Origin of the sequence: Dysgonomonas sp. PF1-14, assembly GCF_029892965.1 — a bacterium.
In the GTDB taxonomy this organism is placed as follows: Bacteria; Bacteroidota; Bacteroidia; order Bacteroidales; family Dysgonomonadaceae; genus Dysgonomonas.
Genome location: NZ_JARXWN010000007.1, coordinates 173,015 through 229,954 on the forward strand (window position 1 = coordinate 173,015; position 56,940 = coordinate 229,954).

A 56,940-nucleotide genomic window follows, 5' to 3' on the forward strand; every position below is an offset into this window, starting at 1 on the left:
TGGGAACAGATCTTACCATTGGCTACGATACAGCACTAAATACCATTATGGAGGCTGTGGATAAAATACGCGATACAGCCAGTTCTCACGAACGCTTGTTCTTCATCGAAGTAATGGGGCGCGAATGTGGTTTCCTGGCATTGAACGGAGCCATCGCTTCCGGCGCAGAAGCTGCCATCATTCCCGAAATGATGTTACAGCAAGACCAGTTGGGTGATCTTATTTCCAACGGCTTCCGCAAGAGTAAGAACAGTAGCCTTGTGCTTGTTACCGAAGGTGACATCACCGGAGGTGCAATGGCAATGGCAGAGCGTGTTAAGACTGAATATCCTCAGTATGATGTGCGTGTGACTATATTAGGACATGTGCAGCGTGGAGGTTCTCCTACAGCAAACGACAGGATTCTGGCAAGCAGAATGGGTGCTGCGGCAGTCGATGCCTTGCTAGACGATCAGCGTAATGTGATGATCGGAATACAGAACGATGAAATCGTATATGTGCCGTTTTCTAAGGCTATAAAGAAAAATAAGCCTTTACAACAGAATTTGCTGGATACATTGAAGATACTTTCTATATAAGACGAATAGAAGCAGATTGTATAATGAAAGGATTGGCTGATGCCAATCCTTTTTTATGTGCGGTTCTTTTTAGATGACGATAATTATTGGTGCCAATAAAAAAGCCCTGATAGATTTCTATCAGGGCTTTTCGTATATGCTGTTTATATTTTATTATTCAGCACTTTTTTCTTCTTCTGCCGGAGCTTCTGCTTCAGCAACAGGAGCTTCGTCAACCACTGCTTCAGCCACCTCTGCAACTGTCTCTACGGCTTCCTCTGCCGGAGCAGCTTCTGCTTCTGCTTCAGCCTGTGCTGCATTTTCTTCAGCTTTCTTCTGAGCTACAGCTTCAGCTTTCGCTTTGTTGGCAGCTTTTTCAGCATCTAGGCGAGCTTTTGCATCAGCCTTAGCCTTTGTTTCATTCTTATTGATGGCAGCCTGATTGCCTTTTTCTTTTTCAGCTTTCCATGCTTCAAATTTCTTGTCAGCAGTAGCTTCGTCAAAAGCACCTTTAGCAACACCACCCAAAAGGTGTTTCTTCAATAGCACACCTTCTTCAGAAAGTATGTTACGAGTAGTGTCGGTAGGTTGAGCACCAACTTGTAACCAGTACAAAGCCCTGTCGAAATTTAAAGTTATTGTAGCAGGATTTGTGTTCGGGTTATAAGAACCCACCTTTTCAATAAATTTTCCATCCCGTGGAGCTCTGCTATCTGCAATGACGATGTGGTAGAAAGGGTAACCCTTGCGTCCTCGTCTTTGTAAACGGATCTTTGTAGCCATTTTCTTTCTTTAGTTAATTTTAATTATTACATAATTGTTATTAGCGGGTGCAAAGATAGGGATAAGTTTTTGAAATACAATATCTATTTCCCTTTTCTTTTCGATATAATCTGTAAAATAGAAGAAGGTTAAACCAAAATCAGTTTAACCTTCTGCGTTATATAGATGTTTATATTAGTATCGCTATTTCTTACAGAGCGTTTACGTGAGCAGCTAACTTCGATTTCAAGTTGCCTGCTTTATTTTTATGTATCACGTTTTTCTTAGCCAGTCTGTCAAGCATAGAACATACCGATGGATATTGCTTTCTAGCTTCTTCCTTATCTGTTAGTAAACGGAATTTACGAACAGCGTTACGGGTTGTTTTAGCTACATATCTGTTTCTCAAGCGTCTTACTTCTGCTTGTCTGATTCTTTTTTCTGCTGACTTATGATTTGCCATATTGACTAATCCTTATTTTTGTTATTTATTTTTGTTTTTTTTGTAGCCCATAGGGGAGTCGAACCCCTCTTTCAAGAATGAAAATCTTGCGTCCTAACCGATAGACGAATGGGCCATCCTGTGGAGCTCTGCTGTATTTACAGCTTTATTCTCCTTGCGATTGCGGATGCAAAGGTAACTCATTTTTGATTACGTGCAAATATTTCATTACATTTTTTTTGAAATTCTTTACTCCACCTTGTTATATGGCTGATTTTCAATATTATTTTTTAATGACAAAATCAGTCTTTTTTATTCAGATTCGATGGCATTTCCTCTTCCTCTAAATAATGATTTGATAAAACAGTTACCGGAGCCTTCTTCATAATCAGTAATTGGCATACCAATGTGAGCCATGTTATCAAAAATGGCAATGCTTTTAAAGCATAAGGTCTTACTATTTCTTTCTTTATATATGCCGGGGCAAGGTCGGAAGACCCCAGTACTGATAGTAGAATAGCTAAAACAAGGAGTGTTATTACATATTTGTTATATGGCTTTTCTTGCAGAATGAACCATATTACAAAACCGCTCATTGCTATAATATATATACATGATTCGGAACCGGAGCTAAAAAGTACGATAAAGATAAGAGCTGAAGCCAGAATGCCTAGTTGATACCGTAGATCGTTGTATAGGTTTATTTTTATATATTGTAGCCCAAACAGGAACAAGGCCGGCACTAGGAATACAAAATTGGAAAGGTCGTACATGCCAAGTATCTTTTTTATCATTCCTATAGCTGAGATATTCTGCATTAAGGAATCCGAATTATTAATGTTTTTGTGGACTAGTGATTCGTACCAATCGGCGTAGCTCTGTATAATAAACTCGGATGAGGAGAAGAACATTGGTAAAACAAAGAAAACGGCACACCAAAAGATAAACGAAGCACTAAACTTGATTTTATTTTTTGAAAAGAAAAAGAAAGCAAGCCCGACTATCTCATATAGTTTGATGAAAAAGCCTAGAGCGATTAAACAGAGTCGCACGCGCCGACAAGGCAGGGTAATCGTCCCCCAATCGTGCGTCAGCCTGCGCCGTTAGCTTTATGGACGGGGTACCCGTAGGGAGAGAAAGGCGTGAAACAAAAACGTGTTTGAGCTGAACTATCGGTTCGTATTATACAAATCTTAGAGCGAGTTTTTTTGTTTAGCCTTTGAGCCCTTTAACGGGTCGGCCTATGAAGCGGGGCGCTAAAGACTTTTTGATTCCTTTTGCGGCTTTGGGCAAAAGGAATGTAAGTAATCTGTGATTACGCGCAGTAATATGAAATAGAACATATTAATCCAACTACTGCTTCATATGAGTTATAAATATAGGGGCTGACCCGCGTGTATGCCCGTTTACAAAAAGAATATCTAATAGCTGAACTCGTACTCATAGCTGCTCTCATTACCACAGCCATCTTTTGCTGTAAATACCAGCTTATGCTTCTGTCCTTTTTTCAGACGCGATGGATCAAACTTATAGCTATATACAGGCGATTTCATGTCGTTCTCGAACAGGGCAAAGCCTCCGTCTATAGTCCCCCGATATGAAGCTATACCACTTTTATCGTCCACCAAACGAATCTTTATTTCTTTCTGCGCTACCCATTTAGCCGGAAGCACTGGGGTGATTACAGGTGCTTTAGTATCGGAACTCACAGCGTATGTATGTCCGAGTTCACGTAGCTTTACAGTAACGGCTCCGTTATCATATGTACCACCCACCCACGACTCTTTACCATTCTTATTTATGCGCACAATACCATACTGAGACTTGTTCGGCAAGCTGTCTCTGGTCAGTTTGATAGTCATTGTAGCAGAGCCATGCAACGGCACATACGTATCATTCACCTTATATATAGATGAAAGATAAGAAGGGGTCTGCGTGCGGTTCATTACAAAACACAGATCATCATACAGATTTCCTTTAGGTATAGTTATCGAAAACAGATCGGCGGCATAGTGGTTATCTTCGTCCCATGCCATCTTTTCCGAACAGCCATCCAATTGTGGTATCTCCTGTTTTTTTCCAGTCAGGCTGAATGAGTAAGTTGTTTTATTACCATAAATATCTTCCAACTCGTAGCGAAAAGCGTATGTTTTTTCCTGATCTATATCTATATAACCGTTATTCACAGCCTTATAGATAGGTAGACCGTTACCCGGTTCTATAAAAGATTTTTGATAAAAGGCTTTCTTTTCCGACCAGAAGTCAAAATCTATCAGACTGTTTATCATACGGGTTTTATCGAAGTCTACCGAAACTATATCGGATGCAAATATCTCTTTATTATCGCAGAACAAGCGCACTTTCTTTACCCCATATATATTGGTAGTGCCCGGCATACGGTCGTTGGCATATACCCCCAGTCCGATTCGTCCCCATACCTTTATTGTATCTTTTATTGCCGAATAGCCTCCTTTTTTAAGAACAGTCACCGGCTCTCTCATAGGGCTGCTGCTTCCGTTCACTACTCCCGCCCCTCTGACAGGATAGATTCCTATACCTTTCATCTGAGGTGCTACACCATCGGCTACTTGTGTTTTATAATACTCTAACGGATCGAGGGCAACCTGATCGGCCGTATTACGTATTTCGAAGTGTACGTGTGGGCCACCGGAAGAACCGGTATTGCCGCTGTAAGCGATCAATTCTCCTCTCTTTACCGGAAACTGAGCAGCATCTAAAGACAGATCAACTCTGTAGCTTTCTTTTTCATATTGCTTTTCCTTTATATATTCTACAAATCGGGGCGCATAACTATTCAGATGTCCGTAAACGCTTGTCTGCCCAGACGGATGGTTTACATAAATAGCCAGACCATAACCCGAGGGAGAAACAGATATACGTGAAATATAACCATCGGCAATAGAATATACAGGCTTGTTTATTACCGCCTGTGTCTTGAGATCTATCCCCGAATGAAAGTGATTGGGACGAAGTTCTCCGAAATTGGCACTAAGGACAATCGGAATATCGAGAGGCGACCTGTATTTGTCCTGAGCAGATAGAACAGTTGTATATATAAGGAATAGAAATATGAATATTCTTTTCATTGGATTGTGTATGATTAATTAAAGTGCTGCAAAAGTAGAAGTTTTTAATGATTTTGACAAAACCATTAACAGTTCATAACTTGCAGATGATATCTGTTATGGTATCATTTTCAATTTATCTATATAACAAATACTGATTGGCATAAATAATTATGATTACAGATTAATCAGATAGCGATTACACCAGATCAAATTCAAAAATCTCTCCATATTCCGCCATATTATCGAATGCACCGGATAGCTCGGCTTTACCAAAATATACGCGGAAGCAATTAATTACCCCACCATGTGCAAAAATAATAACGGATGAATAATCCTCTTCTTTCAGTTCATCGAGAAAAGAAGCTACTCTGTCGTACATCTGTCTGAACGATTCGCCATTAGGTGTAGGTGTATTCACCCAATCTTTTTCCCATTCTGCGATGTCCATTTTATCCCATTGCTTCATTTCCCAGTCGCCCATATACATTTCTTTCAGGCGGTCGTACAGCCTGATATCGGTATAACCACAATACTCGGCGAGGCATTTACTTCTGCTCAAAGGACTGGAAAATACGGCATCGTAGGGTATATCTTTCAGCTTTTGTTTTACTGCCTCCGCCTCTTCTTCAAAGGTATGTTTCAATGGCACATCGGTTTGTCCGTAACAAAGCCCCTCTACTCCTACCGCCGTATGGCGCACTATATATATTTTCATGTATGGTATCTGATTAAATATTGATTTCGGATAAAAACAAAGGTAAAAATAATATTGTACCTTTGAAAGCAGTGTATAAAATGAAGAGTTATTTATCTATAAGATATGTTCAGTTAACAGTTAACAACCAAAATAAGTATAACGATGAAACATGTAAAAAATGTGAGGTTTTAGTCAAAATTATCTCACGCAAAGACGCGAAGGCGCAAAGTAAAATACTTGTAACTCTTGTAAGGTTTTTGTTAAAAACGAAAAATATTGAATTGATTATAAATATGTTAAATGTAATAGTATCAGATGAAATAAAGAAAGCCTGCCCCGAATTTTCAGGTGCAGCGATATTAGCAAAAGTAAAAAACAGTCTGTACAACGAAGGCTTGTGGAAACAGATAGACGCTTTGGTGAAAGAATATAAAGCCGGACATGCAATAGAAGATATCAAAAACAATCGTGCGATCGCTGCCACACGCACTGCCTACAAACGGCTGGGGAAAGACCCCAACCGCTACCGCCCTTCATCGGAAGCGCTTTGCCGCCGCATTGTCAGGGGATTACCGCTATATCAAATAGATACGCTGGTTGACATGATTAATCTGGTTTCTATACGCACAGGTTATTCTATTGGCGGATTCGATGTCGACAAGATAGAAGGCGATACGCTTACACTGGGTGTAGGCATGGCAGATGAACCATACGATGCCATCGGACGGGGAATACTGAATATAGAAGGATTACCTGTCTACAGAGACGACTCAGGCGGCATAGGTACCCCAACCAGCGACCACGAACGCACCAAAATAGGAATAGAAACGACTAACTTTCTGGCTATAATAAACGGATATAGCGGAAAAGACGGATTGCTGGAAGCTGTAGAATATATGCAAAATTTATTAAGGGAATATGCAGATTCGGATGGCGGACAAATAATTTATTTTCAATAATATGGGAGCATTTTTCACGAATATCCAAATTAAGGTATCATCAGGTGGTACTGAATCTAGAGAACAGGTTATTGAATGTGTAAAGCAGATCAATATTGAGAAAGGTTACAAATCAGTAGATTCTGCAGAAAAAGCTGATAAATCCGTTATTATATCATCTGCCAATAATACATCATGGATAGCTGTATATGACGAAGATGTTGAATGTCAGAGTTTAGAAACATTAAATTCATTAGCTACGTCTCTATCAAGAAAACTAGATACTACAACGCTGAGTATTTTGGTAAACGATAGCGACTACGTCTACATCGGCTTAAACAAAAATGGAGCGACAGTCGATACTATTTCGAACCTGAATGAGAATATGGATATAGATTTCTCCAATAACCAACCGGATGAATGGAAAAATCTTATACTTGAGGATTCTTTTTCTTTTGATGAGTTAAAAAAAGCTTGGGAAGAGAGGGAGATATTCGTTGAATCGTTTCTGAACAGTTTTGCTAAACTATTCGATATATCACAACAGAATATAAGTGAAGGATACAATTATCTTTTAGAAAGCGAGCTGATAGCTGGAACTATACTACATTTTATAAAAGAAAAAAAGGAAGCATCAGAAAGGAAACCGATACCTGTATCTTTAAATATGCTCGCAAGAGAAGGTGATTTGAATTTCCGGTCAAATACAACAAATAAGGTTAGATGGATTATTACAAACTTTGGTGAAGCATCTCATGGCATTGATATAATGCTAACCGGAGAGAGCATAGAGAATAACTATATCCGTCCTAAATCGGCAAGAATCAAATCTTTTATAGATCACACAGATTTATATATATACAACGGTTCATTTATCGAAACCAAAACTCAGACAGGTGAAAAGATGTTCTATATAAGACTCGAAGAATTTGAAATTCCTAAAGGAGAAAAGCCTTCTTCCGAGATGAATAGGAAGGAGCAAGATCGCATCTATCAGCTGCTTTACAATATATCTATTGCTATTGAAATAGAGTTTGAAGAACTTGAAAAATGTGAAAGCAATTTGAGTTTCTTTGTCAGCCCTTTTCTTAACAGGCAAATAGGCACATATTATGAATCCTTATTGGTAAATAATGCAGCGGAAATGACATGAAAATACTGACGGGAAAAGACATAAAAGAAGCTGACCGATATACTATCGCGAATGAACCGATAAGCTCTATCGACCTGATGGAAAGAGCATCAGAAAGCATTGCCCAATGGATATGCCGTAATATAGATAAAGAATATTCCTTGCTGTTCTTTGTCGGAAAGGGGAATAATGGTGGTGACGGGCTGGCTGTTGCGCGCATATTATCACAGAAGGGCTACAAATGTTCGGTCTGCCTTGCCTACGCAAAGGAGCAACTATCGGAGGAATGCCTTACTAACCTGAAACGCCTGCCCGACAATGTAATATCCGGTAATACAAACAGTATAAGCAGTGACACCATTATCGTCGATGCCCTGCTGGGCACAGGTGTGAAAGGTGAAATCCAAGAACCTCTGGCAAGTATTGTACATACAATAAACAGCTTACCGAACAGCGTTATCTCCATCGACCTGCCATCAGGGATGATCAGCGAGTTCGGCAATGCTGAACAACTGATTGTCAAAGCTGATACAACCCTTACACTGCAATTTCCCAAACTGGCGATGCTTCTACCCGAAGCCGGAGAATACTGTGGCAATATAGAAATCCTACCCATCGGCTTGAGCCAAGAATATGTAGACAACACCCCTACCTTATATCACTATGTGACAGAAGATCTGATAAAAAGCATCGTTCTGAAACGTGATAAGTTCGCACACAAAGGAACATACGGTCACGCTCTGCTCATTTGCGGATCGAGGGGTATGGCGGGTGCGGCAATTTTGTCTACAGGCGCGGCGTTACGTTCGGGCTGTGGATTGGTCACCCTGCATATACCTGCCGATGAGCGTATGGCAGTACAAGCAACTTATCCGTCGGCAATGCTGAGCCTTGACAAGGATTTGTGTTTCTCGGAATTACCTTCCGATATTTCCAGATATACATCTGTCGGTATTGGCTGTGGACTGGGGCAGGCAGCACAGACTGTTGAAGCTTTCGGACAACTGCTACAAGCAACATCAAAGCCGATGGTTATAGATGCCGATGCTTTGAATATCCTGTCAGAGCATCCCGAACTAAAGAAATATATTCCGGAAGGCTCTATTCTCACCCCTCATCCGGGTGAATTGCAACGCCTTGTCGGAAAATGGGAAGACGAAGAGCAAAAAATAAGATTGGTCAGAAAACTGGCATCGAAACTGCAAACTGTTGTGATTGTAAAAGGTGCGCATACTATGGTCTGCCTGCCGGATGGCAATTGCTATTTCAACTCTACCGGGAATAGCGGTATGGCAAAGGGTGGAAGCGGCGATGTACTCACCGGATATATCACCGGACTACTCGCACGCGGATACAACGCCCCTCATGCTGCTATACTGGGTGTGTACAGGCATGGACAAGCGGGAGACAAAGCTGCTCTGAAGCATGGTATAGAGGGAATGAACAGCAGGGATATGATAGATGAATTGTGAATTATGCTAATAGTATTTGAGGTTGCATTAAATAAACGTTTGTTTATTAGTTACTAGTTACTTCGCCCTTTGGGCAGTTACAAGTTACAAGTAAAAACCCTTTATTTATCGTCCCCCAATCGTGCGTCAGCCTGCGCCGTTAGCTTTATGGGCGGGGTATCCATCGGGCGAAAAAAGCGTGAAACAAAAACGTGTTTGAGCTGAATTATCGGTTCGTATTATACAAATCTTAGAGCGAGTTTTTTGTTTAGCCTTTGAACCCTTTAACGGGTCGGCCTATGAAGCGGGGCGCTAAAGACTTTTTGATTCCTTTTGCGGCTTTGGGCAAAAGGAATGTAAGTAATCTGTGATTACGCGCAGAAAGAAATTGAACATATAATTTCAACTCCTGATTCGCATTATTTATATTTTTAGTTACCTCCACTTTTAAGTGGAGGAGATAAAATGTATGAGTACAAGTGGCTTTAGCCAAAATTATTTTGACTAAAGTCTTTTTGAAAAGTGTCTTATCCCACACCTTAAAAGGCGTGACAATTATCATTTTATTCTTTGTGTATTATCCGTTCTTTTTTTTGAAATAAATATGCTGTAAATATTGTTTTAATGAAAATTTATTTTCATATTTGTGATATCATTTTAATATCATGATTAAATCAAATATGAAAACACTTGAAAAGAAATTTGAAGGAACAAAGGTGTCAGGATTTCTGGCAATTTTTATCGGAGTTGTTATCATTGCATGCCTTGTCTTTATCATCTCTCTGGAGCAGGTATGGTCTATCGGTTTAGGTATAGTAGGTATCATTCTCGTTATACCCGCTGTATTCTACGGACTTTTGATGGTGGAGCCTAACGAAACCCGTGTTATGATCTTTTTCGGAAAATATAAAGGAACCCTTACCGACAACGGATTCTTTTGGGTAAATCCTTTCTACTCTACACGCCGTATTCCTATCCGCGCGCGCAATCTGGATATCGAACCTGTAAAGGTGAACGACAAGGTGGGTAATCCTATTATGATAGGTGCTGTACTTGTCTGGCGAGTGAAAGATACATACAAAGCTACTTTCGATATCGATTCGGCAGGACACAGTGTTATGATGGCTGCTTCCAGCTTTGTGAAAGTACAGAGCGATGCTGCACTGCGTCAGGTGGCGGGGATGTATGCCTATGACAATAATAACCATGAGACTGATTCCATTACCTTGCGTTCGGATGGCGATGAGGTGAGCCAGAAACTTGAGGACGAGTTGAACAACCGCCTTGCTATAGCCGGTATAGAAGTGATAGAAGCCCGCATCAATTATCTGGCCTATGCAGCCGAGATAGCCAGTGTGATGCTTCGCCGCCAACAGGCCGATGCGATTATTGCCGCGCGCGAGAAGATTGTCGAAGGTGCTGTGAGCATGGTGCAGTTGGCTCTCGATAAATTGCAAAAAGATGAAATTGTAGATCTGGATGAAGAGCGTAAAGCCGCTATGGTAAGCAATCTGCTGGTAGTGCTTTGCGCCGATGAAGCCGCACAGCCTATTGTGAATGCCGGAACGTTACATCATTAAAATTATTACCTTTACAGCGTGGCAAAGAAAGAATCTACCGTAAAAAGTTTCGTTCTGCGTGTCGATCAGGAAATGATGGATGCGATCGAGAAATGGGCTGCCGATGAATTTCGCAGTACCAACGGGCAGATACAGTATATTCTCGATCAGGCATTACGTAAAGCAGGACGTATCAAAAAGAACAAATCCGAAGAAATGAAATAGATAGAATGTTAATTAAGAAGCCGAACATAATAAAAGTTCGGCTTTTTTGTTATATATAAGATAATACATGTACAATGTGGGTTAAAAACATGTAAATTTATTATTTATTATGTTTATAAATAACTATCTTTGCACCGTTTTTTACTAAAGCAGGAACTTTACAATTCGAACATCGATAGAACAAAATTATTTTATGAAAAAGAGCATTAACAAACTAACTTTACCAATACGTATCATGTCTTTATTATCAGCTATTGTGATAATACTGATGGTTATGTCTTCGTGTAAGACTCAACGCTCCGTAAAGGAAATCAGGGCAGCTCGTGACGGGGTTGATTATATACCCGAAAAAGTGAAAATAAAAGTCTCTAAAACTACAGCTGATGCTATGACCAAGGAGCTTTTCATGCAATCGAAACGTCCGAATATAGAATTGCCTTATATCGAAGGAGGTGATATAAAAGGTGTTAGGACTGTATCGGAAGAGGTGACATTCACCAATTCGGAGGTTATACCCCGTTCAGGAACAGAAACCGGTAAAGAAACCAACCTTAGCGAAGTTCAGCACCTTAACGAGGTGGTGGTTACAGCTAAGTCTCGTTTTACGCCAGAGCAAAACGGACGTGTAAACGTAGACTTCGTCGTTAAAGTCCCTAAAGAAATACTATCTTCCAACTGGCGTGTAACAATGAATCCTATACTGTTGCACAACGACTCGGTAGTGCCGTTGAAGAGCGTGGTGCTCAAAGGACAGGATTTCTACAACAAGCAAAAACAGGACTATGCCGACTACGACGAGTATGTGAAATCGATAGTAGGTAAATCCGATTATGACAGCATATTCCTTGATCATAAGGGAGTAAGGGAAGATATCAACTTCCAGCAGAAATTCTACTATGGTCAGTACCATAAGGAATGGAGTCGTCAGTCAGACTATGAAGAATGGAAATCGAAAAAAGATGATGCAGAAGCTTTGGTTGCAGCCAAACAGGTAGGTTACGACCAGAAGACATATCACGAAAATGCCCGTAAAGCAAGAGTGAGAATAATGAAAGAACATGCTAAGGGCAAAGATACTACCGGACTGTTCAATAAATATATGAGAAGTGTAGCCAAGCCGGGAGACCTGAAGAAAGGTAAAATAAAAGTAGAGCAAAAAGACGATTATCGTATCGACTTTTATAAAGAATATTCACGCAGAGCCAGAGAACGTGTAATGGATGACTGGGCTAAAGGTAAAGATACCATCGGTGCCTATAACCGTTATATGAAAGGTTTCGACAAGAATATGAGGACAATGGTACTGGAAGGCGAAGATCTGCGTAAAGTGCCTGAAAGATTCCGCGACCTGTACAGATCGGGGCGTAAGATGGACGAAATAACAAATCAGTCGCTATCAGACAAAGACTCTATTGAAATAGCTCAACACCGTTATCTGTTTGAGGATATTGCCCTCAATGAAATGAAACAGGAAAGACGTGAAGATAAAAAAGAGGAAATGATCGTTTTCCCATACGAGTTGAATACGCGTCTTGATAGTGTTGTACAGTCCGACAGAGACTTTACATTCTACTACAAACAGGATTATCCTGTGTCGCCGGGTATGAAAAGGCTACGCCTGACAATGAGCAGCCGCGTTGACGCTGTAGACAGAAGCAGTTTTGCCCAGCCACAATCAGATACATTGTCATATTTCATCTCATCATTGTCGCAGTTGGTCGATACTTCTCTCATAGTGAAAACCACAACTCTACACCGCGATGTATATAACAGTATGGTTATATATCCTAAGTTTGCTGCCGGAAAAGCTGTGTTCAATGCCGGATATAGCGATAATAAGGCTCAAACTAATAAGGCTCTGGATACATACCGTACATTTACCGGAGAAGGTAAGTTGTTGATGGATAGTGTTGTACTGAGGGTTTCTACATCACTCGACGGTGAGTACGAAAAGAATATCGAACTGTCTAAAAAACGTGCAGAAGCACTTAAGGCATACTTTGTAAAAACATTGGGTGTAACAGAAGATATATTCAAAATACGTTACAGTGGCGAAGACTGGAATACAATGGCCAGACTGATCGTGAGACGTACAGATATGCCTAACAAGCCTCAGATACTGGATATGCTTACACAGGCTGTAAACCCTGACCAGTGCGAGGCTAGCATTAAGAAAGATTTTCCACAGGATTATAAGATCATCCGCGACTCTATCTATCCTATGCTCAACAAGGCCGACGTTATATTCAATATGACTCGTCCGGGCATGGCTGACGAAATCACAGTGAATAAAGAAGAGCGCCCTGAATATGCACAGGCACTTCAATATCTGCAAGACAGAGAGTACTGGAAAGCTTTGGATATATTGTCTAACTACCCTGACTACAATACGGCACTTTGCCTTGTATGTATGGGATACAATGCAAAAGCTCTTGACTTGCTCGAGAGTCTGAAACAAACAGGTAATACCGAATATCTGCTGGCGATACTGGCTATCCGTTCGGGTGACGATAACAAGGCGATAACACACTTGCTGAAAGCTTGTGAGCTGGATCCGTCGAAAGCATACCGTGCTCCGCTCGATCCGGAAGTAGCAGCATTTGTGAAAAAACACAAACTGCAAGATCAGTTAAATGCAGGTTCTGAAGCAGCTTCGCAAGTGACTGATGAAGAACTGAATCAGTAATCAGACACTGAAATATATAGATAGCCCCGCTCTCAACTAAAAGAGCGGGGCTATTTTTTATCTTTTAAAATGGTAGTTTTTTGAATGGTTTTTTTAATTTTGTCGACGACTTGCATCTTTTGATGACAGATACAACCTTAATTGAAATAATGTAGCAGCATTTTTATGCCTTATATGATTTAATCAATAAAATGTAGAAGATGAATTACAGATCCCTTACTTCTCAGGAGATAGATGTGTTAAAATTGCAGAATTGTACTGCTGACGATTGGAATAATATAACGGTGCATCCCGATTTCAAGCCTGATTATATCAAGCATGTGAATTTCTCGGGTACGATAAAACTGGGCGTTTTCGAAAAAGAATTTACATTACCCGGCGGTCTGAAAAAGCATACGGGAATAAATCATGCCTGCTTACACAACTGTGAATTGGGCGACAATGTGCTTATAGAAAGCATCCAGAACTATATAGCCAATTACCGTATAGGAAACAATGTGCGGATACAAAATATACACCACCTGTATGTCGATTGTGAATCATCGTTCGGTAACGGTGTCGAAGTTGCCGTATTGAACGAAACGGGTGGGAGAGAAGTGATGATCTACGATAAACTAAGCGCCCATTATGCTTATATACTGTCCTTCTATCGCCATCGTCCCGAACTGACTAAGAAATTGCAGAATATGGTGCAGGCATATGCACAGGAACAATCATCTTCTATAGGTACTATCGGCAACGATGTGACTATTGTAAATGCCGGAGCTATAAAGAATGTAAAGATAGGAGACTGTACCGTTATCGAAGGGGCACGCCACTTAGAGAACGGCAGCATCAACAGTAACGAACACGATCCTGTCCATATCGGATATAGCGTGATGGCTAACGATTTTATCATCTGCTCGGGCTCGCGTGTAGAGGACGGGACAATGCTTACACGCTGCTTTGTGGGACAATCCTGTCAGTTGGGACATACCTACTCGGCAGGCGATTCGCTGTTCTTTAGCAACTGTCAGGGTGAGAACGGAGAGGCCTGTGCGCTGTTTGCCGGTCCTTATACTGTGACGCACCACAAGTCCACTTTACTTATTGCGGGTATGTTCTCGTTTATGAATGCCGGTTCGGGCTCCAATCAGAGCAACCATATGTACAAGCTGGGGCCTATACATCAGGGAATCGTTGAGCGCGGAGGTAAGACCACCAGTGATTCGTATATACTGTGGCCGTCGCGTATCGGTGCATTTTCACTGATCATGGGGCGTCACTATCACAATACCGATACTTCTAATATGCCATTCTCGTACCTGATAGAGGATAAGAATGAAACCGTATTAGTGCCGGGCGTTAACCTTCGCAGTGTGGGTACTATCCGCGATGCGCAGAAATTTCCGAAGCGTGACAAGCGTAAAGACCCGAACAAGCTGGATCAGATAAACTTCAACTTGCTCAGTCCTTACACAGTGCAGAAAATGTTTAAGGCGATAGATATACTAAAAGATATGCTCGATACCTGCGGCGAAGCCAGTGACTTTTATTCATACAAAGGTTGTCGTATAAAGAATTCTTCGCTGAAGAAAGGGCTGAAACTGTACGATATAGCTATCAATAAGTTTTTGGGTAACTCCATTATCTCGCGTCTGACAGACTGTTCGTGTACGAGCGATGATGAAATAAGGCAATATCTGAAGCCCGATACATCGGTCGGACTATCGGTATGGAGTGATATAGGTGGCTTACTGGCTCCACGCTCGGAAATAGATCGTCTGATAGATGATATAGAATCGGGTAGAATAACCAAAGTAGATGAAATAAATGCTGTGTTCGAGAATCTTCATAAAGATTATTACTCGTTGGAATGGACGTGGGCATGGGACAAAATCCAGCAATATTACGGATTGTCTCTCGATACTATAACGGCAGCCGATGTGATCAATATTGTGAAACGCTGGCAGGAAGCTGTTGTCGGTCTCGACAAGATGATCTACGAAGATGCCCGTAAGGAGTTCTCTTTATCGTCTCAGACTGGTTTCGGTGTAGATGGAGACCGCTACCAGAAGCAGATCGACTTTGAGCAGGTACGCGGGGTGTTTGAAGAGAATGCCTTTGTAGAGGTTGTACTCAAACATATCGATACCAAAACCAAACTGGGTAACTCTATGGTAGAGCGATTGCAGAAGGCGATTGAATAAGCATTTCAAGATGTAGGGGCGTATTGTATACGCCCGAAGAAGAGATACAACAAACAGGCGTATGCGATACGCCCCTACATAATGCACAAAATGTCACACAATAAAAAAGTCCTGAATATTATTCAGGACTTTCCTATTTCTATTATCTCGATAAAAGCTTTATCGCTATAATTTATTTCTCAGTCTGAGTACGCTTAGCGTAACGGCTCATAAATTTATCAACACGTCCTGCAGTATCCACAAGTTTTTGTTTACCTGTATAGAATGGATGTGAAGAACTTGTGATTTCAAGCTTTACCAAAGGGTAAGTAACACCATCTATCTCGATAGTTTCCTTTGCATTGATAGTTGAACGTGAGATGAAAACCTCATCATTAGACATATCTTTGAAAGCAACCGGACGGTAATTTTCTGGATGTATATCTTTTTTCATTTTTATAGTGGTTTTTTAGTTATTTCTTATTTCAGCCGACAAAGATAGCTTTTTAATCCAATTAAAACAAAATATTCACTCGAATTTTATCTTCCAAAATCATGTTATTAAAAATTCTAAGCGGAATCTGATAAATTTTGCTTTCTTTTGTTTTCTGAAAATTCAATTATTAAAATAAGGAACTATGCGTAATTATTTTTTCTTAGCGGCTTTCATTGCGCTGGCAATGCTTTCTTGTAACGGTAAAAACAAAAATGCAGGGCAAACAGCCATCGATATGGCAGATACAACAAACGTAAATATGGAATCTATATCAGACAATAACAGTATGTATCTTCTGGTGGGCACATATACCGGAGGCGAGAGCGAGGGTATCTATGTATATCAGTTCGATACGGTATCGGGCTATTCCCAATATAAAAGTGTGGTAAAAATAAGCAATCCTTCATTTCTGGCTGTGAGCAAGGATGAGAAGTATGTATATGCCGTATCTGAGGACGGAAACAATGCCGGTGCTGCCAGTGCATTTGCTTTCGACAAGAAGGATGGTTCGCTGAAGTTAATAAACAGTCAGCTGACGGGTGGCGATGCTCCTTGTTATATTATTGTCGATGATGCCGGTAAACATGTTGTTACGGCTAACTATTCCGGCGGAAGTATAACTCTGTTCGATACTAAAGAAGACGGATCGCTCAATCCTGCTGCACAGGTTATAACCTTTCAGGGTAAAGGCGTCGATACAGAACGCCAGAAACAACCGCATTTACATTGTGTAAAATATTCTCCTGACGGAAAATACCTGTTTGCAGATGATTTGGGAACAGATAAAGTGCACAAATTTGATGTGAATAACGGTGCGCCGGGCAGCTACTTGAAAGTAGGTACACCTGCTGCATTTAAGGTTGCCGATGCTTCGGGGCCACGTCATCTTACCTTTCATCCGAACGGGAAATATGCTTACCTGATCAATGAACTTTCGGGGGCAGTCATCGGATTTGCATACGACAGTGCAACCGGAAACCTGACCGAGATGCAGTCTATACAGGCCGATACCTTGAATGCCAAAGGAAGCGCAGATATACACGTTTCGCCCGACGGGAAATTCCTGTATGCATCGAATCGCCTGAAAGGTGACGGGCTTGCAATATTTTCGGTAAACGAAGGTGATGGTAAACTAACCAAAGTCGGTTATCAGGAAACAGGAGTTCATCCGCGCAACTTTGTGATTACGCCTAATGGCAAATACCTGCTTGCTGCCAGTCGCGACAGCGATGTAATTCAGATTTTCCTGCGTAATCAGGAAACAGGGCTACTCGAAGATACATTCAGAGATATCAGATTGGATATGCCTGTGTGCCTGAAGTTTGCTTCATTAAAGTGATTGCTTACTTCGTTACAATAAGGGTATATGAGATTGTTATGAGTATTAGTTGCCTCCACTTTTAAGTGGAGGAGATAAGGAAATATTTATAAAACGACTTAAAAGTCGTGGCAACTGTAATGTTTTGTTCAAATATATAAGAGACTAAGAATGTTGATCCTCTTTGTGTGCACCATACGGAGGCCTTTCGTAAGGTTCCGGCATATTATATATTGTATTCACATTATAGTGCGAAGACCTGATTTCTATCCCCGCTTCATTAAACACATCCTGTATATTTTTGCGGAGGTCTGAATATATATCGTTCATCTTATTGGCATCCTTAGTGTAGACATTCAGTTGGTATTCTACATAAAAGTCGTTTAACGCAGTCTGCATAATGAAAGGCTTTTGTTTTCTGTTCAGATTCTCGGTTTTATATGCCACTTTCAGCAATAGCTCGTGTACCTGCCTCCATGGGACTTCATACCCTATAGTTACAGTCGAGAACAAAATTAGTCCATATTGATTGGCTGAGAATGTATAATTGACTGTTTTCGTATTCATTACACTCGAATTGGGAATCGTAATAATTTCATTCTTCGCCGTTCTTACACGCGTCACAAGAGCCGTTTTTTCAATAATTGTACCTGTGGTATCGTCCATCTTTACCCTGTCTCCCATCCGGAACGGCCTCATATATGTAATAACCAATCCTGCAATAAGGTTGCCTATTACACTAGTCGACCCCAGCGATATAATGAGCCCGACAAAAACAGAAACCCCCTGAAATACCTGAGAATCGGACTCGGGCAAATAAGGAAATATCAGTATAAATGTGAATACAAGTAATATTCCTGTAACAATATTATAAGTAGGTTTAGCCCAGTCGGGATAAAAACCCTTAAAAGTAATCTTGCCCTCTGTTATTTTATCGGTAATAGAGCGCAGGAATTTCTTGATATATCTAAATATGACTATAATAATAAGTATCGTAAACAGATTGGGCATATAGTTTTTTATACTGAGCCCTATCTTTTTCAGTGGAGCTACAATATAATCTATCAATTGGTCGGAAAGGCTCGTAGTATAAGGGAACAGCTTGAATATAAGTAGCAACCCGGCTCCCAAAGCTGTTGCTATAATAAGGAAACGAATAAGCCTGAGCAGTGCAAAAATAATCTGTACCTCTTTTTCCGCGTCTATAATACCCAGAAATCCTTTTATCTTTTTGTGCTGTAATTTCCTTACTACAATTCTGAGTCGTCTGTACAAATACTGGATCAGACGGATAAAGAAATACTCGGCGACTATGATCAATATAATTGTAAGTGCCTGTATGCCTTTTCTTTTCCAACTGTTATCGTATTGTTCTTTATCTATTGCACTGATGATGAGGTGCAGATACGATTGCGCGAGATCCGTTTTAGAACGTCCGTATATCTGAGCCTGCAACGTATCTATACTCACTATGATTCGGGGATGCTGATATCTACCATCCTCATACACAATGTTTATCTGGTCGTTAAACTCTTCCAGACGCAGCGAGTCGGGAGAATATAATACATACTCCTCCAATTGTTGAATTTTTTCATTGATGGCTGCAGCTCTTTGCTGTACAGTAAATGATCCGATACTACCGTGTATCAGAAACAAAGTATCTCTGAACGGTGCTACAGGCGCCCCTTGGCTCTGGTTCAGGGCTATCTGCGTGGAGTCCACTTTTGTCACTACAGGTTGCTTCTGTTTCGAACTTCGCCTTTGGGCAGAAATACCCAGAGAAACCAAACATAATAAAGCAATAAGTATAGTTTTATATAGTATCGGACAATATCTTTTTGTTCCCATTCCTGTTATACCAAAATTTTATAGTAAGGCAAATATAAACAAGTTTAATATATGTTAGTCTTTTTGATGAAAATAAAAATAATTTATCAGTAGAACTCTTGTAAATAAAGGGTATTTCATCACTTTCGGACTAGTTTGTCTGTATTTTCTTTGCCTACGGACAAGAAGTCTGTGTAAGCAAAAGAATTGCCTCCACTTTTAAGTGGAGGTATCAAAAGATTATACTAGATGGCTTTAGCCAAACTGTTTGACTAAAGTCCTTTTTCAAGTTACTTCCAACTGATATAGAGTTCAACAACTTTACTCCTTTTTTATCACTTTCCCCAAACTTTATCTATACCTAAAAAGTATAAACCAATAATTTTTTGAAGTTATGAAATACTCAGACCGTTTAGTTGAAAAGATGATCCGCCTGATAGAAGAAGACACCTACACCATCACCGAAATATGCGAGGCCCTGAAAATTAGCCGCCATACTTATTATGAGTGGCGAAACACCAAACCCGACTTTCGCCGTAAGGTAGACGAAGCCATCGACCGCCGCGACGATGCACTGGTAGTTATTGCCCGCCGGTCTCTGAAACAAAAACTCGAAGGCTGCGTACTCACCGAAGAGCGCTGCGTGTACGAACCGGCCAAAAGCAATTCGAGCCATCAGATACTCAAGACCCGTACCGTCCGTAAGAAACAATGCCCGCCCGACCTGCGCGCCATCAAATACGTGCTCGACCGCAACGACAAACGCCGCGAAGCCGACAACAGCCCTTCACGCCGTCCGATGATCATCAATGTACCCGACCAGCATACAGCCGATATGCTGCGTGCGATGGACGAGCCTGACTACTGGGACAAGCGTCAGAAAATGATAGACGAGAAATATGCTCCCGGCGGCATCTGGTCTGATAAAGAAAAGGTTGACGAGACCGCGTATAAGAAGGATGAATAAAAATAACTATAAAAATGTGAGCTTTGTAAGGTTTTAGTTAAAATGTAGTGTGTTCGCCCGAAGATCGGATAAGCGGGCAGACACACAGATCTGCCCCTACGGGAGAAGAAAGAAAATTTTAACTAGCAAGCTAGTAGACTAAAGACTAGTAAACTCGTAATTCATTATTCATTTTATCCCGTATTCGGAAATTTGTTCAAGCATGATGGGAGAAATTCGTTTAATGGGTGCTATCTTTGCACCTTCAAAAAATAAACGAAAGCATAAATGTTGATAATTGACAGTCTAAAAGTAGAATTAGGGGACAGGATACTATTTGATAATATAAGTTATATAATCAACGAAAAAGATAAAATAGCCCTCGTCGGTAAGAACGGAGCAGGAAAAAGTACCATGCTAAAAATACTGGCAGGAGTGAATACACACTATAAAGGTACTGTTACCAGCCCTGATGGCTCCACTGTGGGCTATCTGCCGCAGGTGATGAAAATAGAGGACGGACGTACGGTGCGCGAAGAGGCGTCACTGGCCTTCTCACATATCTTCGAACTCGAAGCAAAGATAGAAGATATGAACAAGCAGCTGGAAACACGTACCGACTACGAATCGGACGAATATGCAAAGCTGATAGATGACTTTACCCATGCACACGAGCGTCTGGCTATGGTAGAAGGCATCAACTTTGAAGGCGAAGTAGAGAAGACGTTGATGGGATTGGGTTTTAAACGTACCGATCTCGATCGTATGACAAGCGAATTCAGCGGAGGATGGCGTATGCGTGTCGAGCTGGCAAAGCTTCTGCTTCGCAATCCCGATATCATGCTATTGGATGAGCCTACCAACCATCTCGATATAGAGTCTATCGGTTGGCTCGAAGACTTTATCAATACACAAGCCAAAGCCGTAGTGCTTATATCGCACGACCGTGCATTTATAGATGCAGTTACTACACGTACCATCGAATTGACAATGGGGCGTATATATGATTATAAAGTCAATTACACTAAATACGTTGAACTCCGTCAGGAGCGCCGTCAGCAACAAATACATGCTTGGGAAGCCCAGCAAAAGCAGATTGCCGAAATAGAGGAATTCATAGAGCGGTTTAGGGCACAGGCAGCCAAAGCCGTACTGGTGCAGAGCCGTATCCGGCAGCTTGAGAAAATGGAGCGTGTGGAAATAGATGAGGAAGACAAGTCTCAGGTGCGTATCCGTTTTCAGCCGGCAACTCGCTCTGGCAACTATCCGCTGACGGTAGATATGGTGACTAAAAGGTATGACGATTATCTTGTCTTCGAGCATGCCAACCTGATGATAGAGCGGGGCGAAAAGATAGCCCTTGCCGGAAAGAACGGGGAAGGTAAGTCTACATTTGTGAAATGTGTGATGGGCGAAACCCCGTACGATGGCACTATGATGCTCGGGCATAATGTAGAGGTAGGTTATTTTGCGCAAAATCAGGCTGACCTTCTCGATGAAGAGCTGACCGTATTCGAAACTATCGATCGTGTTGCCGAAGGAGATATCCGTACTCAGATACGGAATATACTGGGCGCATTTATGTTTAACAGGGACGATTCGGAAAAGAAGGTGAAAGTCCTTTCGGGAGGGGAAAGAACCCGCTTGGCGATGATAAAACTATTGCTCGAGCCTGTCAACCTGCTTATTCTCGATGAGCCTACCAATCACCTCGATCTGAAAACTAAGGAAGTTTTGAAGAATGCGTTGCTCGACTATGACGGTACTGTTATTCTGGTATCACACGACCGCGATTTCCTTGACGGACTGGTGACCAAGGTATATGAGTTCTCGGATAAGAAGGTACGCGAACACATTGGTGGTATAAAAGAGTTCTTAGCTAAGAAAAGGGCATTAACTTCTTGAATTTTTGTTATCTCCAAGATTTTTATATATTTGTGACAATCTAAACATATTATAAAACTATAAAAATTAACTTAACATGAAAAAAGTACTATTTTCTTTATTGGCTTCAGTTCTGGTATTGGCTTCTTGCGGTGGCCCGAGTCCGGTTGCATTTAACGATGCTATAACCAACGCAAATTCAGTGATTATGAATGTACAATCTGAATGTCAGGATGCAATAGCCAAATCGATGGAAAATAAAGATTATTCTTCTATCGTAGCACAAACAGATAGTGCTCTGGCTAAGATCGATGCCGAGCTTGCTGTTGTGAAAGCACTGGAAGTGCCTAAAGGTGGGGATGCCTTTAAAGAAGCTGCTGTTAAGACTTATGAGAGCCTTAGAAGCATGGTAGAAACAGGGAAGAAGTTTTCTGCTTTGAATTCTGAATCATCAGAAGATGATTACAACAAGATCTATAAAGAATATGAAGGTAAAATGGAGGAGTCTTCCAAACTGTTTGACGAGTTAGCTACAGCTCAGATGAATTATGCAAAAGAAGCCGGTTACGAAGTGAGATAAATTTCACTTTGATGATAAAAGGCCCGGATCTCAATATAAGAAGGTGCGGGTCTTCTTATTTTTTATATATAGTTGATGTTGAAAACTTTTCCATAATGTAACAAAAAAATAACTTTTTCTATTTATATTTTTTAATTATTATAGCCTATATTTGTGTAGAAATGTAAAAATCAGACGAAGGGTATCGTACAAAATGTGTTTGTTGTATTTACAAATTGTAACCAAATAATAGAGTGTGTATTGCAAATGTTCGGAACTGTTACAGATATATATTAATAAGTTGCGAATAGTCTTGAATTTATATATAATTTAACTTACATATCAATTTAATTTCATTTCTTAATCTTAAAAAATATGAGAAAAAAGTTGTCTTTTCTATTGGTAGGTGTTCTATTTTGTTCCATTACTGCTTTTGCTCAATCTGTAGTGAAAGGAATAGTAGTGGACAAAGATACTAAAGAGCCGCTGATCGGAGTTACAGTCTTTTCGGAAAGTGAAAAGAAAGGTACTGCAACAGAACTCGATGGGAGTTTTACCTTGAGTCTGGCTTCCTTAAAAGGAAAATTGAAATTCACTTATGTCGGTTACAAACCGGTTACCCTTGATGCTGCATCAAATATGGGTAATATCGAGTTGGAACCGGATGCTTTCGGACTGAGTGATGTTATTATCACTTCTACCATTGGTGTCGATCGTAAAACACCGGTAGCGATGTCTACAATAGATGCGGAGGTAATAACACTGAAGCTTGGTACCAAAGAGTTTCCGGAGTTACTTAAATCAACACCGAGTGTATATGCAACAAAAGTAGGAGGTGGATATGGTGACTCCCGCGTGAATGTGCGTGGATTCGATTCTCCTAACGTAGCCGTTATGATAAACGGTGTGCCAATGAATGATATGGAATGGGGTGGTCTGTACTGGTCAAACTGGGCCGGACTTAGCGATGTTACACGTATCTATCAGGTGCAGCGTGGTCTTGGTGCCGTTAAGATTTCTTCGCCATCGGTAGGTGGGTCTATTAATATTGTGACAAAGACAACTGATGCCCAAAAGGGAGGATCTGTATATTATGGTATGGGTAATAACGGATACAATAAAGTGGCATTCAATGTATCGACCGGTCTGATGGATAATGGATGGGCTGTAACCCTGCTAGGTTCTAAGACATGGAGCGACGGATACATTCAGTCTACCGATTTCGAGGCTTATTCCTACTTTCTAAACGTTTCGAAACAATTAGGAGACAATCAAGTTCTATCGTTCACAGCTTTCGGGGCGCCGCAATGGCACAATCAACGTAAAGATCAACTATTGATCGAAGAATGGGCAAAACTGCCCGAAGGTGAACGTTACCAATACAATGCCGGATATGGATATGATGCTTCCGGCCAGTATAAAACTTTTAACCGTAACGAATATCATAAACCGCAGATATCATTAAACCATGTGTGGGATATTAACTTGAAATCGAACCTGTCGACAGCTCTTTATTTGTCTCTCGGTTCCGGTGGAGGATATTCGGGGCTTGCCGGAAAAGATGAAAATGGAGCTACATTTAACCGAAATCTTGCTTATGGCTCAACTAATGGTAGGGTAAATCAAGATTATCGTGCGAATGACGGTAAAGTTGCAGGATTCGGAACATATGACTTTGCAAAATTAATGAGGCAAAATGCTGATAATCCTAACGGATCGTTACTAGCTATTCAGAATGCAATAAACAACCATGTGTGGGTAGGATTACTTTCTACATATAGCAATAAGATAACCAAAGAAATAGAATTGCAGGGTGGTATAGATTTCCGCTACTATAAGGGAATACACAAAACTAAGATTGAAGACCTTCTTGGTGGCAGTTTTCTGATTGATCCGCAAAGAGCTATCGATGGTAAATACAAAGACAACCCTGAATGGGTGAACGAAAAACTAACTATTGGGGATATTGTATATCGCAATTATGATGGTTTTGTGATGCAGGAAGGCGTATTCGGACAGGCTGAGTACTCGAAGGACAAATTAAGTGCATTTGTTTCCGGATCATTCAATGTGTCGAATTACTGGCGTGTGGAAAAATTCGCAGCTGATAATGAGAAATCGAAAACTACAAATAAGGCTGGGTTCGGTGTAAAAGGAGGAGCTAACTATAACTTTAACCAGAATCATAACGCATTTGTAAACATAGGTTATTTTTCACGTACCCCATTCTATTCAGCCGGAATTTATACTAACAATCAAAAGAGTAATGCAATAAACCCTGACGGACAGAATGAGAAGATATTTTCGATGGAAGCCGGCTATGGATTTATAAACCGCTTTATGAATGCCAAATTGAATATCTATCGTACACAATGGATGGACAAAACAATGGTATATACGCTGGATAAAGACAGGCCTCAGGATGGTACAGTTAACCTTAACGGAGTAAATGCTTTACATCAGGGTGTTGAATTGGAGGTGAATGTGCGTCCAATTGAAAAACTTAATCTGAGAGCTATGGCTGCATTCAATAACTGGAAATGGGATAGTAATGCTTCTGGTTTTGCCATAGACGATAAAGGCCAGGTTGTAGAAAAAAATGGTGTTACGCAAGAGGTGCTTGTGAATCTGAAAGGTATCCATGTGGGTAACTCTCCTCAGACTTTTGTCGCTCTTGGCGCCGATTATGAAATATTCAAAGGTATGCGTATAGGTTTAGATTATAACTATTATGGTAGAAATTTTGCAGACTTCAAAGTTTCTATAAATAAGATCGGACAGAATGACTTCTATCAGCCATGGCAGATACCGGATGCTCATACATGGGATATGAACTTCAGTTATAGATTTGATATTTTGGGACTCAAAACGTCTTTGTATACAAATATTGATAACTTGTTCGATGCAGTATGGATTGCCGATGCTCAGGATGGAGGAGTTAAGTCTGATGACAATGATGAGAAAGCCAAAAAAGCTCAAGTGTATTATGGCTTTGGACGTACATGGAGTGTAGGACTGAAAGTTCATTTCTAAACCTAAAAAACGAATAATAAGATGAAAAAGATAGTATATATATTACTTATGGTCTTCATTACATTCTCCTGTAAAGATTTCAATGAAGATAACTTTGATTGGTACGAAGATGCCGAAAAGCCTACAAACGTAGCAAGCTACCAATACACAATGACTGAAGCTGACTATGGCACTATTGTAAGTGCCCTCAATGCTACCGGTACAGAAGAGAACAAAGCACTGGCAACAAAGTTGAATGCTGCCAAAAAGTTCACACCGGAACTCGATCCTTCTGTGTTGATCCCTTATTTGCTGGAGAAGAAGTATTTTACAGCCGATGTAAAATCTTCGGCTATGGTTTCCTATATGTACGATGCAGCTCGCGATGCAGTTCTTAGCGGATTGTCAGGTGCAGGACATGTATTGACAATGGACGACTATCAGATTGCATGGGGTGACAAACTCTATACCAACTCTTTCAATCCGGAACAAACACCTGAGACTAACTTACCGAAGGTATTAAAGGAAGTCTTTCCGGATGCTGTAGAAGGTACATATAAAACTCTCGAATACAATTACTCACCCGATATGTCGGAACCCTCTATTGTAGAAGGTACAAACTATCTGGAAGAAACATTCGAATCGTATGCAGCTAATGCTACAGTTATAACAGACTGGATAAACAAAGACCTTACGGGAACAAAATCATGGCAGGTAAGAAGCTATAGCGGAAATATGTATATCCAGATGTCTTCTAATAACTCAGGTCAGCTGAATGATGTGTGGTTGATAACCAAGAAGATTGATTTATCAGAAGCTACTACACCGCACTTGTTGTTTGATGTTACTGCCGGCTATTACAATGCCGACTGCCTGAGCATCCAGATATCAGATAACTTCAACGGAACAGAGGCCGGTATCTCTACAGCTACATGGAAAGATATAAGTGCCGAATTTACATTGCCTAAGGGTCCAACTTCAGGTTTTGGAACGTTGGCTCCTGCCGGAATGGGGGATATTTCCGATTATGCAGGGAAAAATAGTGTATATATTGCTTTCCATTATAAGGGAGATGGAATGTCTACACCTCAGAAGTCAACCACATTCCAGATCGATAATGTAAAAGTATCAGATATGGTTATCGGTATAGATGTTCCTAATAAGGCTCCACAATATGCGACATATACATATGATGGCAGCAACTGGAAAACTGTAGGTAGTGGTATTTTAACATTGCAACCAAAGGATTATACGGAGAAACTTAGTCTTTCTTCTCCTATTCTGAGTACATCTCAGGCTCAAACACTTTTACCTCAATACATGGTACAGAATGTTGTTGGAACTGAAAAGGTAATCGTTTACCGTACAGCAGCAGGAGTCTTCTACGCCGACAGGTTGAAGTATGAAAACAGCCAGTGGTCTATACAAACTACTCTGGCAGAAGAGTCGTCTCAATTTGTGCGTGCTCAGATAGATAAAACCAAGAAATGGATATTCGATCCTACGATTATTATCCCTATATCTAAATCTGATTACCGTATGATAGTAGATTATGTAAAAGATAATCTGATGGACGGAAATGTGGATGTTTGGGATACACGTGGTAATGCTGAATATTACTTTGGATTTAGCGAATACTATGGTAATATAACTTACCGGGAGCTTAATTATCGTGATAAGGATAATACTTACCCGATGAGCGGAACAACGGAAGAAAAGGTTAAGTTTATGAATGACCGTACTATCGAAGGTCTTACGATATTGCTTACACTCAAATATCCTGATGCTACCCCTATGGTAAGTGGTGTAGACCAATTTGCGAGATACGATAATATCGTCATATACTCAGAACCGGGTGCAGATACCAACGTTACATGGACTTATACATTCCAATGTACAGGAAATAAAGAATGGAAATTCGTAAGCAGGGAGAATGATAAAGGGCGTATAGAAACAGCGCAATAAAAAGAATACACTTAAATTCTAAATATATCAGAGCCGGTGAGTTATCCTTACCGGCTCTCTTGTTTATCAGCCTTATCCTTATGTTGTTACTTGTTTATAATGTTGAAAATAAGACAAATAAAGGATTGCCTGTACAGGCAATCCTTTAAATATGTCAGTATAATCTTTCGTTCAGATTAAGCTTTTCCTGCGCTACCAAGAACTTCTTCGATCTTGTGCTTGTACAGTTTCTTCATATTGTCGCGAGCAGGACCAAGATACTTACGTGGGTCGAATTCACCAGGTTTAGTTGCGAATACTTCACGTACAGCAGCAGTCATAGCCAGACGGCTGTCTGAGTCGATGTTGATCTTACATACAGCAGATTTTGCAGCCTTGCGAAGTTGCTCTTCAGGAATACCGATAGCATCTTTCAATGCACCGCCATATTTGTTGATAGTAGCTACTTCTTCTTGTGGAACTGAAGATGCTCCGTGAAGTACGATAGGGAATCCAGGAAGTTCTTTTTCTACTTCTTCGAGGATATCGAAACGTAGCGGTGGAGGAACAAGGTTTCCTTTTTCGTCTCTTGTACATTGCTCAGGAGTAAACTTGTTAGCTCCGTGAGAAGTACCGATAGAGATAGCCAGAGAGTCGCAACCGGTACGTGTAGCAAAGTCTACTACTTCTTCGGGTTGTGTGTATGTATGGTGCTCAGCAGATACTTCGTCTTCTACACCAGCCAATACGCCAAGCTCGCCTTCTACTGTTACATCAAATTGGTGAGCATAGTCAACAACTTTCTTTGTAAGGGCGATATTTTCTTCGTATGGTAGGTGAGAACCGTCGATCATTACAGAAGAGAAACCAGAATCGATACAGTCTTTACAAGTTTCGAAAGTATCACCATGATCCAGGTGAAGCACGATTTGAGGTTTTTCCCATCCGAGGCTTTTTGCATATTCAACAGCACCTTGCAGCATGTAGCGCAACAAGATAGGGTTCGCATATTGACGAGCACCCTTAGATGCCTGTACAATTACCGGAGATTTTGTTTCAGCAGCAGCTTGCACGATAGCTTGTAGTTGTTCCATGTTGTTTACATTGAAAGCAGGTATAGCGTATCCGCCCTTTACTGCTTTTGCAAACATTTCTTTAGTGTTTACTAATCCTAAGTCTTTGTAACTTACCATTGTTTTTGAATTTATATTTATATAACGTGAATATTTTTCGATGTTTTACACCATTTTGTCATCTTGAGTGTGCAAATGTGACTTATTTGCGCTCTTACTCGCTGATTTCCATACAAAAATAACAAAAAATCATGATAAAAGGTTTCAAAATAGTTTAAAATAACCTTTCGTTATCATTTCCATAGTGGGGTAGGGTACTCTCCTTTTTCCACCAGTTTTTGTAATTTTTCTACTACGCCTTCTCTGTCTTCCGAATAGGTAACGCCGAACCATTTAGACGGTGTATCCAATACTTTGACATCGGCTGTTCCGTTGATGATAAGATGATCCACCATCAGCGGTATAAAATACTCGGCTTTATGGTTACCTGTGTTAGCTTCGAGGAACTTAACGAAGTATTTGTCCGAGTGTTCGAAGTAATCAGGTGTGAACCCCCACATATTCATAGATACCGGAGTGTTTTCAGGTAATTCGAACCAGTAGTTTTCTCCATCTTTATACTGAATCTTTCCATCTTTACGTTCGATGTGGGTACGTTCTACAATACTTGAAAGGAAATGCTCGGCATTGGTTTCACAAACTCCTCTGGCCACAGCACCGCTTTCAGACAATGTATTGTGCAGACGGTAACCTACCATACAATAATGGTTTTGTTGGCCTTCCATCTGTATTAATTGTTTAGCCAGAATTTCATAGCTTTCGCGTCCGTAGAAATCATCAGCATTGATTACAGCGAAAGGTTCGTGTATTACGTCTTTTGCCATCATTACAGCATGATTGGTACCCCATGGTTTTTGTCTTTCAGGGTCTAATGTAAATCCTTTTGGCAGGTTGTCCAGTTCCTGATATACAACTTCTACAGGAACATGCTTTTCGTATTTTGATATAATTTTTTCGCGAAAATCTTTGTCGAATGATTTTCGGATTACAAATACAATCTTTCCGAATCCGGCTCTCAGGGCATCATAGATGGAATAGTCCATGATAGTTTCGCCGTTCGGACCCAGTCCGTCCATTTGTTTCAGACCACCATAACGGCTTCCCATTCCGGCTGCAAGGATATACAAAGTTGGTTTCATAGATATAAATTATTTTAGAGTTATTTTTTTCGACACAAAGATAGCTTTTTAACCTTTAAAACGGATATAAAAGCACTTATAAGTGCACCTTGAGTACAAAATATTATAATATTTTAGGTAATAGGAATACAATAAGTTTTTTTACTAAAAACCCGCTAGGCATGTTCTTCTTAATTTGTTATTATAACCATAGTACTTTTTTCCATAAGCGTATCTCTTGCGGGCATCGGTTCATCTAATTTCGGGCGAACACATGGGTTTGTTCCTACAGTGCTTTGTGTGGCTTTCCGACTGAGGCGGAATGTGTCAAAAGTAAAATAGCACGATCTGAATATTAGTGAAGGATCTCTTTTCTCAAAAGAGATCCTTCTTTTCGGTAGGGATGATATAAAGAAACCTGAATTTTCTTTTGACAACCCTGCTTTATTATATATGTTCTGTCTATTATTTTCTCAGAATCAGTATCTCCCTTACTGTATCAGCCGTAATATTGTGACATTCGCCGAGTTTCCATCCTCGTTCTGCCAGACGGTTCACAACCTTGTCTATGGCTTCGTCTCCCAGTCCGTAATCTCCCAGATGTGTTTTCACACCTACAGATTCAAAGAAGTTCTCTACGGCTTTGATTGTTCGTTCTATGGCGTTATCACCCTCTATGCCGAACACGTTTTTGCCCAGTCGGGTAATTTTTTTGCCTTTTTGCTCTTTCAGTACAGTCATTATACCCGGTAGTACGACAGCAAGTGTTTGTCCGTGATCGAGTCCGTAAAATGCTGTTATTTCGTGTCCTATCATATGTGTAGCCCAGTCTTGAGGTACTCCGCAGCCTATCCATCCGTTGAGCGCCCATGTAGAAGCCCACATCAGATTGGCGCGTACGTCGTAGTCTTCTGGTGTTACAAGTGCTTTAGGGCCTTCTTCCACCAATGTTTTTACAATGGCTTCGGCCATATTGTCCTGAATCAGCGAGTCACCTTCATTATAGGTAAGGTATTGCTCCATTACATGCACAAAAGCATCTACAACACCGTTTCCTATCTGGCGTGGAGGCATGCTGTACGTAGTGGTAGGGTCGAGTACCGAAAACTTAGGGTAGGTGAGAGGTGATGCAAATGAGAGCTTATCCTGTGTCTCTACACGGGTGATAACTCCTCCGTTGTTCATTTCCGAACCGGTAGCAGGCAATGTGATGATATCGCCCAAAGGCAACGCTTTAGTTACCGGACTGTCCTCTGATAATATCTTCCACGGATCGCCACCCTCGAAACATACTGCTGCTGCAATAAATTTGGTTGCATCCAATACCGAACCTCCACCAACTGATAGCAAAAAGTCAATTCCTTTTTCTTTTATCAGTGCTACAGCTTTCATACAAGTTTCGTAGTGCGGATTGGGTTCAATGCCCGAGAATTCGTATGTCTCAAAGCCTTTCAGAGCCTCAACTACTTGTTCGTAAACTCCGTTTTTCTTAATGCTTCCGCCTCCGTATGTTATCAATACTTTGCTTCCCGGAGGAATTTCGTTTGCGATTTTTTTGATTGTTCCTTTCCCGAATATGATCTTTACGGGATTGACGAATGAAAAGTTCTCCATAATTTAATCTGATGTTTTTATTGTGGAAGCAAAGGTATTCGTTTTAAAAGATATAGTGATCTTTTATTTATTAAAGAAGTTAAAAAAGCAGGGATGAATATCCAGAGTAAATTATGATCTATGCCAATCTGTAGTTGATATTGTATCGAACATATCATCTCAACCTCTGATTCGCATGACTTAAAATTCTGCTACCAGTTTTACATTAAATTGCCTTCCCGTCAAGTAATTAGGTACGGCATACTGTTGGTTGTATATGTCAGACACCCAGTAGTATGTATTGGTGTTGTTTATGTCGAACAGATTGAAAATATCGAAGCCCAACCAGATGTTTTTGAATGCCTTGCAGAACGAATTCCTATTGCGTATATCGAAGTCTTCGCCCAGTACCAGCCATGAGAATCCGATGTCGATACGTTTGTACGACGGGGTGCGGAAATATCCGCTCTCATATCCCTTATGGGGTGCAGAGATAGGCAATCCTCCCGACCATAGCCCGCGAAGGCTCATACGCAGGCGTTCGTATCCCGGAAAGTAATCCTGATAGAACATTGCAAAATTAAATCGTTGATCGGTAGGTAGTGGAACCTTCACGCCATTGATATCCTGTTGGGTTTTCATCAGTCCGAAGCTGATCCAACTATCTGCGCCCGGAATAAATTCGCCATAGAGCTTGAAGTCAGCACCCATAGAATAACCACTGGACGTATTTTCGCCAGTGTACCGTATTTTTACATTGTTGACAGTATATGGAATCAGGTCTGACAGTTTTTTGTAATACAATTCACCCGATAATTTAAATGGTGGTGTATTGGTTTCTGTATCAGCTCCGAAGTAGTAATCGGCACCGAGAACGATATGATATGATTTCTGCGATTTTATATCCTTATTCAGTTCCACCTCATTGTTTCCACCTATATTCACAATACGCTGAAATTCCTTATAGAAAGGGGCTTGATAATACACACCTCCGGCAACACGTACCGACAGATTGGGGATCGCTTTTGGCACGAAAGCCAATGCTCCGCGCGGACTGACGATCAGTTCTTCGTTGAATGTCCAGTAGCTGGCGCGTACACCTGCATTCAGTATAAACATCCCTTTGTCGGTGTCGAATGTATAGGTGTCTTGTACGTAACCGGATATACGTGACGGATTGATTTTATTATCCGCTTTCAGGTTAGAATACAGGTTGACATCCGTTCCGGTACTGGGTAATGAATATCCCGCCGAGTCGCGCATTTCCCACTCCTTTATTTTGTCTTCTATCCGTTCTTTCTGAAAACTCAAACTCCATTTTAGTAAATGTTTGTCGAGCCTGAGATTTCCAAAATGAGAAAATGTATAGACATTCGATTCCAGTTTGTTGCGTGCATGCTCGTGATAGTTACCTATTCCCAGCGTAGGCTGCAAATCAGGGTTGTTTTCTCCTGTGATGTCTGTTTCTTTCAGCTCGTAGCTCCCGCTTATATCGTATCGTTCCTGCTCATCAGAGCCAAATGTAGACGCAGTGAATCCGATGTTCAACTTGTCGTTTATCTTTCCTTTCATCGTCAGTGCAGCCTGATAGGTAAGGAAACGGTCTTTTTCCCATCCGTCGAAGTGTACCATAAATGTACGCGGAGTCATCAGTGTGCCGAACTTAGTTTCGCGAGTAGTAGGAGTGAATTTATATGTATTATGTGAATAGTTGCCAAGAAAACTGGCCTCCCATTTCGACGATAAGGCATAGGTCATATATGTCTGAAAATCGAGAAATGACGGGTCATATTCAGCTTTGGTATCAGTTTTACTTATCAGCGAACGGATGGTTTTATACCTTACACCTGATATCTGAGTAAAACGCCCGGATGAGCTTCCCACATAAACATCGCCACCAAGCAAGCTGGCTGAAACAGCACCTTCAAACCTTTTCGGTTTTTTGTAGGTGATGTCGAGTACCGACGACATTTTGTCTCCATATTCGGCACTATACCCTCCGGCGCTGAATCCGACGGATTGTACCATATTGGGATTGATGAAGCTAAGTCCTTCCTGCTGTGCCGATCGTACAAGTAGGGGACGGTATATCTCTATACCGTTTACATATACGATATTCTCATCAAAGTTACCGCCGCGAACAGTGTATTGAGAACTCAGTTCATTTGTAGAACTTACTCCCCCCATTGTTGCAAGTAACGATTCTATACTGCTCCATGGGTTTGCCGCACGTCGTGTTGCCAGATAGTCTACACGCTCTATCACAGTCGTTATGGGTCTTTCTCCTTCTATGGTAACGGCTTTCAGTTCTTTATCGTCATCCTGCAAGGTTACGTTTATTACCATTCCTTCGGTAAACTTCGGTATTATGTACAGATGCTTTTTATAGCCGATAAGGGTAAATAATATTTTAACGGAATCGCCAGCTGTACTTGCTGTCAGGAAATACTCTCCTTTGTTGTTTGTTGTAGTTGTATTGCGGGTTTTCTCCTGCGAAACCAAAACATGCTCTAAAGGCTTGTTTTTCGTATCAGTAACGATACCCGCTATTCTTCCTGTTTGTTGTGAATACAAGGAAGACGATAATAAAAAGAGTATGAACAGAAATAATAGATTCCTTTTAGTCATAGAAGTTTGTATAATGTGCAAATTTATGGATATATTTTCGGTGCACAAACTATTTATTCCGATATAATGCCTGCTACTCTTCTTTTCGGTATAAAATATGTAATAAGTATTGGCGAAGTTTATCTATAGTATATCAATGTGCTAAATTGGTAATGTGCCAATAAGCCGATGGAGCGGTCTTTGAATATATTGATTTTTTGTAAAGATTGTAAGGTTTTAGTTAAAATTATCTCACGCAAAGACGCGAAGGCGCAAAGAAAAATACTCGTAACTTGTAACTGCCCGTAGGGCGATGTAACTTGTAACTCCTGTCAGGTTTTAGTTAAAAACTAGTGTACTAGATTATAGAGTTATAGCATACTCGAAAATAGAAATAAAAACTAGCAAGCTAGTAGACTAAAGACTACTAAACTCGTAATTTTTGTAAGGTTTTAGTTAAAATGAATGGCAATGTTGTTGGAGGTGTGTCAAAAGCAGGCTCTAAGTAACAGACAAAAAAGTACTAAAAAGGGTGTGATCAGACACACCCTCCTTACTTTTTTATCACAGAACCTATCAGTTAGATAGCGTTGGTTTCTCTCAATACAGCATTTGTTTTGTGAACAGCAGCAGCCGAAGCTTCGAATTTTTCTTTTTCGTCGGCAGTCAGTTTTATATCGATGATCTTTTCCCAACCGTTCTTGCCTAATACTACAGGTACTCCGATACAAATATCGTTTTGCCCGTATTCTCCTTCAAGGGTAACACAGCAAGGTACAACTTTCTTCTGGTCGTGTAGGATAGCCTCTACTACGTAAGCACCCGCAGCACCCGGAGCATACCATGCCGATGTGCCGAGTAGTCCTGTAAGCGTAGCACCACCTACCATTGTGTCGGCAACTACTTTGTCGAGAACTTCTTTCGACAGGAATTCCGATACAGGAATACCTTTATATGTAGCCAGACGTGTAACAGGAATCATTGTGGTATCTCCGTGTCCGCCGATCACCATGCCTTCTACTTCGTTAGGGTTGCAGCCCAAAGCCTGGCTCAGGTAATATTTGAAACGTGAGCTGTCCAACGCTCCTCCCATACCTACAACGCGATGCTTAGGAAGTCCTGTAACTTTCGATGCCAGATATGTCATCGTATCCATCGGATTAGAGATAATAACAAGAACAGCATTCGGTGAATATTTCAGTATGCTCTCGGCTACACTTTTCACAATACCGGCATTTACTCCGATCAGTTCCTCGCGGGTCATACCCGGTTTGCGCGGAATACCTGATGTGATAACAACGACATCAGAATTTGCAGTAGCTGCATAATCATTGGTTACACCTTTGATACGGGTGTCGAATCCAAGCAGTTGAACTGTCTGGTTCATATCCATTGCTTTTCCTTCCGAAACACCCTCTTTTACATCGAGCATCACTACTTCATCGGCCACTTCGTTAAAAGCCAGCACATTTGCACATGTAGCACCCACGTTACCGGCACCTACAACTGTTACTTTAGACATAATAATTTTTATTTTATAATTGTGATTAATAAATTATACGTATGTTTCACGCCTTTGCATAATGTAAACCATGATGGTACGGATACTATCCAGCATCTCAAAAAAAGGCTAGCAAATGTACATGCTTATTCTGAAAAAATAAAGATTTTAACGGTCAAAAATACAGTGATATATTAAAAAAAGCGAAAGCCTGCCGAGCTATTGTTTGATATGCTTAAAAACTTTTATATTTGTATCCGCGTTGTAATTTAACATTATTATGAGCACAGAACAGAAAAGCAATAATACTAAAATACTGGTAGCTGTAATCATTCTGCTGATTATTGGGATGGGAATTGCAGGCTATTTTATATTCAACCAGAAAACCCAGATAGAAGAACTACAGGAGGAGAGCAATCTGAACAAGCAACAACTTGAAGACGAATATGAGAATCTCTCCATGCAGTATGAAGGGTTTAAACTGAATATCAAAAACGACTCGTTACTACAAAAACTAACAAACGAACAGGCTAAAGTACAACGCTTGCTGGAAGAACTGAAAACCGTAAAAGCGGAAAATAAGGCGGAAATCAGCAGGCTCAATAAAGAACTTTCTACCTTGCGACAGGTACTTAAATCATACATCGTACAGATAGATTCCCTCAACAGGGCAAATGAGCAGCTCAGACAGGAGAAGAAAGAGATCACCGATAAGTACCAACAAACTACCCGAACTCTGAACGAGGTGACCCAGCAAAAGGAGAACCTGACAGAAAAGGTAACGCTGGCCGCTAAACTGGATGCTACAAATATCAGTGTGCAGGCAACAAACAGCAAAGGAAAGGTGCAGAAGAAGATAAGCAAGGTAGAGCAACTAATTATAAACTTTGCCATTACTAAAAATATTACAGCCGAACCGGGTGAACGTACCATTTACGTACGCATAATGAAACCGGACAATGACGTACTCACCAAAAGCCGCACAAATACATTTGCTTTCGAAAACAGGGATATCAATTATTCCATAAAAAGAATAGTAGAATACGGTGGTGAAGAAGTCGGTGTAACTATGTATTGGAATGTAGAAGAATACCTGATGCCGGGTACCTATCGTATAGATATATTTGCCGACGGAAACCGTATAGGTATGAAATCCTTTACAATGGAAGACTAATGGAGATAGTAGAAGCATCGAAAGACCACATATTCGTTATCCGTCTGCTGGCTGACAAAATCTGGCCTCTGGCATTTCAGGAGATATTAACAAAAGAACAGACGGCATACATGATGGAAATGATGTATAGTGCTGATTCTCTCGAAAACCAGATGGACAACGGGCATCACTACTTATTGGCAAAAGATGGTGACGAGTATCTCGGATATGTTTCCTACGAATTGAACTACAAAGATACAGATGCCACCAAAATCCATAAAATATACGTCCTTCCTTCCCTGCAAGGTACAAAAGGCGTGGGGCGTTCATTCATAGAGGCAGTAACGGAGAAAGCCAAAGAAAACGGCAACAAAGAATTGTCGCTGAATGTAAACCGCTTCAATAAAGCGATCAATTTCTATAATCGTATGGGCTTTGAAATAGCTCGAAGCGAAGACATAGATATAGGCAACGGATTTCTGATGCAAGACTATGTGATGAATAAAAAACTCTGACCGAATAAAACAATAATTCCTTCCTGTCTGTTGTATCTACATCAAAAGATATGGTTTTGATAAATCATACATCTTTTCGTTTTTTTTAGTAAAAAATAGCATCGGGTATAATATTTGTTAATAATTATATTATATTTGCTATGTTAACTAAGAGAAAAAGAACAATAAAACTATAAAAAGCAGGCCTGTTTTAACTAGTGATAGAGTTGGTTTGTTTTGTATAATTTTATTGTACTTATTTTATAATCTATTAAAAATCAGTACGCATGAAGAAATTATTGTCCCTCTCACTGCTCTTGTTTCCACTAAGCCTTATGGCCAGTGAAGCAGACTTAAAAGTTCCCGATCTGGGAAGTGGTTATAATATCCTCCTATGGGGTCTTTTAATTCTGTTGCTTGGAATAGCATTCGGTTTAGTTCAATATTTCCACATCAAGAAACTACCTGTGCACAGCTCGATGCTGAACGTTTCAAAGACAATCTACGAAACGTGTAAAACCTATCTTTTGCAACAAGGCAGGTTTCTTTTTTATCTGCTGATCATTATTTCAGTAGTTATGCTTATCTATTTCGGATTCTTATCGAGCCCCGAAATCGTAGCAAAAGGAGAAGTGAGCCGGGTAACGTTCCTCATCTTCGTTCTATTCTGGACGGTACTTGGGATACTGGGCTCTTACGGTGTAGCATGGTATGGTATTCGCATCAACACACTGGCCAATTCGCGTACATCTTTTGCTTCTTTGCGCAAACGCCCTTGGGATGTGGTGAGTATTCCGCTGAAAGCCGGCATGAGTGTAGGTGTAATGCTTATTACGGTAGAGTTGATAATGATGCTTGTTATCCTCCTGTTCGTTCCGGGCGATATGGCGGGTGCATGCCTTATCGGGTTTGCCATAGGTGAATCGCTGGGAGCATCGGCATTGCGTATAGCAGGTGGTATTTTTACTAAGATAGCCGATATAGGCGCCGACCTGATGAAAATTGTCTTCAATATAAAAGAAGACGATCCGCGCAATCCGGGAGTGATAGCTGACTGTACGGGCGACAATGCCGGTGACAGTGTAGGCCCTACTGCCGACGGATTCGAAACATACGGGGTTACAGGTGTGGCTCTGATATCATTCATCGTACTTGCGGTACTCAACGTAGAATATCAGGCTGTATTTATTGTATGGATTTTTGTTATGCGTCTGATGATGCTGTTCACCTCTATTCTCTCTTACTACATCAATCAGGGTATTGCTACCGCAAAATACAGAAATTCGTTGAAATTCAACTTTGAGATACCTCTGACTGCCCTTATATGGATAACTTCCGTTATCTCTATTGTAGCCACGTATATCGCGAGCTATTTCATGCTGAAAGAAATGCCTAGCGGGCTATGGTGGAAACTGGCATCTATTATCAGTTGCGGAACTCTTGCCGCAGCTGTAATACCGGAACTGACGAAGGCATTTACAAGCTCATCTTCGCGCCATGTGAAAGAAGTGGTGACTGCATCTCGCGAAGGAGGCCCTTCTCTCAATATCTTGTCGGGAATGGTAGCCGGTAATTTTAGTGCCTTCTGGAAAGGTCTTACTATTGCTTTACTGATGGCAGTGGCTTATTTCATTTCTATGCAAGAACTGGGCGATATAATGTTGCATCCGTCTATCTTCGCATTCGGGCTGGTCGCATTCGGGCTATTGGGTATGGGGCCGGTAACTATTGCTGTAGATAGCTATGGGCCGGTAACAGACAATGCGCAATCGGTGTTTGAGCTTTCACGTATCGAGCATTTACCGAATATATCTGCCGAAATAGAAAAGGAATTCGGATTCGAACCCGACTTTGAAAAAGGGAAAGAATATCTGGAAGAAAACGATTCGGCAGGAAATACGTTCAAAGCTACAGCTAAACCCGTATTGATAGGTACTGCCGTTATAGGAGCTACCACGATGATATTTTCCATCATTCTGGTACTGGAAAAACTTGGCATACTCAACATAGACCTCATAGCTGCCCCTGTGCTGCTGGGGTTCATTTGTGGCGGATCGGTCATTTATTGGTTCTCCGGTGCATCTATGCAAGCCGTAACTACAGGCGCTTATCGTGCTGTTGAATATATAAAGAAACACATTAATCTGAACAAGGAGGAAGCTGATATTGAAGACTCGAAAGCCGTGGTGAAAATATGTACGAAATATGCCCAAGTGGGTATGTGGAATATTTTCCTCGCACTACTTTTCATCACATTGGCTTTTGCGTTCATCGACCCTAACTTTTTTGTGGCATACCTGATCTCTATAGCCGTATTCGGGCTGTTTCAGGCTATATATATGGCTAATGCAGGTGGTGCATGGGACAATGCAAAAAAGATTGTAGAAGTGGAGCTAAAAGAGCGAAATACTGACCTGCATGCTGCAACAGTTGTAGGCGACACTGTGGGCGATCCGTATAAAGATACATCGTCTGTTTCTCTGAATCCGATTATCAAGTTCTCTACCCTGTTCGGACTACTGGCTGTAGAAATAGCCATAGAGATACCGGGATATTACAAATGGATAGCAGGACTTATATTTCTCGCTGTAGCTCTGGTATTTGTGTATCGCTCATTCTATCAGATGAGAATCGTTAAAGAATAAACATAACTAAAAACGATAAATAAAGGGAGAGGATCTGGAATTCTCTCCCTATGTTTTTAATAATTAGATGATTGTGCTTCCCTTGTAGATTCTCGTGATACAAATGTTTTCAGCCAAACAAAATATTATGTACCTTTGCATGATGACAAAAACATTTAAGTCGGATTTGGTTTAGTAAACAATCTGTGTTTCTTATACAGATTGTCCTTTCGTTCTCTCTCGAATAGTTCTTTTCGGGAGTGATTCTTGTATTATTATAATTCTATTAAAAATCTGCGTACATTGTAGAAAGCATTGTTGTGCTTTCCTTGTATGCACAATACATTAAAATAATGAGTAACGAAAATAAAACTATTGAACCAAGTTCCAATGACTTCACACTCGACCAAGCAAATGAATTTGCTTCGTCCTCGCTTAATCGGACAATTCATGAATTCGACCTAAGTTTAATCTGTGAATTTTTCTCCAATATGGAACGACAAGGGCCCGGAAGCCCGGAGGTAACCATTAAAGCGCTGAGTTTTATAGATAATCTCACCGACCAGTCTCTTATTGCCGATCTCGGCTGTGGTACAGGCGGACAGACAATGACATTGGCACAGCACGTACCCGGACAGATTACCGGACTGGACTTGTTCCCCGATTTTATTGACATCTTCAATCGGAATGCCGAACAGTCTGGCTTGCACGACAGGGTAAAAGGCATTGTTGGCTCAATGGACGATCTGCCTTTTCAGGAGGGAGAACTAGACCTCATCTGGAGTGAAGGAGCCATTTACAATATCGGTTTCGAAAGGGGGCTGAACGAGTGGCGTAGATATCTGAAAGCAGGAGGATATATTGCTGTGTCGGAGAGTTCGTGGTTTACGGATGAACGTCCGGCAGAAATTCATAACTTCTGGGTAGACGCATATCCTGAAATAGATACTATTCCTAATCAGATAGCCAAGATTCACAAGGCCGGTTATCTTCCTGTAGCAACCTTTATACTGCCTGAAAACTGTTGGACAGAGCATTACTTTGCCAAGAAAGTAAAGGCACAGGAAATTTTCCTTGCTAAATATGCAGGAAATAAAGTTGCCGAAGAATTCAACGCTATGCAATCTTATGAAGGAGAACTATACAGCAAGTATAAAGAATTCTACGGTTATACGTTTTTCATTGCTAAAAAGGTAGGACAATGAATCAGTTAAATCCTTTTCAAAACTCGTAGATGAGGTGAAGAAGAAAAGGGCATTTGATCTTTATTTACAACAATGCAGGTATTTTAGAATGCCTGCATTGTTTATTAATAAAGCGAATTTGTGGTTGAAATAATACTTTCAATTACCGATCCGATTTACATACAATTAGTTACATAATAGTCGAAGTATTTACACCATGTGACAGTCTGGTCATAGAACTTCGTGTTTTTATATTTAGCCAGTTCTTTAAAATACTGCCTCTTCGTGATGAGAATGCCGTCATCGCCTTTATTATTATTGTATTTGTAATAATAGCCAACATCATTCCTATCATAATATTCTTCCTGCTCACATTTGGATAGAGCAAAGGCAATGCGTGCTTTTAGCTCTCTGTTTTGAGCTTGTTCATAAGCTTTTTGCAGATAGCCTGAAGATTCTCCGACATTATTATTGTAATATGTGCGATACGACTTAAAATATATATTCTGAGTGCCGTATATATCTTCCTTTTCTTGTAAATTATATTTCCAGCAGTTGCTATTATTTCGGTCGAATCGCAATACATGCCGGAAATATCCTGTACGGGTAGTATTGTAATAGAAGTTACCAAGCAGGTAGTTTGCCTTAGCGGCCAATTCTCCGCTTTGCTGCCCCGCATTTCTCAGTTTTATAAGCGTTTCGGTTATTTCTTTTATACTCATCATATCATTTATGTACGGAAAGTCCTTCAGGTAATCCGAGACCATCACTTCATCTTCTTCGCACTCGAAACATTCTATCTTGTTATATCCGAATATATTGCTTGATATAGTCCGATTATCGGCAAGTGTGGTTTTATTGAATGCATCCAGTGCTTTTTCCAGATAGGCATTCGCAAGGTATGCAATACCTCTGACATGGTTTATATATGATATGATATTCAGATTTTTATCATCGGGCGGAGTAATATTTTCTATAATAAGCTTTTCCAGATCATTCTTTCCTGATTTGCGATAAAAAGACTCTATTGCATCTAATAGCCCCAGATCAGGATTTTCTTCCATCTCTTTTATATTGTGATGTAATAGGAACGACTTAGCATAATCGCCTTGTAAATAATATCGGTTAGCCAATATATCGGTTACAAAGTTGTATGTACTGTAATTTATATACCTCTCATTCTCTCCCAGCGTTTCTTGGGCAGAGGGATTCAGCACATCTTTGTATCTGGAATATATATATATTTCATCTTCCATGCCGATAGCAGGACGTTCGCATATATCTATATACATATTCAGATTTCGAGTCTGTACCTTATATTTGTCATCTACCGTTTTTACCTTATCCAGATAATTTTTTGCCGAGGTAAAATCCTTATTTAAAAAATGAAGATAAGCAGTTGTGAGATACCAGAAATTCTTATCCTTTACCGATTCGGATGCGACCATCTTATTTGACAGAGCCATTGTATTTCTTAAAAATGTGATCATTTTGTTATCGGAAGGCAAAGGGTAGCGCTTGTCCTGCATATTGCTATGATCTACTCTGTAATAATAGGAAGGAATCATTTCCCGTTCTATCAGATTTACGGCTCTTGCCATCAATACTTTTGCCTGAATAGCATCGGGGCTTGTTTTCACGATCTTTTCTATTTCATTCAATGGATTGCTGAATGCAAAATATCCGAGCAGCAGATAGGCATCATTCTTTTCGTTTTCTGTCTTAGCCTGATCCAGAAATTCTTTTACAGAAAGTCCTTCAGTAAATTTCAGTGAGGTTACTGCCATTTGTTTCAGATTCTTCGAATTAGAAAATACCCTGAAAAAGTTATAATTGGCATCCATTATGTTGCCTAATCCCCTTTCTGCTCCTGCTTTTTGCGATAGGGCATGGTAATACATAGCAGGCTTATGATTGAGAGGCTCTACATAGGTATTGAAGAAATTAACAGCATCTTCGTATCTCCCGCTATAGTGGGCAAAACGAACAAGCTGATACCCGTAGCGCAATTTCAGTTCTTTATCCGGTAATGATTTCCATTTTTTTTGCAGATACAGGGTTACTTCATTATAGTTAAGCATATCGGCGCTATTCGTGTTTTCGGGATAGTAGTACCAGCTAGAGCCGGACGATTTGATAGACATATATGGTTCAAGGTATTTTGCATAAGACAGATATTCTAATGCTGCCTTGTGTTTTTTTGCAAAAGCCGGTGTAAGGAAGGCTAGTTTGGCATCATCTGTTTTTCTGCCTGCTATGATCTTATCTAAAGCCTCTTTTGATACATTGAATACCAGATAGCGGGTTTCGCTATAGCCCGTCCCCCAATATTTAGCCCATTCTTCTATATTTTCATTGCTGATACTTCCCGGAGCATCAGGCTCATAATAGGCATAAGCCAGTGTAAGCAGGAAAGGATAATATTGCGGATCATCTATTATTTCCTGCATAAACAGGTTGTAATAACCTCCGTCGTAGTAATCATCGCCTCCTCCGCAGGCAAATGTTCTGTTAACAAGCAATACGATAAATATGAATGACAAAAGTATCTTTTTCATAGTTGCAGACTTATTTGAGTTCATCTATAGTAAACCTTTCCAACAGTGGCTTATCCAAGTGATAGTATATGATATTGTAATCTTTATTTATTTTTTCGTCAAGGTATTGTTTGGCTTCATTCAACAATTCAGACGAGATACCTTCTGTCTTTACGATAAAACCTTTATTCATATATACTCCCTGAAAGAAGAAATCGTCTTTCGCTTCAAACTCATTATTGTTTACCTGCCGGAAAAATGTAGTGTCCATATCATTTTGGGTAACATTATTCAACAATTTTATTTTCCCCAAATGATTTGTTACTATAGCCCAAGAGTATAAAGGTAGGGCTACATCGAAATCGACAGGGTACGAATTTATATTCTTTGTATAGTCCTTCAACAGGGATATATCCAGTATTGAGTTTTTATCGGAATCGTCGGTAGGGTCGGAGGTAGCATAACACATCAACACTACTTTCTCTACAGGCGGTACTCCAGTAGTCTCCCTGTATTTCACCTGATGCAGACGAAGCGTACACGATATTGTTTTACCTGTTTTTTCTTTTAACAAAGACAGGAATGTAAAATAAGCAACTCTTGTGCTTTCAGTCCAGTCACAGTCTATCTGTATTTCATGGATATCAGATATGTTATTCGTTTCACATATTCGGTTTATCAATTCCGATACATTCCTTGCTGTTGATTTTATCGAATATTCGCTTATATCCAGAAAGGTTCGGTTAGTAATAAATACTACGGGTACATACTCAGTATCAAGCTCATTTGAATCGAATGCCCGTATTTTAGCTTTTGGCTCTATCCAATCGTTATTGATGTCTACATCAAAGAAACGCAGATATAATCTCTTACTATTAAGCTTTTTAAAATATTCTTTCTCTGTATCGCCTAATGATATGTTTGTTTTCCAATAATAAAAATCGACAGGATGTTTTTCAGGCTTGTGGCAGCCTGTTATAAACAATGATCCTCCAAAAATCAGCAACAGTAAGTATTTCATGCAAAGTATATATTCAGTAACTGTTTAAATTTGAGCGAAAATATTTCATATAACTGTTTCCTATTATTCTTTGGCTCTTATTTTTCTTCTTTCTTCTCTATTTTCTACTTTTCACTCTTGGTTTAGCCCGCTAAACCTGCGAATAAAAAGAAAAAAATATATTTGAAATAACACAAAATAAGATTGCCAATCAAATTTAAACAGTTACTCAAAGTTATAAAGATATAACAGTTTTGCAGCAACAGAAAATTAACGATTCAAAAATAGAAGGAAATATGAAGAATGAAAAGATTTATCTATAAGATATCAATGAGCTAATCTGGTAATGTGCTGATATGCCAATGAAAGCGGTCTTTGAATATATTGATTTTTTGTAATCTTTGTAAGGTTTTAGTTAAAATTATCTCACGCGAAGACGCTAAGGCGCAAAGAAAAATACTCGTAACTTGTAACTGCCCATAGGACGAAGAATTGAATTGAAAATCGACGGAGTCAAAATCGCTGAAGTGGATACGAGGCAAACTCGTAACTTTTGTAATCTTTGTCAGGTTTTAGTTAAAAACTAGTGTACTAGATTATAGAGTTACAGTATACTAGAAAAATAGAAATAAAAACTAGCAAGCTAGTAGCCTAAAGACTACTAAACTCGTAATTTTTGTCAGGTTTTAGTTAAAATGTGCAGGCAATATTCTTTAATATACTGGTTGTTAGAATGAAAAGTTTAAAAGCTACTGTTTGTTGAAAACTGCCATTTGTTTTATTTTCTTGTCGGAGCTATTTATCGTAACTTTACGTATTCAGAAAAAGAGGAAAATGCGATATGAATAATTTTGTACATCTACACGTTCACTCTCAATATTCGTTACTCGATGGTCAGGCCAGTATCCCTAATCTGGTAGATAAGGCCATAGCCGATGGAATGAAAGCTATCGCGCTTACGGATCATGGGGCAATGTTCGGTATTAAAGAGTTTTTCAATTATGTAAAAAAGAAGAACTCAAAATATGATGGCACTATAAAGGAGTTGAAGGCGGAGATAAAAAAACTGGAAAAAGAAGAATCATCTGCTGAAAACTCAGAAAAGATAGGCGAACTTAAAAACAAAATACACGAAGAAGAAGCAAAGCGATTCAAGCCGATTATAGGGTGCGAATGTTATGTGGCTCGTAGGGGAAGACATTATAAAGAAGGGAAACCCGATATGAGTGGCTGGCATCTCGTGGTACTGGCGAAGAATCTGAAAGGATATAAGAACCTGATCAAAATGGTATCGCATGGTTGGACTGAAGGTTTCTATATGCGTCCCCGTATCGATAAGGAATTGTTGGAGAAATATCATGAAGGGCTTATTGTCTCCACCGCCTGTCTGGGGGGCGAGGTACCCAAAAAGATTCAATCGGGTGATATGGAAGAGGCTGAGAAATCGGTACAATGGTTTAAAGACTTGTTCGGCGATGATTTTTACCTTGAACTGCAACGCCATAAGACAAACCGCCCCGATGCCAATAGCGAAGCTTATCCTTTACAACAGAATGTGAATGCCGAACTGCTGCGTATCGGTGAAAAAATGGGCGTGAAAGTAATCGCAACCAACGATGTGCACTTTGTAGATGAAACCGATGCAGATGCTCACGACCGCCTCATCTGTCTGAGTACCGGTAAAGATTTTGACGATCCGAAGCGTATGCGTTATACGAAGCAGGAATGGTTGAAAACTAAAGCTGAGATGAGCCAGATATTTGCCGATGTGCCACAAGTATTGGAAAACACAAAGGAAATAGCTGACAAGGTAGAATTTTATTCGATAGACTCCGATGCTTTGATGCCGTTCTTTACCATAGATGCATCTTTCGGTACAGAAGAGGGATACAAGATAATGTATTCGGAAGAAGATTTGATAAAAGAATTCGGAGAACAGGAATATAAGCGTCTGGGCGGATACGACAAAGTGATCAGAATAAAACTGGAAGCGGATTATCTGCGCCATCTGACCATGATCGGAGCCGACAAGCGTTACGGGAAAGACAGAAATGCTGAGGTTGTAGAGCGTCTCGATTTTGAGCTAGATGTAATGAAAACGATGGGCTTTCCCGGATACTTCCTTATCGTTCAGGACTTTATCGCAGCAGCCCGCGATATGGGTGTTGCCGTAGGTCCGGGACGTGGTTCGGCTGCGGGCTCGGCTGTTGCTTACTGTCTGGGAATCACAGATATAGACCCTATCAAATATGACTTACTGTTTGAGCGTTTCCTTAACCCCGACCGTATATCGATGCCCGATATTGATATCGACTTCGATGACGACGGACGCGGTAAGGTACTCAAATGGGTGACTGATAAGTATGGACAGGAGCGCGTGGCGCACATTATTACATACGGTACAATGGCTACCAAGTCGGCGATAAAAGACGTAGCGCGCGTGCAAAAACTTCCACTGGCAGAATCGAACCGTCTGGCAAAGTTTGTTCCCGACCGTATTCCCGATAAAAAGAAGGTGACATTGAGGGATGCAATAGAATATGTGCCCGAACTAAAAGAGGCAGCGAGCAGTAGTGACCCTGTGATGCGTGATACGCTCAAATATGCGCAGATGCTCGAAGGTAATGTACGAAATACAGGTGTACATGCCTGTGGAATCATTATCGGGCAGCAGGCTATTTCGGACATTGTACCTGTGAGTACGGCAGAAGATAAGGAGACAGGTGAGAACATTCTTGTTACCCAATATGAGGGTACGGTGATTGAAGAAACCGGACTTATAAAAATGGACTTCTTGGGGCTAAAAACCCTTTCTATAATAAAGGAAGCCATTGATAATATAAAACATACGACAGGTGAAAAAGTCGATATAGATAACATATCCCTTGAAGATCCGAAGACATATGAATTGTACAGTCAGGGTAAGACTACAGGTACGTTCCAGTTTGAGTCTGCCGGTATGCAGAAGTACCTGAAAGCGCTGCAACCATCCAAATTTGAAGACCTGATAGCCATGAATGCCCTGTATCGTCCGGGACCAATGGATTATATACCCTCCTTTATCGCCCGTAAACATGGAGAGGAAGAGATAACTTATGATATCCCTGTCATGGAACGTTATCTGAACGATACGTATGGTATTACAGTATATCAGGAACAGGTCATGTTGCTTTCCCGTTTGCTTGCCGACTTTACTCGTGGTCAGTCGGATGAGTTGCGTAAGGCGATGGGTAAGAAGCTGATAGATAAGATGAATGCCTTGAAGGAGAAATTCCTTGCCGGAGGTATGAAAAACGGACACGATAAAAAGACACTGGAAAAGATATGGGCCGACTGGGAGAAGTTTGCATCATACGCTTTCAACAAGTCCCATGCTACCTGTTATTCGTGGGTCGCTTATCAGACCGCATGGCTGAAAGCCAACTATCCATCGGAATATATGGCTGCTGTACTTTCTCGTAACTTATCCAATATAACGGAAATTACCAAGTTTATGGATGAGTGCAAAGCCATGAGCATGAATGTACTTGGCCCTGATGTGAACGAATCATTTCTGAAATTCTCTGTGAATAAAGTCGGAGATATTCGTTTCGGGCTGGCCGCAGTGAAAGGAGTCGGAGAAGGTGCCGTAATGAATATAATTGAAGAACGGGAGAAAAACGGCCCTTTCAAAGATGTATTCGATTTTGTAGAACGTGTAAACCTTAGTTCATGCAACAAGAAGAATATAGAATCTTTGGCATTAGCCGGAGCATTTGATGCCTTTCCGGAAGTCAGCAGAGAGCAGTTCTTTGGTATCAGTACTAAAGGTGAGACTTTTATCGATTTGCTTATTCGTTATGGGAATAAATACCAGGTAGATAAGGATCAGGCTGCAAACTCATTGTTCGGCGACGATAGGTCTTTCGATATTGCCCGTCCCGAAATACCGAAGGTGGAGAAATGGTCTGATCTGGAGCGTCTAAATAAAGAACGTGAACTGATTGGTATTTACTTATCGGCTCACCCGTTGGATGACTATAAGCTTATACTAAATTATGTATGCAATGTGGGCATGTCTGAAATAGAGGATAAAGACGCATTGAAGAATAAAGAGGTATCTGTAGGTGGCCTTGTAACCGGTATTCGCGAGGGGATGACAAAAAACGGCAAGCCATATATGATATTACGGATTGAGGACTTTACAGGTAGCGGAGAGATACCTTTATTCGGCGATAATTATATCAATTTCGGTAAATACGGCCGTCCCGGATTATATGTGTTTATAAAAGGCCGTGTGCAAGGTACAAGATATGACGAAAACAAGCTGGAGCTTAAGATAAACTCTATCCAGCTTTTGCCTGATGTGAAAGACAGATTGATAGAGAAAATAACAATTACTTTACCATTGCATGATATGAATAATCAGATGGTAGAAGAATTATCTACTTTAACAAAAAACAATCCGGGTAATTCATTGTTATATTTTCAGGTAGTCGATGGCGAACGCAATATGAAAGTAGATTTGTTTTCACGCAGTATGAAAATAAATGTGAAACAGGAACTAATTGATTATCTGATAGAAAATGAAAGTTTTGTATTTAAGGTAAATTGAAATTTTCATATTTTAAATAGATTAATTACCTTTGCAGGGCAAAACAAGCAAATAGAAATAATAAATAATTATAAAAAACAAATAGACAAAAGTTATGGCTTTAGAAGTTACAGATGCAGGATTTGAAGATTTGTTGAAATCGGATAAGCCTATAGTATTAGATTTTTGGGCAGAATGGTGCGGCCCGTGCCGCATGGTAGGTCCTATCGTAGAAGAACTGGCTACAGAGTACGAGGGAAAGGTTACTATCGGGAAAGTAGATGTTGACAACAATGATGAGATCACTTCTAAATACGGTATCCGCAATATACCTACAATCCTGTTTATCAAAAACGGAGAAGTTGTAGACAAGCAAGTTGGAGCAGCACAGAAAGCTGTTTTAGCAGAGAAAGTTGAAAACCTGTTGAAATAACAAGATTTTCATTATACTAACTGAGATACGAAAAGAGGTTGCCAACTATTGAGTTGGCAGCCTTTTTCAATGAAAGAAATTGTAATTATGTATATAGTGTTTGGTTGACTATCTCAGTTCTTTGGAGCTTTTGTCTTGATAACTATTACTCCATTCTTGCCTTTTTCGCCATACTGTTCTGTTGCACTTGAGTCTTTAAATACCTCTACCGATTCGATAGTAGCCGGATCTATTGATTGCAGTTCAGCTTCAGAAGCTTCCTTGCCATCTATAATAACCAGAGCATCATTGATTTTGAAATCGGGACTTGCCGTAACATGTATGCTGCTTTTCTTGCTCGAACCAATGGGTATTATTGTCATTTTATTTGCCTTATCACTTTTTGGATTGTCTTTTGCATATTCTTTTGTATAGATCAGTACTACTCCGTTTTTAGCTTCTTCTCCATAAGTTTTTATAGCTGACTTACCCTTCAATACATTCATTTGGTCTATATCATCAGGAGATATCTTGCTCATTTTATTATTAGGTACGATTTTTCCATCTACAATTATCAATGGCAATTCTTCCGAAGATGCGCCTACTCCGTTTATTCTGATCTTTACAGGTTTACCTTTTGTGATGCTTTCATCGTTATTGTCTTTATTATCAGAATCGTACTGGATAGATCTAATTTTGTCGTGAGTAACTTTCGGATTTAATGAATCTTTTTTTGTAGAGATCGAAATTGTACCATTATTATCTTCCTGTGCATCAGACACTAGCTTACCGTTTACAATTACTATGGGGTTGTTGTCGTCTGATTCGAATGTTGCCTGTACTTTCAATGTATTGTTGACAACACTATCTTTGTGCCCGATAATTATGAACTGCTTTTGCTTCACACTATCCTTGCTATCAGTTATTATCGATAGATTCATATCTACGCTATCTTTCAGTATTTCAGACACATCAGGTTGATCGAAGATGTAGCGTGGTGTTGCCGAAACCCATATAAAAGCACCGAATGCAGGAATGACAATCAATGTAGCGATTCTTTTCCACGATGCGCTTTTTGCTTTCTTTATCATGTTCAAGCGGTTTAGTGGTTTTGAATAACTGAATGAATTGGAGAAAGAGAATACAGGACCCCTGAACTCCTGATTGATAAGTACAGCCTGATACAATGCAGGAGAAATGCCCGAATCGATGACTGCCTTATCAGCCAGAAACTCATGATTTTCTTTCAGCAGATGGACATAAACCCAAACCAGAGGGTTGAACCATTGTAGCAGGAGCATGCTTTCGCTGCATAAGAGGTCTATCCAGTGCTTTTGATCTATATGCGTTATTTCATGTTTCAGAATAAGCTCTTTTTCTGTGTTGCTCAGGTTACTTGTATTTATGAGTATATAGTCCAGTACGGTAAAGGGTGACTTAATGTCTTTATTCTCTATTATTTTATAACCGTTGCCCTGCGATCTTTGTCCGTTACGGATGAGTCCATACAGACTTTTGTATGTATAGATGTTTCGTATTACCAGAAACGATATTCCTATCAGATAAAAAGCGGATAGTATAGTCCAGATGCTGATTGCTTGACTTTCGGCAATTGGAGCTACAGTTTCGGTACTTTCCGTATCGAATGCGACAGGCAGGCTTACGACTACATCGTAAGTATATTTGATAGCCGGAATAACAAGTGATGTAATAAACCCGACCAGCAGAAAAACACGATTGAACTTGAAAAAGGTAGTCTTTCTCAGGAATAGCGTATATACTACAAGAAATATCCCCAGACAAATGCCTGTTTTAGCTATGTAAATGATGAATGTTTCCATAATCAGTCCTTTTTGTTGTTTTCTTCCTCAAGGGCTTTGCGTGTGTCTTCAAGCATCTTGTCCATATCTTCTACAGTCAGGTTACTCTCTTTGGCAAAGAAAGACACCATAGACGAGAACGAGCCATCGAAATAGTTCTTTACGAAACCGAAAAGCTGTTTCTTGGAATACTCATCTTTGGCTACAGTTGCTCTGTATATATTGGAGCGTCCCTCACTACGGTGTGTGGCAAAATCCTTATTTTCAAGTATGGTCAATATTGTAGCTATCGTTGTACGTGCAGGTTTACTATCGGTAAATTCTTTCAGTATATCTTGTACCGTTCCTTCCCCTAGAGTCCACAATATCTGCATTATCTGTTCTTCGGCTTTGGTTAGTTGCATGTTATTTAAGTTTTACTTTCTAATTCAAAATTATATGGTAAATATACGTCTATTATTTTAGACTAAATATTTTTTAGTCTATTTTTTTAGTCAAAAGATACAAATATCTTAGAATAGGACAAAACCGATGAAAATATTTTGACTAAAACCTGACAAAAATTACGAGTTTAGTAGTCTTTAGTCTACTAGCTTGCTAGTTTTTATTTCTATTTTTCTAGTATACTATAACTCTATAATCTAGTACACTAGTTTTTAACTAAAACCTTACAAAGATTACAAAAGTTACGAGTTTGCCTCGTATCCACTTCAGCGATTTTGACTCCGTCTATTTTCAATTCAATTCCTCGCCCTATGGGCAGTTACAAGTTACGAGTATTTTTCTTTGTGTCTTTGCGTCTTCGCGTGAGATAATTTTAACTAAAACCTTACAAAGATTACAAAAAATCAATATATTTATAATCGAAAAATCTAAAAGTACACATTTTAAAAACTAAATGTGCACGAAAATAATAAAAATGATGCAATACTCCAAGCGCTCTATTATCGTTGAAATATGACGAAATAAAGCGCTTTTTTATGCTATAAATGCTTGTGTATTACAATAGTTTTTTGTACCTTTATAGTATATATGAGAGGTAAAAGGTCTATGAGAATATTACATTTTACGCTCAAGAATTATCATTTAATTACAGTTTAAATATACTTTAAACGTGGTTTTATGAAGTAATGATTCTTTCCTTTTTCAAATATCTACACCATGCCCAGCTTTTGCGAGCTGTGAGATAGTTTTCGCTGCGGTCGTTGGCGTATGCTTCACGCTCGAATGATATGTTATAGTATGCAGTCATGGCATTGCGGTACTGTGCCAGCCGTATCAACCACTCTACCCCATACCACAAATAAAAGAAAAGATAGAGCATTTCGCGCATTTGCCTGCTATGTATGCTTTCGTGCTGTATGGTACGCCCTGAGACCTTTATGCCATAACGTGCAAAGAGATACCCGAACAGATTGATAGCATCAAACCTTTTAGGCGGTAGCCATTTGTTATAAATTATTTTCATATATTTACAGAGTTTTAAGTTTTAATCGTAATGAAAAAGATATTTGTCTTATTTGTTTTTGTTTTCTCACTTGTTTCTTGCCATCGAAGCAATCAGTATGTGTATATTGAGGTTTTGGACGACTACGACCTATTTGAACAACCCAAAATAACTATATCCGATGGAGATGTTTTTGAGGCTGAAAACGATTCTATTGCCTACTGTATCGCTGTTGATAAATTTTTCAGAAGCATATATGCTTCAAAAATGACAGAGGAACGGTTAATGAAAGCGGGTAAGCCTATGAAAGTAAGAAGCCCTAAAGAATTTGTATTATATACAAAAGACAGCCTCGATATATCCGGCGGCGAACATTTAAGCAATCCGGCTGAAATAATAGAAAACATTGACAATAAATATAAAGAGCTTACCGCTGATAAATAAAAATTGACTACAACATGAAAAAACTATTTACCCTTATCTTACTTGCAACCCTATTTGTTAGCTGTAGCTCAGACGATGACAACGACATTGAACCAAAACAGGACTATACAAGCTTTGTCGTTACTGTTGAAACTTCAAACGTTCTAAAAAACTGCGTAGCCGGATATTATACTAAAGACGGAAAATGTAAGAAACTTGGTGATTTGGGAGAACTTACAAAGGGTGTTTATTCTCCCGAAATCAGAGTTGATATTGATACATTGACTAGGGTATATTTCTTTACAAATACTACAATGTGGTGGCGTTCTAAAAACCCACACATTCTTACGAAGAATCAAAAAAATGTAATAATAATTGACAATAATACATCAGGTATAGAGGTGTCGGATTGGCCAGAATAAATACTCAAGGCACTATCTTTATAAAGTTATTACTATCTATATATAATTGTCCTGCTTCTAGTACACCTATCGGATTATCCATCTTAGGTAATCCTTTTAGTACAAAAATCAGAAAGTTTTTATATGTTGGTGAGCGCCCATCGCCCCAGTCTATCAATATGCGCCGAGTATCATTATTGCTACTACCTGAAAAGCTCATACCCGTTAAGAACAAATTTGTGTTTTGCCCCCATTTTGAAGCAAATATTGCACTTGGAGCGGCAACAGTAGCCCCCGAAGAATCATATTTTGATAGGACAACGCTCCCCTCTACTCTTCCGACACTATTCGTTTCACTAAGGCTAAATACTTCGAGATTTGCCCCCTCAAAATCTAACCTAAAATTATTGGCAGGGTCTTTTGTCGAGAACTTACCATTTGCAACAATATCAGCGTTCATTATTTCGAGTAAGCCAGTAATAACATTCCATGCTAAATAGCGGTTGTCGTCTCCTATTTTGAGTTGATTGTTTAACAGATCAAAATAGCTGTTTCCGTTACTGCTTATAATCTTATCTGTAGTAATCCTGCCGGGCAAAATCTCTGTAAAACCAAACACCTCAGTAAACAAGCGGCTGCCCTCTTCGTCTTCGCTGGTGAGAATGCCAACAAGAAAATGATAGTAATCATTTACAGCATCCATCTTTATGCCGTCTTCGCTGATCAGGTAGCCAGCATCGGAATAGTCGGTTTTGGAACATTTTAGATATAAAAAATAGCTTTTATGCGTATCTGTCAGCACATCTGACTGATAGGCTTTCGTGTCCCAAAACTTATACTCATTTGGCTTGTGGCTTGAAGAAAGCGAAACAATGCCGAGCGTCATATGCTGTATAATGCCTACAGGACATATCAGCCGTTTATCAGACAGATCGTAATATATGCCGCTTGGCACAGTAGCCGGATTGTCCTTGTTATCTACATAACGAAATTGTAAGCTTTCGTCACCTATAAGCAGCATCATTGTCTGTATAGCTATCGGCTTAATAGACCCCTCGAAATCGAGCATCGCATCAGCAAGTTTTTGCAAAGTCTCATTCGATTGCTTAAAATTCCGTTTTGCATATTCCTTTACCTCTCTGTCCTTGCGGTCTACCGCCTGCTGCTGTGTCGGTATCTCGTTGATCACTGCACCCAGTGTGCGGCTTGTTATGCTGTTGGCTATGGTGATCTCAGGACTTTGCGGGTCGTTTACGGGTTCTTTTACCGCTACTATGCGCACATCTACCGCATCGGGCAGGAACTGAGGGTCTGAGAACCGTACAAAGAAGCCGATATTGAGAAAGCCCCGTATCTCGCCCCAGTTCCTCTTAGCGTATATGCCATCGAGCGGCCAGCGGTACGAATATTGCGGTTGCTCGTTTTCCCACAGGTACTTAACCGTTTCCTGTAGCGCTTCGGTTTCGGCAAGGGTGATATAGTTATCAGGCATACGCATATGAAAAACGGCATACGTGTCGCCTATGGCGGGTATGATATTGCCCTGCGGGTATATCAGCCCATTATCGTCGATAGGTACAAGCTCGAACTTTCGGGTAGCATGTATGTAATTTACATCAAACTCCTTGCCTGCCAGTTGCCCCGTCTGAAATATCAGCGTCATGGTCTCGCCTGCGATAATCATTTTAGAATAATCGAGGTCGTCGGGTATGCTGCTGTCAATGATGTTATAAAAGCCCTGCTGGTCGTTTATCTCTTCTACTGCCGAAACCGTACCCACCCGCTTAGGGTAGAACTTCGACACGTCGAGGCTGTCCTCTTCGCCAGCCAGCGGCTCGGCGCGCTCCAAGTATGAGCCCGAAGCATCCGTTTTATAATCTATGCCCTCGTAAGTTATAAGCTCGTTTTTGGGTAACAGCAAAGTGCCGTTGCCGTATGTAGATCGGTCTATATTGCGGTCGCCCCCCTCAATATACACGCGGTTGATAATACGAGAACTGTCGAACTGCGAGCGGCGAATACCGCCAAGTATGCCGTTGTCGTAACCATAGGACAGGTCGATAGCCGAATCTTTCATTTTCTCGACCTTGCCGATATTGAGCGTAAACTTGTCAAGCTCCCATTCGGTATTAAAGGCATCGGCAAGCTTAGGCAGCACATCGTAACAAAAATCGTGGTTAAAATCCATGACAACGGGTTCGCTGTCGATGCAGTCGCCCACCGTCCAAGCATATTGCGGGTATTTGAGCTTCAAGTTTGCTACCAGCAGATCGGCAGCCATGCGCGGGGTCGCCGTTAACGGGAACTTTAGCGTAAAAGGGCTTGTAGGCTTTATCAGCCCGTTGTCTGTCACATAGTCGAAAAACTTGAACTTGGTAGACTTGAGAAAACAAATAGCGCCCTCAAGGCTCAGCGTGTAGCTAAACTTTTGGCTGTGCTCCTTTACATAGTCTACAGCGCGTGGCATCCAGTAGCGCTCTGCTTTGAAGTCACAATATGAGCCCTCAATAATGGGCACAAATTCGGGCAGTGAGAAACGAAGCTCTAAACTGTTAGCCCCCATAATTTCGACAAGGCAGTAGCTTGCATCGTCTACCGGAATGTCAAGCAATAATTCGTTATTCGGGTTGTATATTTGCATAGCTATTTTTTTACGCTGTTAAACTTGCTTTTTCATTATCAGTCAGTATGCGGTCGAATACAGCGAGATATAAAATACCCTCGTTGTTCAAGTCCTGATCTATGTTCCATGTTCCTGCTGTTTTATCGAGTACCACATTTTGTTTGGTTGTTTTCATATATACCGAGCAGGCTACAGGCAAATTGTAGCTAAGCAGATCGGCGGCACGGGTTGCGGCTGTAGTGGAAGTGGGGATGTAAGAAGTTGGAGTGTCTCCAAGCTCAACTTGAAATCCACTTACTATTACATCATCTGCATTATTTGTCTGATATTTATAAGGACCAAACCAGCGAATAGCACCTGTATTGGCGTAAGTGGCACTAGTTCTGTAAACATCATTGTTTACTAACTTCTCGGTATGTGCATTAGAATTGTAAGAATAATGTGCATTAGCACTATTACTTACCCCCGTTATAACAGGGCTGCCATCTAAAGCCATTGCAAAATTTGATAGTGTATAAGTATCTACTGCAAGTCCGGCAATACTTTGTAGATAATTCTTTGCTCCCTCACTAGGCCGATATAGTCGAACGCCGCGTATAAAATAG

General features: G+C 40.3%; 41 protein-coding genes and 1 tRNA gene (1 of these 42 running past the window's edge). 22 read left to right on the top strand and 20 right to left on the bottom strand.

All coding sequences use genetic code 11. From position 1 onward, the window contains the following. Positions 1-578: the 3' portion of a 6-phosphofructokinase gene (pfkA, locus tag M2448_RS10520; protein ID WP_280646018.1), read on the top strand. The gene continues 403 nt to the left of window position 1, outside the view; 578 of the gene's 981 nt are visible here — the last part of the coding sequence; its start codon lies beyond the left edge, outside the window; the stop codon is at positions 576-578. 153 nt (positions 579-731) lie between these two features. Here the strand turns inward: pfkA and M2448_RS10525 are convergent, their stop codons facing one another. The 6 genes from M2448_RS10525 to cobC form a co-directional block, all read right to left on the bottom strand. After that, positions 732-1,340 carry a 30S ribosomal protein S16 gene (locus tag M2448_RS10525; protein WP_280646017.1) on the bottom strand — a complete coding sequence of 203 codons (609 nt, stop codon included), beginning with the start codon at positions 1,338-1,340 and terminating at the stop codon, positions 732-734. Positions 1,341-1,530: 190 nt separating this feature from the next. Further along, positions 1,531-1,782: a 30S ribosomal protein S20 gene (gene rpsT / locus M2448_RS10530; protein ID WP_280646016.1), complete on the bottom strand. Its 252-nt coding sequence runs from the start codon at positions 1,780-1,782 to the stop codon at positions 1,531-1,533. 43 nt (positions 1,783-1,825) lie between these two features. Then, positions 1,826-1,897, bottom strand: a tRNA-Glu gene (locus tag M2448_RS10535). A 166-nt stretch (positions 1,898-2,063) separates the two neighbouring features. Then, complete coding sequence (locus tag M2448_RS10540; RefSeq protein WP_280646015.1) at positions 2,064-2,813, bottom strand: glycosyltransferase 87 family protein; 750 nt, start codon at positions 2,811-2,813, stop codon at positions 2,064-2,066. A gap of 369 nt (positions 2,814-3,182) precedes the next feature. Then, the gene (locus M2448_RS10545) at positions 3,183-4,868 is read right to left on the bottom strand and encodes a M23 family metallopeptidase (RefSeq protein WP_280646014.1); all 1,686 of its coding nucleotides are present in this window, start codon (positions 4,866-4,868) and stop codon (positions 3,183-3,185) included. 178 nt (positions 4,869-5,046) lie between these two features. Beyond that, on the bottom strand, positions 5,047-5,565 hold the full coding sequence (gene cobC / locus M2448_RS10550) for an alpha-ribazole phosphatase (RefSeq protein ID WP_280646013.1): 519 nt from the start codon (positions 5,563-5,565) through the stop codon (positions 5,047-5,049). 275 nt (positions 5,566-5,840) lie between these two features. Between cobC and M2448_RS10555 the strand changes: the two genes are divergently transcribed. The 7 genes from M2448_RS10555 (at position 5,841) to M2448_RS10585 (ending at position 15,727) form a co-directional block, all read left to right on the top strand. Beyond that, entirely contained in the window at positions 5,841-6,506 is a 666-nt protein-coding gene (locus tag M2448_RS10555; protein ID WP_280646012.1) for a phenylalanine--tRNA ligase beta subunit-related protein, read from the top strand. Position 6,507: 1 nt separating this feature from the next. After that, positions 6,508-7,638, top strand: coding sequence for a hypothetical protein (locus M2448_RS10560; RefSeq protein ID WP_280646011.1), 1,131 nt, complete (start codon positions 6,508-6,510; stop codon positions 7,636-7,638). After that, positions 7,635-9,089 (top strand): NAD(P)H-hydrate dehydratase, encoded by a 1,455-nt coding sequence (locus M2448_RS10565; RefSeq protein WP_280646010.1) that lies wholly within the window; start codon positions 7,635-7,637, stop codon positions 9,087-9,089. Before M2448_RS10560 ends, M2448_RS10565 begins: the two co-directional genes overlap by 4 nt. Before the next feature lie 659 nt (positions 9,090-9,748). Further along, positions 9,749-10,648: an SPFH domain-containing protein gene (locus M2448_RS10570; protein ID WP_280646009.1), complete on the top strand. Its 900-nt coding sequence runs from the start codon at positions 9,749-9,751 to the stop codon at positions 10,646-10,648. Between the two features lie 18 nt (positions 10,649-10,666). After that, the gene (locus M2448_RS10575; protein ID WP_280646008.1) at positions 10,667-10,852 is read left to right on the top strand and encodes an Arc family DNA-binding protein; all 186 of its coding nucleotides are present in this window, start codon (positions 10,667-10,669) and stop codon (positions 10,850-10,852) included. A 193-nt stretch (positions 10,853-11,045) separates the two neighbouring features. After that, positions 11,046-13,538, top strand: a complete 2,493-nt coding sequence (locus M2448_RS10580) for a hypothetical protein (RefSeq protein WP_280646007.1) — start codon at positions 11,046-11,048, stop codon at positions 13,536-13,538. A gap of 200 nt (positions 13,539-13,738) precedes the next feature. Next, complete coding sequence (locus tag M2448_RS10585) at positions 13,739-15,727, top strand: DUF4954 family protein (protein ID WP_280646006.1); 1,989 nt, start codon at positions 13,739-13,741, stop codon at positions 15,725-15,727. Positions 15,728-15,899: 172 nt separating this feature from the next. On the opposite strand, the gene M2448_RS10590 is transcribed toward M2448_RS10585, so the two are convergent. After that, a complete protein-coding gene (locus tag M2448_RS10590) occupies positions 15,900-16,160 on the bottom strand; it encodes a type B 50S ribosomal protein L31 (RefSeq protein ID WP_280646005.1) in 261 nt (86 codons plus the stop codon). A gap of 184 nt (positions 16,161-16,344) precedes the next feature. On the opposite strand from M2448_RS10590, the gene M2448_RS10595 reads away from it, so the two are divergent. Beyond that, positions 16,345-17,541 (top strand): lactonase family protein, encoded by a 1,197-nt coding sequence (locus M2448_RS10595; RefSeq protein WP_280646004.1) that lies wholly within the window; start codon positions 16,345-16,347, stop codon positions 17,539-17,541. Between the two features lie 144 nt (positions 17,542-17,685). Here M2448_RS10595 and M2448_RS10600 read toward each other — a convergent pair whose 3' ends face one another. Beyond that, a complete protein-coding gene (locus tag M2448_RS10600) occupies positions 17,686-19,368 on the bottom strand; it encodes a mechanosensitive ion channel family protein (protein ID WP_280646003.1) in 1,683 nt (560 codons plus the stop codon). A gap of 373 nt (positions 19,369-19,741) precedes the next feature. Here M2448_RS10600 and M2448_RS10605 point away from each other — a divergent pair, with 373 nt between their 5' ends. The 5 genes from M2448_RS10605 (at position 19,742) to M2448_RS10625 (ending at position 27,713) form a co-directional block, all read left to right on the top strand. After that, positions 19,742-20,314, top strand: a complete 573-nt coding sequence (locus M2448_RS10605) for a phBC6A51 family helix-turn-helix protein (protein ID WP_280646002.1) — start codon at positions 19,742-19,744, stop codon at positions 20,312-20,314. 267 nt (positions 20,315-20,581) lie between these two features. Then, positions 20,582-22,198: an ABC-F family ATP-binding cassette domain-containing protein gene (locus M2448_RS10610; protein WP_280646001.1), complete on the top strand. Its 1,617-nt coding sequence runs from the start codon at positions 20,582-20,584 to the stop codon at positions 22,196-22,198. Positions 22,199-22,274: 76 nt separating this feature from the next. Further along, positions 22,275-22,757, top strand: coding sequence for a hypothetical protein (locus M2448_RS10615; RefSeq protein ID WP_280646000.1), 483 nt, complete (start codon positions 22,275-22,277; stop codon positions 22,755-22,757). Between the two features lie 354 nt (positions 22,758-23,111). Continuing rightward, the gene (locus M2448_RS10620) at positions 23,112-25,769 is read left to right on the top strand and encodes a carboxypeptidase-like regulatory domain-containing protein (protein ID WP_280645999.1); all 2,658 of its coding nucleotides are present in this window, start codon (positions 23,112-23,114) and stop codon (positions 25,767-25,769) included. Between the two features lie 21 nt (positions 25,770-25,790). Then, positions 25,791-27,713: a choice-of-anchor J domain-containing protein gene (locus M2448_RS10625; RefSeq protein WP_280645998.1), complete on the top strand. Its 1,923-nt coding sequence runs from the start codon at positions 25,791-25,793 to the stop codon at positions 27,711-27,713. 176 nt (positions 27,714-27,889) lie between these two features. Here the strand turns inward: M2448_RS10625 and M2448_RS10630 are convergent, their stop codons facing one another. From M2448_RS10630 to mdh, 5 genes are all read right to left on the bottom strand, one after another. After that, the gene (locus M2448_RS10630; protein WP_280645997.1) at positions 27,890-28,885 is read right to left on the bottom strand and encodes a class II fructose-bisphosphate aldolase; all 996 of its coding nucleotides are present in this window, start codon (positions 28,883-28,885) and stop codon (positions 27,890-27,892) included. Between the two features lie 173 nt (positions 28,886-29,058). After that, positions 29,059-29,964, bottom strand: a complete 906-nt coding sequence (locus M2448_RS10635; RefSeq protein ID WP_280645996.1) for a sugar phosphate nucleotidyltransferase — start codon at positions 29,962-29,964, stop codon at positions 29,059-29,061. 444 nt (positions 29,965-30,408) lie between these two features. Next, positions 30,409-31,557, bottom strand: a complete 1,149-nt coding sequence (locus M2448_RS10640; RefSeq protein ID WP_280645995.1) for an iron-containing alcohol dehydrogenase — start codon at positions 31,555-31,557, stop codon at positions 30,409-30,411. 180 nt (positions 31,558-31,737) lie between these two features. Continuing rightward, on the bottom strand, positions 31,738-34,164 hold the full coding sequence (locus tag M2448_RS10645; RefSeq protein ID WP_280645994.1) for a carboxypeptidase-like regulatory domain-containing protein: 2,427 nt from the start codon (positions 34,162-34,164) through the stop codon (positions 31,738-31,740). A 559-nt stretch (positions 34,165-34,723) separates the two neighbouring features. Beyond that, on the bottom strand, positions 34,724-35,665 hold the full coding sequence (gene mdh / locus M2448_RS10650; protein WP_280645993.1) for a malate dehydrogenase: 942 nt from the start codon (positions 35,663-35,665) through the stop codon (positions 34,724-34,726). 259 nt (positions 35,666-35,924) lie between these two features. Between mdh and M2448_RS10655 the strand changes: the two genes are divergently transcribed. The 4 genes from M2448_RS10655 (at position 35,925) to M2448_RS10670 (ending at position 41,120) form a co-directional block, all read left to right on the top strand. Further along, complete coding sequence (locus M2448_RS10655) at positions 35,925-36,818, top strand: hypothetical protein (RefSeq protein ID WP_280645992.1); 894 nt, start codon at positions 35,925-35,927, stop codon at positions 36,816-36,818. Continuing rightward, on the top strand, positions 36,818-37,312 hold the full coding sequence (locus M2448_RS10660) for a GNAT family N-acetyltransferase (RefSeq protein ID WP_280645991.1): 495 nt from the start codon (positions 36,818-36,820) through the stop codon (positions 37,310-37,312). Before M2448_RS10655 ends, M2448_RS10660 begins: the two co-directional genes overlap by 1 nt. A 266-nt stretch (positions 37,313-37,578) precedes the next feature. Continuing rightward, positions 37,579-39,936 (top strand): sodium-translocating pyrophosphatase, encoded by a 2,358-nt coding sequence (locus M2448_RS10665; RefSeq protein ID WP_280645990.1) that lies wholly within the window; start codon positions 37,579-37,581, stop codon positions 39,934-39,936. A 332-nt stretch (positions 39,937-40,268) separates the two neighbouring features. Next, positions 40,269-41,120, top strand: coding sequence for a class I SAM-dependent methyltransferase (locus tag M2448_RS10670; protein ID WP_280645989.1), 852 nt, complete (start codon positions 40,269-40,271; stop codon positions 41,118-41,120). Between the two features lie 155 nt (positions 41,121-41,275). On the opposite strand, the gene M2448_RS10675 is transcribed toward M2448_RS10670, so the two are convergent. After that, positions 41,276-43,657 carry a hypothetical protein gene (locus M2448_RS10675; protein ID WP_280645988.1) on the bottom strand — a complete coding sequence of 794 codons (2,382 nt, stop codon included), beginning with the start codon at positions 43,655-43,657 and terminating at the stop codon, positions 41,276-41,278. A gap of 10 nt (positions 43,658-43,667) precedes the next feature. Continuing rightward, entirely contained in the window at positions 43,668-44,657 is a 990-nt protein-coding gene (locus tag M2448_RS10680; protein ID WP_280645987.1) for a hypothetical protein, read from the bottom strand. A gap of 820 nt (positions 44,658-45,477) precedes the next feature. Between M2448_RS10680 and dnaE the strand changes: the two genes are divergently transcribed. Next, complete coding sequence (dnaE, locus tag M2448_RS10685; RefSeq protein ID WP_280645986.1) at positions 45,478-49,230, top strand: DNA polymerase III subunit alpha; 3,753 nt, start codon at positions 45,478-45,480, stop codon at positions 49,228-49,230. A gap of 94 nt (positions 49,231-49,324) precedes the next feature. After that, on the top strand, positions 49,325-49,642 hold the full coding sequence (trxA, locus tag M2448_RS10690; RefSeq protein ID WP_280645985.1) for a thioredoxin: 318 nt from the start codon (positions 49,325-49,327) through the stop codon (positions 49,640-49,642). Positions 49,643-49,755: 113 nt separating this feature from the next. Here trxA and M2448_RS10695 read toward each other — a convergent pair whose 3' ends face one another. The 3 genes from M2448_RS10695 to M2448_RS10705 form a co-directional block, all read right to left on the bottom strand. After that, a complete protein-coding gene (locus M2448_RS10695) occupies positions 49,756-51,462 on the bottom strand; it encodes a M56 family metallopeptidase (protein WP_280645984.1) in 1,707 nt (568 codons plus the stop codon). Positions 51,463-51,464: 2 nt separating this feature from the next. Next, a complete protein-coding gene (locus M2448_RS10700) occupies positions 51,465-51,845 on the bottom strand; it encodes a BlaI/MecI/CopY family transcriptional regulator (RefSeq protein ID WP_280645983.1) in 381 nt (126 codons plus the stop codon). Between the two features lie 716 nt (positions 51,846-52,561). Continuing rightward, a complete protein-coding gene (locus M2448_RS10705) occupies positions 52,562-52,909 on the bottom strand; it encodes a hypothetical protein (protein WP_280645982.1) in 348 nt (115 codons plus the stop codon). A gap of 30 nt (positions 52,910-52,939) precedes the next feature. Between M2448_RS10705 and M2448_RS10710 the strand changes: the two genes are divergently transcribed. Both M2448_RS10710 and M2448_RS10715 read left to right on the top strand, forming a co-directional pair. Next, positions 52,940-53,332 carry a hypothetical protein gene (locus tag M2448_RS10710; protein ID WP_280645981.1) on the top strand — a complete coding sequence of 131 codons (393 nt, stop codon included), beginning with the start codon at positions 52,940-52,942 and terminating at the stop codon, positions 53,330-53,332. A 14-nt stretch (positions 53,333-53,346) separates the two neighbouring features. Then, positions 53,347-53,733 carry a hypothetical protein gene (locus M2448_RS10715; protein ID WP_280645980.1) on the top strand — a complete coding sequence of 129 codons (387 nt, stop codon included), beginning with the start codon at positions 53,347-53,349 and terminating at the stop codon, positions 53,731-53,733. A 4-nt stretch (positions 53,734-53,737) separates the two neighbouring features. On the opposite strand, the gene M2448_RS10720 is transcribed toward M2448_RS10715, so the two are convergent. Both M2448_RS10720 and M2448_RS10725 read right to left on the bottom strand, forming a co-directional pair. Further along, the gene (locus tag M2448_RS10720; RefSeq protein ID WP_280645979.1) at positions 53,738-56,353 is read right to left on the bottom strand and encodes a hypothetical protein; all 2,616 of its coding nucleotides are present in this window, start codon (positions 56,351-56,353) and stop codon (positions 53,738-53,740) included. Positions 56,354-56,363: 10 nt separating this feature from the next. After that, positions 56,364-56,940, bottom strand: a 577-nt coding sequence (locus M2448_RS10725; protein ID WP_280645978.1) for a hypothetical protein, incomplete at its 5' end; no start/stop codon positions are given.

What these genes read in the sequence shown, in the direction of transcription:
- M2448_RS10645 (WP_280645994.1), bottom strand. Translation starts at nt 34,164, where the DNA reads ATGACTAAAAGGAATCTATTATTTCTGTTCATACTCTTTTTATTATCG.
- M2448_RS10680 (WP_280645987.1), bottom strand. Translation starts at nt 44,657, where the DNA reads ATGAAATACTTACTGTTGCTGATTTTTGGAGGATCATTGTTTATAACA.
- M2448_RS10600 (WP_280646003.1), bottom strand. Translation starts at nt 19,368, where the DNA reads ATGGGAACAAAAAGATATTGTCCGATACTATATAAAACTATACTTATT.
- M2448_RS10620 (WP_280645999.1), top strand. Translation starts at nt 23,112, where the DNA reads ATGAGAAAAAAGTTGTCTTTTCTATTGGTAGGTGTTCTATTTTGTTCC.
- M2448_RS10675 (WP_280645988.1), bottom strand. Translation starts at nt 43,657, where the DNA reads ATGAAAAAGATACTTTTGTCATTCATATTTATCGTATTGCTTGTTAAC.
- M2448_RS10665 (WP_280645990.1), top strand. Translation starts at nt 37,579, where the DNA reads ATGAAGAAATTATTGTCCCTCTCACTGCTCTTGTTTCCACTAAGCCTT.
- M2448_RS10655 (WP_280645992.1), top strand. Translation starts at nt 35,925, where the DNA reads ATGAGCACAGAACAGAAAAGCAATAATACTAAAATACTGGTAGCTGTA.
- M2448_RS10545 (WP_280646014.1), bottom strand. Translation starts at nt 4,868, where the DNA reads ATGAAAAGAATATTCATATTTCTATTCCTTATATATACAACTGTTCTA.
- M2448_RS10565 (WP_280646010.1), top strand. Translation starts at nt 7,635, where the DNA reads ATGAAAATACTGACGGGAAAAGACATAAAAGAAGCTGACCGATATACT.
- M2448_RS10720 (WP_280645979.1), bottom strand. Translation starts at nt 56,353, where the DNA reads ATGCAAATATACAACCCGAATAACGAATTATTGCTTGACATTCCGGTA.
- M2448_RS10700 (WP_280645983.1), bottom strand. Translation starts at nt 51,845, where the DNA reads ATGCAACTAACCAAAGCCGAAGAACAGATAATGCAGATATTGTGGACT.
- cobC (WP_280646013.1), bottom strand. Translation starts at nt 5,565, where the DNA reads ATGAAAATATATATAGTGCGCCATACGGCGGTAGGAGTAGAGGGGCTT.
- M2448_RS10695 (WP_280645984.1), bottom strand. Translation starts at nt 51,462, where the DNA reads ATGGAAACATTCATCATTTACATAGCTAAAACAGGCATTTGTCTGGGG.
- trxA (WP_280645985.1), top strand. Translation starts at nt 49,325, where the DNA reads ATGGCTTTAGAAGTTACAGATGCAGGATTTGAAGATTTGTTGAAATCG.
- M2448_RS10595 (WP_280646004.1), top strand. Translation starts at nt 16,345, where the DNA reads ATGCGTAATTATTTTTTCTTAGCGGCTTTCATTGCGCTGGCAATGCTT.
- M2448_RS10670 (WP_280645989.1), top strand. Translation starts at nt 40,269, where the DNA reads ATGAGTAACGAAAATAAAACTATTGAACCAAGTTCCAATGACTTCACA.
- M2448_RS10560 (WP_280646011.1), top strand. Translation starts at nt 6,508, where the DNA reads ATGGGAGCATTTTTCACGAATATCCAAATTAAGGTATCATCAGGTGGT.
- M2448_RS10715 (WP_280645980.1), top strand. Translation starts at nt 53,347, where the DNA reads ATGAAAAAACTATTTACCCTTATCTTACTTGCAACCCTATTTGTTAGC.
- M2448_RS10570 (WP_280646009.1), top strand. Translation starts at nt 9,749, where the DNA reads ATGAAAACACTTGAAAAGAAATTTGAAGGAACAAAGGTGTCAGGATTT.
- M2448_RS10705 (WP_280645982.1), bottom strand. Translation starts at nt 52,909, where the DNA reads ATGAAAATAATTTATAACAAATGGCTACCGCCTAAAAGGTTTGATGCT.
- dnaE (WP_280645986.1), top strand. Translation starts at nt 45,478, where the DNA reads ATGAATAATTTTGTACATCTACACGTTCACTCTCAATATTCGTTACTC.
- M2448_RS10625 (WP_280645998.1), top strand. Translation starts at nt 25,791, where the DNA reads ATGAAAAAGATAGTATATATATTACTTATGGTCTTCATTACATTCTCC.
- M2448_RS10710 (WP_280645981.1), top strand. Translation starts at nt 52,940, where the DNA reads ATGAAAAAGATATTTGTCTTATTTGTTTTTGTTTTCTCACTTGTTTCT.
- mdh (WP_280645993.1), bottom strand. Translation starts at nt 35,665, where the DNA reads ATGTCTAAAGTAACAGTTGTAGGTGCCGGTAACGTGGGTGCTACATGT.
- M2448_RS10610 (WP_280646001.1), top strand. Translation starts at nt 20,582, where the DNA reads ATGTTGATAATTGACAGTCTAAAAGTAGAATTAGGGGACAGGATACTA.
- M2448_RS10580 (WP_280646007.1), top strand. Translation starts at nt 11,046, where the DNA reads ATGAAAAAGAGCATTAACAAACTAACTTTACCAATACGTATCATGTCT.
- M2448_RS10555 (WP_280646012.1), top strand. Translation starts at nt 5,841, where the DNA reads ATGTTAAATGTAATAGTATCAGATGAAATAAAGAAAGCCTGCCCCGAA.
- M2448_RS10605 (WP_280646002.1), top strand. Translation starts at nt 19,742, where the DNA reads ATGAAATACTCAGACCGTTTAGTTGAAAAGATGATCCGCCTGATAGAA.
- M2448_RS10615 (WP_280646000.1), top strand. Translation starts at nt 22,275, where the DNA reads ATGAAAAAAGTACTATTTTCTTTATTGGCTTCAGTTCTGGTATTGGCT.
- M2448_RS10640 (WP_280645995.1), bottom strand. Translation starts at nt 31,557, where the DNA reads ATGGAGAACTTTTCATTCGTCAATCCCGTAAAGATCATATTCGGGAAA.
- rpsT (WP_280646016.1), bottom strand. Translation starts at nt 1,782, where the DNA reads ATGGCAAATCATAAGTCAGCAGAAAAAAGAATCAGACAAGCAGAAGTA.
- M2448_RS10590 (WP_280646005.1), bottom strand. Translation starts at nt 16,160, where the DNA reads ATGAAAAAAGATATACATCCAGAAAATTACCGTCCGGTTGCTTTCAAA.
- M2448_RS10660 (WP_280645991.1), top strand. Translation starts at nt 36,818, where the DNA reads ATGGAGATAGTAGAAGCATCGAAAGACCACATATTCGTTATCCGTCTG.
- M2448_RS10630 (WP_280645997.1), bottom strand. Translation starts at nt 28,885, where the DNA reads ATGGTAAGTTACAAAGACTTAGGATTAGTAAACACTAAAGAAATGTTT.
- M2448_RS10585 (WP_280646006.1), top strand. Translation starts at nt 13,739, where the DNA reads ATGAATTACAGATCCCTTACTTCTCAGGAGATAGATGTGTTAAAATTG.
- M2448_RS10635 (WP_280645996.1), bottom strand. Translation starts at nt 29,964, where the DNA reads ATGAAACCAACTTTGTATATCCTTGCAGCCGGAATGGGAAGCCGTTAT.
- M2448_RS10525 (WP_280646017.1), bottom strand. Translation starts at nt 1,340, where the DNA reads ATGGCTACAAAGATCCGTTTACAAAGACGAGGACGCAAGGGTTACCCT.